This window comes from Myroides odoratus, assembly GCF_965118575.1.
GTDB classification, from domain to species: Bacteria; Bacteroidota; Bacteroidia; order Flavobacteriales; family Flavobacteriaceae; genus Flavobacterium; species Flavobacterium odoratum_B.
The window spans coordinates 57,672-115,342 of record NZ_CBCPHW010000012.1; the positions used below are offsets into that span (position 1 = coordinate 57,672).

Here is a 57,671-nt window from a genome sequence, read left to right on the forward strand (position 1 = left end):
TTAATTTCTGACGATCCATTTAGAGATTTTAATAAGTTATCAACCTATTTTAATCCATTTAAACCAGCTACTCAATTACAAGCAAAGGATGCGGTAATTGGAGAAGGAACGATTGTACAACCAGGTGCGTTCATTGGAAACAATGTTGTCATTGGAAAAAATTGTATGATTCATCCAAATGTTGTACTTTATGATGGAACTGTAATTGGAAATAATGTTACAATTCACGCAGGTGCAATTCTAGGTGCAGATGCTTTCTATTATAAAAAGAGACCAGAGGGGTTTGATCCTTTAATATCTTGTGGTAGAGTAGTTATTGAAGATAATGTTGGTATTGGTGCAGCTTGTACCATTGACCGTGGCGTTACTGGAGATACAAGAATCAAAGAAGGTGCTAAAATTGATAATCAAGTGCATATTGGACATGATACGGTTATTGGGGTACGTTGTTTAATTGCAGCTCAAACAGGAATTGCGGGTTGTGTAGTAATTGAAGACGAAGTAACACTATGGGGACAGGTAGGAACAACGAGTGGAATTACCATTGGTAAAAAAGCCGTTGTATTAGCTCAGTCAGGTGTTTCTAAGAGCTTAGAAGGAGGAAAGGTCTATTTCGGATATCCTGCAGAAGAGTCAAGAGAAAAGTTGAAACAGTTAGCCAATACCAAGAGAATACCATCTATTATAGAGGATTTGAAGCGATTGGCAAATAGCTAGGATCACAGAAGAAAGGGAATAATAATTAATCGTTAATTGTTGAGCTTATTTGCGGAAGATTGCAACTAAAAAGTTTTAAAGCTGATTAGAATTGTCTATTTTTGTATGAGTAAGTTTTAAAAATAAATAAAAACAAGATCATGAGTGTTTTAGTAAATAAAGATTCAAAAATAATCGTTCAAGGATTTACTGGAAGCGAAGGTACTTTTCATGCTTCTCAGATGATTGAATATGGTACAAACGTTGTAGGTGGTGTAACTCCAGGAAAAGGTGGAACAATTCATTTAGATCGTCCAGTATTCAATACAGTATCAGAAGCAGTAGAAAAAGCTGGTGCAGATACGTCAATCATTTTTGTACCGCCTGCATTTGCTGCAGACGCTATTATGGAAGCTGCAGACGCTGGTATCAAAGTAATTATTTGTATTACTGAAGGTATTCCAGTAGCGGATATGATTAAAGCTTATGACTACATTAACACTAGAGATTGTAGATTAGTAGGACCAAACTGTCCAGGGGTAATTACTCCAGGTGAAGCTAAAGTTGGTATTATGCCAGGTTTCGTATTCAAAAAAGGGACTGTTGGAATTGTTTCTAAATCAGGTACTTTAACGTACGAAGCTGCTGACCAAGTAGTGAAAGAAGGTTTAGGTATTACAACTGCTATCGGTATTGGTGGAGATCCAATTATTGGAACTACAACAAAAGAAGCGGTTCAATTGTTAATGGCTGATCCTGAAACTAAAGCAATCATCATGATTGGTGAAATCGGAGGACAGTTAGAAGCAGATGCTGCAAGATGGATTAAAGAAGACGGAAACAAAAAACCAGTTATCGGATTCATTGCTGGCGAAACTGCACCAAAAGGAAGAACAATGGGACACGCAGGTGCTATTGTAGGTGGAGCAGATGATACAGCTGCTGCTAAGAAAAGAATCATGAGTGAATGTGGAATTCACGTAGTTGATTCTCCTGCTGAAATCGGGAAAAAAGTAAAAGAAATTTTAGGATAATCCTAAATTCATAGCATATAAAAAAGCCACATCATTTGATGTGGCTTTTTTTGTGTTGTTATTTTTAGCAAGTGGCTGTATTGTATTTTAGGAATCAAGCGAAAGTTAGGAAGGAGTTAATAAAGCGCGATGTCTAGGATGCGCGACTTCTTGTTTCCAAGGACACATCCGATGGGGGACAAGCTAGGTGTGAAGATTTGATATCCTCATTTCATATTTCAATCATGAACTGGAAAAGTGAATCCAAAAAAGAGGATGCCTTGAACAATCTCCAGCTTTTGCACTTGATCCTATTTTAGACGAAATAAAAATAGGGTATAAAAAAAAATGCTGTCGAAATCACGACAGCATTTTTTTATTTTTTATCTCAATTGAGCTCCAAGGTTATTTTCTAATTGGTATTGGATTTTACCCATGATCTTTTCAATTTGACTTTCAGTAAGTGTCTTTGTATTGTCCTCCATCAAGATTGAAATAGCATACGATTTCTTGCCTTCTTCAATTTTATCTCCTTGATAGACATCAAATAAAGTGACATCTTTAATAAGACTTTTATCTACTTGTTTAACTAGGTTGTAGATGTCATCAAACGTAACTTTTTCGTCTAATAGTAAAGCGTAATCTCGTTTCACAGTTGGAAATTTGTTCAATTCTGTGAATTTGATTTTGCTGCTTATTATTTTTAAAAGAATATCCCATTTAAAATCAGCATAACTAACCTCTTGTTTGATGTCAAATTGCTTTGTTATAGCCTTTTTAAGCACACCAAAATCTACAATGGCATCTTTGCCTATATAGTAGGTAATTCCTTCTGAAAACGCATCATTTTCTGTGGGTTGCGTTGTAAATTTCGCAATACCTAAACGACTTAAAATACTACTAATATATCCTTTAAATTCAAAGAAATCACTTGGTTTTTGATTAGAATTCCATGAAGCTGGCGTATTGTTACCCGTTACAAATAAAGCGAAGTGTTTGTGCTCTTCGAAATTATTTAGCATTTTGTGGTAAGTTTTACCAAATTCAAATAGACGTAAATCGCTGCTTTTTCTATTGATGTTGTATGAAATTGATTCTAAACCACCAAATAATAGAGACTGTCTCATAACCGATAAGTCTGTACTCAATGGATTGATAATATCAACTTGATAACTAGGATTGATACTGTCTGTTAGTTGGCTGTATTCAGGTGTAGTCAAAGAGTTATTCATGATTTCATAAAATCCTTGAGCAACTAATTGATTGGCAATAATATTCTGAACACGATGATCTTCAGTTCTTGAACTATTTGAAATCGTCGCATTTAATTTAGATGAAAAACTAATGTTGTTATAGCCATATACACGCAGAATTTCTTCAATTACATCGATTTCTCTTGTAACATCCGCACGGTAAGCTGGAACTGTAATGCCTAATCCAAAATCAGACATACTTTGTACTTTAATGTCTAAAGAAACTAAGATAGTTTTAATCGTTTCTTTTGAAATTTCTTCTCCTAGGATACGATTAATATTGTTAAAGTTCAAGAATACAGAGTGATCTTCTACTTTTTTAGGGTATAAATCAACGATGTCTGAAGTGATTTCACCACCAGCAACACTTTGAATCAATAGAGCGGCATGTTTTAACGCATATTCCGTAATAGAAGGGTCAATCCCTCTTTCAAAACGGAAAGATGAATCTGTATTTAAATTATGTCTTTTAGCTGTTTTTCTAACACTTACCGGATTAAAATAGGCGCTTTCTAGGAAAATAGTTGTTGTGTTTTCTGAAACGGCAGATTTTAGTCCACCAAATACACCTGCAATACACATCGGCCCGTTTTCATCACAAATCATTAAATCATCTTGATGTAAAGTGCGTTCAACACCATCCAGCGTAGTGAATTTTGTTCCTTCTGCAACGGTTTTTACCAATACTTTACTTCCTTTGATTTTTGATGCATCAAAAGCGTGTAACGGTTGGCCTAAATCGTGTAATACATAGTTGGTTACGTCAACAATATTGTTTTTAGGTGTTATACCAATTGCCTTTAATCGATTTTGTAACCATTCTGGAGAAGATTTTACTTCAATACCTGAAAGAGTCACCCCACAATAACGAGGTGCTTTTTTGTAATCTTCGACGGTTACATCAATTTTAAGTGTTCTTCTTTCTACTTTGAACTTACTTACAGCAGGTGTAATTAATTCTTTGTGTGGGGTTTCTATCGTTTGATTTTGCAAAAGACCTGCACGTAAATCTCTAGCAACACCCCAATGGCTCATTGCATCCGATCGATTAGGTGTAAGTCCGATTTCAAAAACTTGATCTGTTGTGATATTAAAAATAGTGGCAGCAGGCGTTCCAGGGGTAATGGATTCATCCAAAACCAAAATGCCACTTCCATCTGTTCCAAGGCCCAATTCGACAGCAGAACAAATCATACCGAAGCTATCTTCACCTCTAATCTTGCCTTTTTTAATTTGAAATGCATTTCCTTCTGCATCGTACAATTCTGTGCCAATAGTAGCAACAGGTACTTTTTGCCCAGCAGCTACGTTTGGAGCACCACAAATGATCTGTACAGGTTCTCCCGTTCCTAAATCAACTTTTGTAACATTTAGTTTATCTGCATTGGGATGTTTCGTGCAAGACAATACATGCCCTACAACAACTCCTCTTAAACCTCCTTTTAAGCTTTCGTATGGAGTGATTCCCTCAACTTCAAGCCCTAAATCCGTAAGAATTTCTGATGTTTCTTCGGGTGTGATGTCTAACTTAATGAATTGTTTTAACCAATTGTATGAAATATGCATTCGAAAATAATTTTATTGAAGACAAATATACGGATTGCCTTAGTTTAAGTAAAATAATTTGGGTGTTAATATTTAAAATTGAAAGTTCATATTATTCTAAGAACTTTTTGCGGATAGACGCATCTGGAATCATACATTGGTCTTTCTTTCCATACCATTTATAGCGATTTTTTGCAATATAATCATAGAGCGAATCGGCTAATTTGGTTGGAAATATAAAAAAAACGGTAAGAAAGGTATACCAGCCACCAAGATACTTTGCAATTGTCAATGCCGCTTGAGATTTGATATAGTAAGCTTCTCCTGGAACATAAAGCACAATGCTATCGGTTTGGGCACGATCTACACCAATCTGCTGTAAGATTTTCAACCCTAATTCTGAGTCTAAAGAAGTAAATCGGAATTGATCTTGTTTATCAGCAGCAATAACCTTCTTTACAACAGTATCACACATGTTGCAAACGCCATCAAAGAGGACGATCTTTTTATTCTTTGGGAGTTGTTCTATCATTTTTTTCGTTCTACCATTTCAAGTTGATCTATATTTACTTTAGATGTAAAGAAACCATAATTAACTGTAGCAGTTTTCTTTTCTATACTGTCAAGAGTTCCAACAGCTCTTCCTTCTAGCATTCTCACACGATCGCCCACTTTTAGTGGGAATTGTGTTTTGTTGCTTTCTTCTTGCTTTTTTAGAATTTCTTTCTTCTCTTTTTTTTCCTTGCGGATAACTTCAACTTTTTTCTCTACTTCTTGAAGTAAAGTTTTTTGTTCTACCTCTTTTTTCTTTTTTTCTTCTATTGTAACTTTCTTGCGCTTGGAGTTTTCAATTTCAACTACTTTCAGAATCTCACTAAATAGTGTTTTCTTGCTCTTATTGTTGAAATATTTGTCTGATAAATCGTCCAATTTCTGTCCCAAATAAACTAAACGTTGATTCGAATCATATAATTCTTGGTAGCGTTCCAATTTATCCTGAACTCTAGCATTGATGCCTTCTAATTTTTTGCTTTCTTCTCTGGCTTTGGTTTCCTCTTCTTTTAAATTTTGAGAGGTGCGTTCCATTTTATGTCTTTCCTTTTGAAGGTTGGCAATGGTTTTATCAAAGCGAACTTTTTCTGTTTCAACTTTTTTCTTTGCCCGATTAATTAAACTAAAAGGGATTCCATTTTTTTGAGCTACTTCAAAAGTAAAAGAACTACCTGCTTGACCTATATTTAGCTTGTACAAGGGTTCTAGTGACTTTTCATCAAAGAGCATATTGGCATTTGTTGCATGAGGCAATTGATCTGCTAAAATCTTTAAATTCGTATAGTGTGTGGTAATGATTCCGTAGGCTTCTCTATCGTAAAATTCCTCTAAGAAAATTTCCGCCAAAGCACCTCCTAATTCAGGATCAGAACCGGTTCCAAATTCATCAATTAAAAATAGCGTATTTGAATTGCATTTCTTCAAAAAATAATTCATATTTTTCAATCGATAACTATACGTACTCAAGTGATTCTCGATAGATTGATTATCGCCAATGTCTGTTAGAATACGATCAAATAAAAAGGTATGACTTCGCTCATGTACTGGAATTAACAACCCTGATTGTAGCATGAGTTGAAGTAGGCCAATTGTTTTTAAGGTAATACTTTTACCTCCTGCATTCGGACCTGATATAACAATAATACGACTGTCTTTTTCAAGTTGAATGGTCTGTGGATGCGTTGTTTTTCGCTTCTCTTTATTATTTAGCCATAATATGGGATGATATGCATCTCTGAAATAAAGGGTCTTTTCTTCGCTAATTTCGGGTAATAAACCGTTTATTTTTAAAGCGTATTTTGCTTTTCCTGCGGTAATATCCAACAAGGTTAAATAGTTCGTGTATTCAAAGAGCAATTCTCTAAACGGACGAATACAATTGGTTAGTGCTTTTAAAATACGAACAATTTCTTCTCTTTCTTCGTATTCTAAATTATTTAATTCTCTTGAGTAATTCAAGGTTGCTTCAGGTTCAATATAAATAATACTACCCGTTTTGGATTGACCTAAAACACTTCCTTTTACCTTGCGACGATACATAGCTGTAACAGCGAGTACACGGCGATTCTCAACGATGGTCTCTCTGATATCGTCCAAATAACCCGCACTGTTATACTGGGATAACGCATAACCAAAACTTTGGTTAATCTTACCGCGAACCAAATTAATGCTCTTGCGAATAGATAATAAATCTACGGATGCATTGTCTTTGATTTCCCCATACTTGTCCAGTACGTTTTCAATCTCTTTTAAAATGCTTTTTTCTAAAGTAAGTGTGGCGGTATCTTCAGATAAATGCGGATAATAATCGTCAAATTTCTTAAAATAGGCGATGAGAGTACTCGTGGTTTCAGTAAGGTTGTATATTTTTTTGAAACTGCTGATTTCTAGAAAACTATCCTCAATTCCTAAAAATTTCAATTCGTAATTAATTGAATCAAAATAATGATTGGGAATTACATTATTGTTGGTAAATGAAGCTAAATATTCTGAGGTCTGTTTTAAGGCATGAAGGGTTTGCTCTTTGGTTTGATGAGGAACAATTTCCATAGCCAATTCTTTTCCGCTTTCTGTTACACATAGGGTAGAAACGAAAGATAAAACGGTATTAAATTCTAAATCTTGTAAAGTCTTCTTGTTAATCGATGTCATGGGTTACAATAAGATTATCTAGCAAAAATACTACTTATTTATGGAAAAAAGGAGAGAAGAAGGATAAAGATAGGTTGAAATTGATTAGATAAAAAAGGTTGACCAAATAGAATAGTTTTACCTTTGGGTTGCGAAATAACGATAAGGTATAGTAGTAAAAAAGCATCAGATGAAAAATAAGGTTTGGGTTGATGAAATTGTTGAAGCATTAGCAGATATTGTTACCTATAAAGACATCAAAAAAGGGGAAACCTTGTTGAAAATAGGAGAAGTATGTGATTATGTAGGACGAGTAGAAGTAGGGAGTTTGCGTATGTTTTATTTAGATGCAGAAGGAAAGGATACTTCTTTTTCTTTTTTTTTGAAGAAGGATATATTTACTCATTATGAAGGGTTACTTACTGGTACAGCCTCTTTGATGGAGATAGTAGCTTTAGTAGATACCCGTGTATTGTTAATTCACAAAAAAGAATTATTTGATTTGTATGAATCTTCTTTTTATTGGCAAAAAATAGGTAGATTGATGTCGGATGCGATTTTTTTAAATGCCAAAGAACGCATTGATTTTTTGCTTTTTTATACGCCCGAACAACGTTATATATACTTACAAACCCATCAATCATCTATTCTTGAGGAGGTGGCTCAAAAACACATCGCAAGCTATATTGGGATTCAGCCTCAATCACTATCTAGAATAAAAAAAAGACTAGATAGCACGAAGTTAACTTAAGTGAATGTAAAGCTTTTTGCAATCTTTTAATTTTGTGGTATATAAAATGAATGATATGGTAGAAATTGAAAGTATTCGATGGCTAAATAGTCTTGTGTTTTTGTTTTTAGGAGGCATACACGTGTATTGGGCCATGGGCGGAAAATGGGGAACAAAATATGCAATTCCTTCGACAGCTGAAGGTGTTCCCGTTTTTCAACCCAAAAAAAAGGGGACTTTGCTTGTTGCTTGTGCTTTGTTTGGTGGTGCTTTTTGGAATATAGGTTTCCTTGATTTTGGGAAGTGGGGCTATTTGTTGATCGGAATCGCGTTTGGCTTGCGAGCATTTGGCGATTTTAAGTATGTGGGAATTAGTAAAAAAATTAAAAACACAACTTTTGCTCAGAAAGATGCAACAGTTTTTATTCCTTTATGTATTTATTTGTGTTTAAGTCATCTTTTCTTGTTTTTTTTGTAATACTTGTTGTTTTTTAAAGGATATGATGAATATCAGTTCATTTCTTTGTTAAAAATCAGTAATTTGTATTCAGATTAAAAAGATGAATACTACTAATTTAAAGAAATACTAATTTATGAAATATGTATCCGCTCAAGAAGCTGCAAAAGTTGTCAAATCAGGTGATCGAATTTATGTACATTCTGCTGCTGCAACGCCTAATGTTTTAACCAAAGCTATCAGTGATAGAGCAAGTGAACTTCGCAATGTTGAATTTTGTCATATTCATACAGAAGGCGAGGCTCCGTATGCAGATCCTGCTTTGGCGGATAGTTTTCATGTCAATTCTTTTTTTATAGGCAAAAATGTACGACATACCTTAGCAGCGGGCAATGGTTCGTATACTCCTGTTTTTTTAAGTGAAGTTCCCATGCTTTTTCGAAAAGGAGTTTTAAAAGTGGATGTTGTTCTTATTCAAGTCTCTCCGCCAGATGAACATGGATTTTGTTCTTTAGGGGTGTCGGTAGAGGCTTGTGTTGCTGCCATGGAGAATGCTAAAATTGTGATTGCACAAATTAATCCACAAATGCCACGTACATTCGGAGATAGTGTTTTGCATAGTTCTAAGATTGATTTAGCTGTAGACCACAATTGCCCGATTTATGCCGCAAAAGAAATTGTGATTAGTGAAAAAGAAGCCATTATTGGTAAATATGTAGCGAATTTAATTGAGGATGAAAGTACGCTTCAAATGGGAATTGGCTCTATCCCCAATGCCGTATTAGCCCAATTGAACAACCATAAAAACCTAGGGTTACATACCGAAATGTTTTCAGATGGCGTGATTGATTTAATTAAAAATGGCGTAATTGATTGTTCAAAAAAGAAAATTGCCAAAGGACGAGCACTAGCTACCTTCTTAATTGGCTCTAAGAAATTGTACGACTTTGTAGATAACAATCCATTTATTGTATTGAAAGAATCTAGTTATGTCAATGATACGGCCATTATTCGCAAAAACCCTAAGGTAGTAGCGATTAATTCTGCTATTGAAGTGGATTTAACAGGACAGATATGTGCAGATTCTATCGGGCATAAAATGTATTCTGGTGTAGGAGGGCAAATGGATTTTGTTCGCGGTGCTTCGTTGAGTGAAGGAGGAAAAGCAATTATTGCATTGTCTTCTACAAGCAATCAAGGTCATAATAGAATAGTTCCTTATTTGCGTCAAGGAGCTGGGGTAGTAACAACACGTGCGCATGCGCAATATATTGTTACCGAATATGGTGTGGCTAATTTGTATGGTAAAACATTAAAACAAAGAGTTGCTGCTATGGCAGAAATTGCACATCCAGATTTTAGAGAAGAAATTGCAAAAGCTTACTTTGATAATTTAAAAGGATAAAAAAGTAGCGTAAACTAAGAATAAATGAAAAGTGTATAAAAACCAACCAATCAATTTGATCGGTTGGTTTTTTGCTTTCAGTTTTTTTTAAAAAATAGTGTGGAAGAAGAAGTATACCATAAAAAGTGATTTTTACTCGTGTGAAAAAAGAGATGTATATAAGATGAAATAATCCACGTATCGGTTGGAATCGGTTTTGACATCTTTGAAAAAGCGGTGGGTTAAGAGGAGGAATTAATAATCGAATGTTTGAACCTAGAATCCTAGCATTAAGTTGTTTTTTGTACAATAAATATAGGTTGATACTGTTTATAAAAGGGATAAATCGTTATATTTGACACTAAAATAAAAAGAAAATCAATGCGTAGAATTAATAGGTTGGCTTGTATAGCTGCTCTTGTAGGTAGTATGAGCCTTTATGCACAACAAACAGTTGTATATACGGGATCTTATGCAACGTTTAATCATGCAGTATCCTTGTATAACGAACAAGAGTATTTGGCTGCCCAATTGTTATTTGATAAAATTAAAAAAGAAAATAATTCAGAGAATAGAGAAATAGAAGCCGATTGTGCGTATTATATTGCCAATTGTGCCATTCGATTGGATCAAAGTGGAGCGGAAAATAAAATAGATGATTTCGTTGCTAATTATCCAACAAGTTCTAAACAGAACATTGCTTATATCGAAGCGACAGATTACTATTTTTCGAGAGGGCAATTTGCTAAGGCTGCTCATTATGCGGCTAAAGTAAAAGATCATGTTATTGAAACTGAAAAAACAGCGGATCGCTTCTTCTTTGAAAAGGGATATAGTTCTTTTTATATGAAGAATAAAAAAGAAGCAAAAAAATACTTAGAAAAAGTAAGTCAAAAAGGAGAATGGGGAGAACAAGCAACCTATTATTTAGGATACATTGCCTACGATACTGATAATTTTGACGATGCGAAGAAACTCTTTGAAAAAGTAGAAAGCAAGGAAAAGTACAAAGAAAAAATGGGGTACTTCCAGGCGGATATGAATTTTAAAACAGGCAATTTTGAACAAGCCATTACGGATGGCTTAGCGCAAATTGACAAATCAAATCCACAGGAAAAATCGGAGCTTTCAAAAATAATAGGAGAGAGTTATTTCAACCTTAAACAATACGACAAGGCATTACCTTATTTATTGGATTACAAAGGGAAAAATGGCAAATGGAATAATACGGATTTTTATCAATTGGGATACGCGTATTACAAGTCCAAAGATTATGAAAAAGCAATTGAGCAATTCAATAAAATTATCGATGGCGATAATTCAATTGCTCAAAATGCATACTACCATTTAGGAGAAAGTTATTTACATACACATAAGAAAACCCAAGCGCTGAATGCCTTTAAAAATGCTTCGGAAATGCGTTTCGATGCTAGTATTCAAGAAGATGCCTATTTAAATTATGGTAAATTGAGTTATGATATTGGAAATGCTTACCAAAGTGCACCAAAAGTGATCAGTGGTTTCATTGAAAAATATCCAAGCTCACCTTATCGTGAAGAGATGGAAGGGCTGTTAATTGATTCGTATATCACATCCAGAAACTTTACAGAAGCTCTAGCGTTATTAGAAAAGAATAAGACGGTAGCTAATAAAGAAGCGTATCAAAAAGTTACGTTTTATCGCGGGCTAGAGTTATTTGCGGAAAATAACTACGAGCAAGCACTCGCGATGTTTAATAAATCTTTAGTAGAACGTCAAGATGCTGTATTTACCGCACGTGCTTATTATTGGCAAGGAGAATCTAATTATGCTTTAAATAAATTTTCTGAAGCCATCTCTTCTTATGTTAGCTTTTTAGGAAGTGCACAGGCTAAGAATACCAACGAATATAAAAATGTCAATTACGGCTTAGGATATACCTATTTTAAACAAAAGGACTACGCCAATGCAGCTAAACAATTTCAAAGTTATATAGCAACAGCGCCTAAAGATGAAGCTAGACGTATTGATGCATATCTGCGATTGGGAGATAGTCAATTTGTAGAGGGAGGCTATTGGCCAGCGATGGAGGCTTATAATAAAGTCATTGAGGCAAACAAAGTAGATGTCGAATATGCGCGTTTTCAAAAAGCATTAGCATATGGATTTGTGGATCGTATGCAGAAAAAAGCAGATGATTTAATAGCCTTTACCAAAGATTATCCTAAATCAAGTTTAACGGATAATGCCTTATATGAACTAGGAATGACTTATGTTGTGATGCAACAACCTCAAAAAGCGATACCTACTTTTAATCAATTGTTGAAAGATTTTCCTAAAAGCTCCTATGCTTCTAAAGCTTTATTACGCCAAGGGTTGATTCATTATAATGCAAATAAACCAGAGGATGCCTTAGCTAAATTTAAAGAAGTTGTAGCTAAATATCCAACAAGCGCAGAAGCAATCGAGGCTGTTCAAAATGCACGACTTGTTTATGTAGATCAAGGAAAAGTAGACGAGTATGGTGTTTGGGTAAAAGGACTTTCGTTTGTGAGTATTAGCGACCTAGAATTAGATAAAGATAGCTATGAATCGGCAGAAAAACAGTATATGCAAAATAATACGCAAGCTGCGATTCTTGGCTTTGAAAAATATTTAACTTCCTATCCTAAAGGATTGAAAGCTTTACAAGCTCATTTTTATTTAGGTCAAATGTATTTTGCTGAAAATAATTTCAAAAAGGCAGAATCTCATTATTTGGCTGTGGTAGGAGGAAATAAGAATGAATATTCGGAAGTGGGATTGTCGCGTTTAGCAGAAATGTATTTGAAAAATAAAGATACAGATCAAGCTTTGTTAATATTGAGTAGATTAGAAAATGAAGCAGCCCAAGAGCAAAATAAAGTTTTTGCAAAATCTAATTTGATGAAGGTTTACTACCAAGAAGAAGATTATGCGAATGCTTTGAATTATGCAGAACAAGTATTGAGTTTGGCTAAGATTGACGATAAGATTAAAAGTGATGCACAGATTATTATTGCCCGAACAGCTTTTGCAAATAAACAATACGACAAAGCAAAAAAAGGGTATGCAGATGTAGCTAAAATTGCAAAAGGAGAATTGGCAGCAGAAGCCTTGTATTATGATGCTTTCTTTAAGCGTATGGATAACAAGTTTGATGCTTCTAATGAAAGTGTTCAAAAATTGGCGAAAGATTATTCTGCCTATAAGTATTACGGAGCAAAAGGATTGGTATTGATGGCTAAAAACTTTTACAGTTTGAAAGATGCTTATCAGGCAACTTATATCTTGGATAATGTAATTAAAAATTTTGAAGCGTTTGCTGATGTAGTAGCTGAAGCTCAACAAGAATTAAATACAATTAAGACTCAAGAGGCTAAAAGCAATTCATCTGTCGTACAATAAGGTTTAATCGAATTAGAAAGTAATTATGAAGCAGATAAAAATATTAACCTTTGTATCAAGCGTTTTATTCGTTGGTGTAGCGGTTGCTCAAGATAAAAATAAAAGTGATTTAGGAACAGAAGTGATTGATGTAGTAAGACGCTACGATGCAACTGTTTCTGAAGCATTCAAGGTAAGAGAAGTGCCTAATTTAGAAGAAGATGTAAAAAACAAAAAGAAGGAAGTTGTTTATACGATTACGTCATTTCCTGTTGCATCTACCTTTGTTCCAACAAAAGGAGAGGCAGCAAAAGTAGAGGCTAAACGCAATTTAGAGCGTTTTGATAACTACGCTTTGTTCGCTATAGGAAATTATACAAACCTCAATGGCGAATTGTTTTTGAGTAGTCAAATCGATCCCGATAGCTATATAGCAGGTTTTGTAAATCACTTTTCTTCTCAAGGTGGAATTAAGAATCTTTTGTTAGATGATAATTTCTCTAAGACCCATGCTGGAATTAATTTCTCAGGTCAAAAAAAGAAAATAGGATGGAATGCAGAAGTTGGAGGGTCTTATCAAACTTTGAATTGGTATGGCTTACCGCAAGAGGAATTAGAATATGCTATTCCTAGAAATACAATAGTTAGTATCAATCCAAAACAAAAATATAAGTCTATTTATTTAGATGGTTCGGTATCTTTTGAAGATTTGCCAATCAAGGGAATTGATCTTTACTACTCTAATTTTAGTGATGATTTTAATAGACAAGAAAATCATTTTGTATTTAAACCAAGAATAGAAACAACGTTTGATCAAGGTATTACGGGTAAATTAAATGTAATAGTTGATTATGTAAGTTCGGATTATAAAAAACAAAATTTTTTACAAACGGATGGTGTTTTAAATTACAATACCGATGCTATAACAACATATAAAGTTAGTGATGAGCATTTTAATATCGGAGCAGAACCAAGTGTTGTATTAAAAGGAGACGATTATTTTGTAGAGTTGGGTGTTGGCTTGTATTACAACAATGGAAAAGTCGGTGGAAATTCGGACAATAGTTTTAACTTTTACCCACAAGTAAAAGCTTCATATAGTCTAGTACCAAACCTAGCAATTGCCTATGGGGGAATTGACGGGCGTTTAACCCAAAATACATTTAAAAACTTTGTAGACCAAAATCCATTTGTATCTCCAGAAGCGATGTTGTTACCAACGGATAAAACTTATGAGTTTTATGTGGGAATGAAAGGAAAGTTAGATCATACCATTTCATATAACGTTAAAGCTTCTTATTTCAAAGAAAATGACAAAGCTTTATTTGTGTCTACGCCTTATGCTTCAAATCCTCATCGCCTAGGTTATTTATATGGCAATGCTTTGAATGTAGCTTATGCTGAAGTGGAAACACTTAGTTTGTTTGGAGAGTTGCGTTTTGATATTGATTCAACCTTGCTTTTGGGCATTCGAGGAGAATATAATAACTACGATTCAAATACTGCAGAAGCCTGGGGATTGCCGAAGATAAAAGTAGGTGCTGATGCATTAATTAATTTTACAGATCAATGGTTTTCAACGATGGATTTGCAGTACGTTGGCGAGCGAAAAGACTTATTTGTTAACCAAGATAACCTAGTGAATGGGACTACTGATCCTGTATCGATGATTAGAAAAGTAGATGGATTTGTTGATTTAAGTTTAAAAGTTGGATTTAGACCTACAAAAAATTGGACTGTTTTCTTAAAAGGAGATAATTTATTAGATGAGACCTATAATCAATGGGGGAGTATTAAATCGCAAGGTGTGCAGATTATGGGCGGAGCTATCTATAAATTCGATTTTTGAGAATAATTTCAACTTAATTACTGTTAAAAGTCACATATTTTTGGGTTAAAGCAGTTTTATTTATGGTTTTTAATTTTTTTTCATCGTTTATTGGATTATTTTTGTAAAACAAACAACAAAACAGATCCGATAAAAAGGTACTTTAAGAAATTAAAAATGACACTAAAACAAGAACTAAAGACTACATTTCTACAGCGCTTAGATGATAAGATAGAAGCTCTTCGCGGCATTGTAGAGGATTTAGCAGCTGATGCTCAGTCAGATGCGAAAAGCTCAGCAGGAGACAAGCATGAAACGGCTTTGTCTATGATGCATCTAGAACAAGAAAACATAACGAAAAAAATTCAAGAGAGCCTCGACTTAAGAGAGGTCGTGAAACGAATAGATGAAAATAGAAATTCAGAGGTTGTAGAATTTGGATGTGTGGTAAAAGTCAATACAGTTTATCTGTTTTTGGCAGCCGCATTGCCTAAGGTTACAGTGGATGAAATATCTGTACTAGGCGTATCTATGGATGCTCCCATTGCAAAAGCGTTAGTAGGACGGAAGTTATATGATTCTTTTTCTTTTAATAATTGTGAATTTACGGTTAACTTTTTGGAATAAGGAAAAAGTGAAAAACGAGATATAAACAGGTGTAAGCGAAAGTTTACACCTGTTTTTTTTATAGCTACTGTAAGGCATAAAAAAAACAGCTGCTTTATTGTGAAAAGACAGATTTATATTGTAATTTGAGAATTCGATTTTTGTATCAAAAATGTTTATTCTAAATAGGAAAAACCTTGAGATATGAAGCTGAGAAGTTGATAAATCGTTTTAAAAAACCTATATTTGTACGTTACTTATTTTAGAAAATTATTATGAGCCAAGAAGTAAATAAGGGAAATTATTCAGCCGATAGTATTCAGGCACTAGAAGGAATGGAGCATGTAAGAATGCGTCCATCGATGTATATTGGAGATGTGGGAGTGCGTGGATTACACCACCTTGTATATGAGGTAGTAGATAACTCTATTGATGAGGCATTAGCTGGGCATTGTGATACAATCAATGTAATTATTAATAAAGATAACTCTGTTACAGTAGAAGATAACGGTCGTGGTATTCCTGTTGATATACACAAAAAAGAAGGTGTATCTGCTTTACAGGTTGTTATGACTAAGATTGGTGCAGGAGGAAAATTTGACAAAGACTCTTATAAAGTTTCGGGAGGTTTACACGGGGTAGGTGTATCGTGTGTGAATGCTTTATCTGATTTATTAAGAGCTACGGTTTACCGCGATGGTAAAGTGTATGAACAAGAGTATTCGCACGGTAAAGCTTTATATCCTGTAAAAGTTATTGGTGAAACGGATAAGAGAGGAACAACCGTAATGTTTAAGCCTGATCCAACGATCTTTACTCAAACCTTAGAATATTCGTATGATATATTAGCTTCTCGTTTGCGTGAATTATCTTTTTTAAATAAAGGATTGACCATTAACTTGACTGATGCGCGTGAAGTAAATGAAAAAGGAGAAGAGAAAAACGAAGTATTCTTTTCAAAAGAAGGATTAAAAGAGTTTATCAAATTCTTAGATGGTAACCGTACACCTATTATTAATGAGGTGATTTGGATGGAATCTGAGAAAGGCGATGTCCCTGTTGAGGTAGCTTTAGTTTATAACGATACCTATTCAGAGAATATTTATTCTTATGTAAATAATATTAATACACACGAAGGAGGAACTCATTTACAAGGATTCCGTATGGGATTAACGCGTACACTGAAAAAGTATGCAGATGCCTCTGGATTGCTAGATAAATTGAAATTTGAAATTAGCGGAGATGATTTCCGTGAAGGTTTAACAGCTATTATTTCTGTTAAAGTAATGGAACCGCAATTTGAAGGACAAACCAAAACGAAATTAGGAAACCGTGAAGTTGTATCTCCTGTAAGTCAGGCGGTTGCAGAAATGTTGGAAAATTATTTGGAAGAAAATCCAAATGATGCTAAAATTATTGTTCAAAAAGTGATTTTAGCTGCTCAAGCGAGACATGCAGCGAAGAAAGCACGTGAGATGGTACAGCGCAAAACGGTAATGATCGGAGGAGGACTTCCTGGAAAATTATCCGATTGTTCTGAACAAGATCCAAAAAAATGTGAGGTATTCCTTGTGGAGGGTGACTCGGCAGGTGGAACTGCCAAACAAGGAAGAGATAGAAACTTTCAAGCCATCTTGCCTTTACGAGGAAAGATTTTGAATGTTGAAAAAGCAATGGGACACAAAGTTTTCGAAAGTGAAGAGATTAAAAATATCTTTACTGCTTTAGGAGTTACTATGGGAACTGAAGAAGATAGCAAAGCGTTAAACCTAGAAAAACTGCGTTACCATAAAGTAGTAATCATGTGTGATGCCGATGTGGACGGTAGCCACATCGCAACACTTATTTTAACTTTCTTCTTCCGTTATATGCGCGGATTAATCGAAAATGGACACGTTTATATTGCAACTCCACCTTTGTTTATGGTGAAAAAAGGACAACGTAAAGTGTATGCTTGGAGCGATGAAGAGCGCCTCAATTTGATGGAAGAAATGGGAAGTGGATCAAGTGTACAACGATACAAAGGTCTTGGAGAGATGAATGCAGAACAATTGTGGGAAACGACAATGAATCCAGAGCATCGTATTTTGAGACAAGTGAGAATTGACGATTTAAAAGAAGCAGATTTAGTATTCTCTATGTTAATGGGAGATGAGGTTCCGCCTCGTCGAGAATTTATTGAGAAAAACGCAACTTATGCGAAAATCGATGCTTAATTGAAAATATCTAAATAAAAGGTCAAGCATATTTGCTTTGGCCTTTTTTTTGTTTAACAAAAAAAATTAAAGCCATTAATTATGAAAGTATCAGTAATTGGAGCTGGTAACGTAGGTGCTACATGCGCTGAAGTTATCGCATTTAGGCAAATAGCTAGTGAAGTAGTCCTTGTGGACATTGCTGAAGGATTAGCTGAAGGAAAAGCGATGGATATTATGCAATGTGCTGCAAACTCAGGGTTTGACACAGTTGTAAAAGGTGTAACCAAGCAATATGCGCGTTCAGTAAATAGCGATGTTGTGGTGATTACCTCTGGAATTCCTCGAAAACCGGGCATGACTCGCGAAGAACTAATTGGAACAAATACAGCAATTGTAAAGAGTGTTATTGAGAATGCTTTGACGGTTTCTCCGAATGCTATCTTTGTAATTGTTACGAATCCTATGGATACTATGGCTTTGGCTGCCTTGAAAATTTCAGGTTTAGCTAAAAATAGAATTATTGGAATGGGTGGTGCTCTGGATTCTGCTCGTTTTAAATATTTTTTAAGCCAAAAATTAGACAAACCCGTAGCAGATATCGAAGGGATGGTAATTGGAGGTCACGGGGATACAACAATGATTCCATTAATTCGTTTAGCAACATATAAAGGAATACCTGTAACTCAATTGTTGTCTGAAGAGGATCAACAAGAGGTTGTGAAACAAACCATGGTTGGCGGTGCCACTTTGACTAAGTTATTGGGAACTTCTGCTTGGTATGCTCCAGGCGCGGCAGTTGCGCATTTGGTTGATAGTATTCTTCATGATAGAAAAAAACTAATTCCTTGTGCAACTTTGTTAGAAGGAGAGTATAACGAACAAGATATCTTCATCGGAGTTCCTTGTATTATAGGGAAAAACGGAGTAGAAGAAATTGTAACGATCGCTTTAAATAAAGAAGAAAAGGAACAATTTAGCAAAAGTGCGGAAGCTATTAAAGAGGTAAATAAAGAACTTCATAACATACTTTTATAAAAAAATTATAACACGTTGAGTAAATAAAAAAGAAAATCGTTTCTTTTTAGCGATAAACTTGCTAAAAGAATTGGTTAATCTACCATCATATTTTATATTTGCTCGTTTTAAAAAAATAATTAATTAATTTTTAGTAATAATGCAAAACAAGGGACTTGTTAAATTTTTTGCAATAATTTTTGCTCTGGTAAGTATCTACCAGTTGTCTTTCACCTTTGTTACGAGCCATTATGAGGACAAAGCGAAAGCTTTTGCTAACGGAGATTCTGATAAAGAATTACACTATTTAGACTCAATTGGTAATCAGACAGTTTTTTTAGGACAGACATTTAATGAAGTAAGAGCTAAACAAATCAACAAAGGATTAGATTTAGAGGGGGGTATTAACGTTACGTTACAAATCTCTATTAAAGATATCCTTAAAGGTTTAGCAAATAATTCTAAGAATGCTGTTTTTAATAAAGCATTAGCAGAGGCTGAGGGAATGAGACAAGGTAATCAAAGTTACCTTGATGCGTTTTATACTGCTTTTGAGAAAGAATCAAAAGGGAGTGTAAAATTAGCTTCTGGAGATATTTTTGCAAACAGAAATTTAAGTGAGATTACAGTAGGAATGTCAGATAACCAAGTAAAGGGTATCTTAGACAAAAAAGTAAAAGAATCTATTGAAAGTGCGTACCGCGTATTCAGAGAGCGTATTGATAAATTTGGTGTATCACAACCGAATATTCAAATGCTTGGAGATACAGGACGTATTTTAGTTGAGTTGCCAGGTGCAAAGGATGTAGATCGTATCAAGAATCTTTTACAAAGTACTGCTCAATTAGAGTTTTGGGAAACGTATAAAGTTGAAGAAATCGGTAATTATTTAGCATCTGCTAATGAGTACTTGAAATCAACTGAAAAAGCGGCTAAACCAGATGTAAAAGAGATTGAACAAGCTCAAGATTCAATAAAAACAGATGTTGAAGCATTATTAGGAGGTATTAAAGCAGATACTACAGCAGAAAACCAATTACAGGATTTAGGTCCGTTATTCAGTTTATTTGTTGGTGGTGGACAGCAAGGTAGCCCTGTTTTGGGATACGTACAAACCAAGGATACAGTTAAAGTAAATGGATTACTAAAGCGTCCAGACGTAAGAAATCTATTAGCTGCAGATCAAAAATATGCTCGTTTTGTTTGGGGTAAACCAAGTAAAAAAGCACCGGATGTTGTTGAGTTGTATGCGCTTAAAACAAACCGCGAAGGAATTCCTCCTTTAAGTGGAAGCGTTATAACAGGAGCACAAGACGAGTATGATAACTTCGGTCGTCCAGTTGTTGGAATGACAATGAGCCCAAAAGGAGCTAAAATATGGGAAGAATTAACAGGTAAAGCATTCACTGAGCGTTCAAATATAGCGATCGTTTTAGATAATGTAGTTTATTCTGCACCAGGTGTAACAAATGGAGCAATTTCTGGAGGTAGATCATCTATTTCTGGTGATTTTTCTGTTGCCGATGCAAAAGATTTAGCGAATATTTTACGTGCGGGTAAATTACCTGCAGGTGCAGATATCGTTCAATCGGAAATCGTAGGACCATCCTTAGGACAACAAGCAATTGATGCAGGTATGCTATCTGCAATTGCTGGTTTAATTGTGGTTTGGTTATGGATGGCTTTCTACTATGGTAGAGCAGGTTGGTATGCAAACGTTGCTTTGTTAGCTAACTTATTGTTCATGTTTGGAATTTTAGCAAGTTTAGGTGCTGTATTGACTTTGCCTGGTATTGCAGGTATCGTTTTAACAATGGGTACTGCCGTAGATGCTAATATTATTATTTCAGAACGTGCCAAAGAATGTTTGCGAAAGGGTATGAGTCTTGCTGATACAATTAAAGAATCGTATAGTTGGCACGGTGCCATGAGACCAATCGTTGATGCAAACGTTACACATATATTAACGGGAGTTATCTTGTTTGCTTTTGGATCAGGCCCGATTAAAGGATTTGCAACTACATTATTAATTGGTATTGCTACTTCGTTATTTACTTCTATTTTCATCGCTCGAATCTTCATGGATAGAGATGTGAAATTGGGTAGAACCTTAGCTTTCTCAACAAAAATTACGAAAAACTGGTTTTCAAATTTCAACTTTGATTTCTTGAAAATGAAGAAAGCAACTTATGGTCTTTCTGCTGTAATTGTTGTAGTTTCTTTTGCTTCATTCTTTATCAATGGATTTGATGAAGGAACAGATTTCGTAGGAGGAAGAACTTTCCAAGTGAAATTTGACAAAGAAGTTTCTGCAAATGATGTAAGTGAAAAGTTAGGCGAAGTATTTGGTGTTAGTGTTGAAGCAAAAGTTTTTGGTAACAAAGAACAGCTGAAGATTACTACTAAATATAAAGTGGAAGAAGAAGGTGCTATGGTAGATCAAGAAGTAAACGAAATGTTATACAAAGGATTAAAACCATATTACGCGAAAGATATTAGCTACGACGAATTCGTTAATGCAGCAGATGGAAAAGTATTTGGTGTTATTCAAGCTTCTAAAATCGGACCAAGTGTAGCAAAAGACGTTAAACAGAATGCATACTGGGCTGTTTTAGGTTCAATGGCTGCTATCTTCGTTTACTTAATTATTTCGTTCCGCAAATGGCAATATTCATTAGGTGCTATTGTATCTGTAGCGCATGACGTAATCTTTGTATTAGGAGTTTATTCTTTAACGTACAAGTTTATGCCTTGGCATATGGAAATTGACCAACATTTTATTGCTGCTATTTTAACAGTAATTGGTTACTCTATGAATGATACCGTAATTGTATTTGACCGTGTGCGTGAATTTATCGCAGGTAAAACAAAAGGAGATTTCAATAAGATTGTAAACGATTCAGTAAATACAACCTTATCAAGAACAATTAATACATCATTGACTTTAATTTTTGTATTATTAATTATGTTCGTATTTGGTGGAGATTCAATCCGTGGATTTATCTTCGCTATGTTGATAGGTATTATTGTAGGTACTTATTCATCCTTATTCTTAGCTACGCCAGTATTAGTTGATACGATGCCTAGAAAAGATAAAGAAGAAATTGAAAGATTGCACAAAGAAGCGCAGGAAGCGTTAGAAGTTCAAGCTTAAAAAATAATAGGTTTAACCTAGGTAAAGAGGGAGTAGTCAAACTACTCCCTCTTTTTTTTAGGCTTAATTTCATGATTTTAACTGGTATTCCAGTACTTGGTTTTAAATAATGCAGTTGTAGTTAACACTGTATTTAATTATTTTATAATAGGTTTCTGAATCTAAAAGCAGAAAAATAAGTTACTTTGTAAAAAAAATTAAATGAGAAAAATTGGAATAGTCCTTTTTGTTTTAATAGGATTCTTTATAAAAGGAAATGCTCAGGTTTCTAATTTTTATAAGAATGGAGTAGTTGTATCTGCTCATCCTGAAGCGAGTCAGGTTGGCGTAGAGATATTAAAAAAAGGAGGTAATGCAATTGATGCTGCTGTAGCGGTAGAATTAGCATTGGCTGTTGTTTATCCAAATGCAGGAAATATAGGCGGAGGCGGTTTTATGGTTTACCGCCGTACAGATGGAGCTATAGATGCTTTGGACTATAGAGAGAAAGCACCTGCTCAAGCAAGAGAAAATATGTATTGGACAGGAGATGGTTCTCCTATAACTGAATTGAGTATGAAAGGGGGCTTGGCTAGTGGCGTACCAGGAACAGTTGCGGGTATGGTTAGTGCACATGAAAAGTATGGATCTTTGGCTTGGGAAGAGTTAGTTCAACCCGCTATTGATTTGGCTGAAAAGGGCTTTTTATTAACAGAACGACAAGCCAATGAAATTACAAAGTACCACGACGTATTTGCAAAATACAGTACGCAAGGAACGGCTATGACCAGCAAAGCTGTGTGGAAAGCAGGAGATTTATTTGTTCAATCTGAGCTAGCTCGTACGTTAAAGCGAATTCAAAAAGAAGGCAGAAAAGGATTTTATGAAGGAGATACAGCTATGCTTATTGTTGAAGAAATGAAACGTGGCAATGGGATGATGACTTTAGAGGATTTAAAGCACTATGAGGCGATTTGGCGAAAGCCAATTGTTGGTGAATATAAAGGCTTGAAAATTATTTCTATGCCGCCGCCAAGTAGCGGTGGAATAGCTTTACTTGCATTATTTCAGTCCATAGAGTCATTTCCTTTGAACGAATGGGGATTTCAAGCAGAAAAGACCATACAGGTCATGGTAGAAGCCGAAAGACGGGTCTATGCAGATCGTGCAGTACATTTAGGAGATCCAGATTTTTGGAAGGTTCCACAAGCACAGTTAATAAACAAAGCATATAATGTCGAGCGTATGACCTCGATGAATTTTGATAAGGCAACTTTAAGTAGCGCGATTCAGGCTGGAGAATTTAAAGGATATGAAAGTGAAGAAACGACACATTATGCTATTGTAGATCAATGGGGCAATGCGGTATCTGCAACAACTACACTGAACGATTCCTATGGTTCTAAAGTTATTGTAGGCGGTGCGGGCTTTTTGCTGAATAATCAAATGGATGATTTTTCTGTCAAACCAGGAACACCTAATATGTATGGGTTAGTAGGAGGGAAAGCAAATGCGATTGAAGGTAATAAACGCATGTTAAGTTCCATGACTCCAACAATCATTGAAAAAAGCGGAAAGTTGTATATGGTAGTGGGAACACCAGGAGGGTCTACGATTATCACATCTGTATTTCAAACTATTTTAAATGTTGTTGCCTTTGACATGACTATGCAAGAGGCTGTAGATGCACCTCGTTTTCATCATCAATGGCTACCTGATTGCATAGATTATGAACCCAAAGCTATTGATTTAACGATTCGAAAACGATTGCAAAAAAAGGGTTATGTACTCAAAGAACGCAAATCCTATGGTAGAGTGGAGGGAATTTTAATCAATGCAGATGGAAGTTATCAAGCTGGTGCTGATTCAAGAGGAGATGATGTAGCAAAAGGGTACTAAAAGATTGCTTTTCTAAGTGTAATAGGTTTAATGAATTATTTACTTTTAAATGAAATTTAAAACCTATTTGCTAAGCGTTTTTTAGACAAAAGTAGTAGCCCCTTTATTTGGGTTATTTTATATTTTTTAAAAACAGTTTTATCGTGTGTAAACAACTATTTATAGGGGTTTGCCAAAAAAAAAGCTCGAAGTATTTTTTAATTTTGTATTTTTGATATGCAAAAAGATAAATCGACTAAAAAGTGTTGAAATACGCATAAAGTCAATCAACCATTGAACGAATAATAAAGTGCTAGAACATTCTTTACAACGAGCCATTAAAGTCTATGCTAATGCAGATGATGCATCTAGCTATGTAGCAGATAAAATTGCACAAATAATTAAGACAAAGCAAGAGAAAGGCGATCTTGCTATATTAGGTTTAGCAACAGGATCTACTCCCAAAGGGGTATATAAAGAACTTGTGCGTTTACATCAAAATGAAGGACTGAGTTTTAAAAACGTAGTTACTTTTAACTTAGATGAATATTATCCCATGCACCCGGTGGAAGAGCAAAGTTATGTGGTTTTTATGAAACAGAATTTATTTAACCATATTGACATTCCCACTAACCAAATTCATATTCCCGATGGTACTTTGTCCGTAGAGGCTATAAAAGTATACTGTGAGTTGTATGAGAAAAAGATTGTTGATTTAGGAGGACTAGATGTGCAACTTCTTGGTATTGGTCGCAGTGGACATATCGGATTTAATGAACCCGGTTCTCTACAGGATTCAATTACTCGATTAGTAAGCTTAGATGATATTACGCGTGAAGACGCTTCCGATGATTTTGGCGGGAGAGATAAAGTGCCAACACAAGCCATTACCATGGGAATTCAAACCATTGTTCAAGCCAAAAAAATATTTTTAGTTGCCTTGAGTGAGCGTAAAGCTGAAATTATTCAAAAGGCAATCCAAGGAGAGATTTCTGCAGCAGTTCCTGCTACTTTCTTACAGCAATTAGAACATGTAGAATATGTTTTAGATGAAAAAGCAGCTTCTTTGCTTTAAGCGTGAAACGAAATAAAATAAACATAAAGTAAAAAAGGTAAAATTTGATTTTAAATTAAATTTTACCTTTTTTACTTTTTTATAGAATCCAATTTGTAGATCCCGCATTTTTTATGCTTGTCTATACGTATCCATAATCGTTCGAAAGAGTTCTGCATTCGAAGGAGGAGTTAATATAACTGCACTAATTTTCTTATTTACGATGTTTTGTAACGAATCAAAAGTTTTTCCTCCCGTTGATATAATAGGAAAATCCGGATAGTTGCGTTGTAGGTGTGCTACAATTTCCAAGGTATTTGCACCTCCCGTTATATTGAAACAAGAAACACCTGCTTGAATACGCGCATCAAAATCAAGATTTAAAGTCGAAATACTCGAGATAATAGGTATGGTTAAATGGGGTTTTAGTTTGGTAATATCTTCATTTTTAAAGGGCTGATTTACAATAACGGCTGCTGCACCTAATTGTTGAGCTTCTATCGCTATTTCTATCGCAAAATCCCCTTGAGTTAGGCCACCACCAATTCCACAAATAACCGGTTTATCTGAAAAAGCAATCAATGTTTTGATAATGTTTAAAGAAGGGGTAAAGGGATAAACCGCTAATAAAGCATCCGCATCATTATTCTCAATTAGCGCTAAATCGGTGGAATAGAGAATGGATTTTATTCTCTTGCCCTGCAATTCAAGTCCTTTACAATATTTGGTAATATGAGCAGGAGTTGGAATTTTTGCCTTTTTTTTGGCTGGAGATTTCCAAAATAAAAACAGATCCCAAAACCTTTTTTTAGGAGATCTATAATTCCAAATTGAGTTTAAGTTAGCTGTAGTTGACATCCTTTTCCTATTTTAAAACCTACTACAAAGATTTAAAATTAAATATTTTTTTAGGTAAAAATGACGTTAAATGAGATAAAGTTGTAATGAATTGCTGTTTTTCTGTACTAAAATAGATTTAAAAAAGAATGTTTATTTGGTTTAAAAAGAAAGAACTAATTCAAATTAGTTTATTTTCTGTTGCAATCTTAACTAATTCGATCATGTTTTTTGCTTTAAATTTTTGCAATAGATTTCTTCTGTGTGTTTCAACCGTTACCAAAGAAATAAACAAGTTTTGAGCAATTACCGCAGAGGTATCCCCTTGCGCAATAGCTTGCAGAATTTGGTGTTCTCTTTTGGTTAATTTAGGAATTTCAAAACTAAGGGGAGTTGATCTTAATATAATCTCTTGTACTTCCTTACTTAGTATTAAATCCCCTTGAATTGCTTTTTCGATGCCTTCTAAAATCTCTTCTGGATCGGCATTTTTTAAAATATAACCATTGGCTCCATTTTCTAAGAAGCGAAAGATGATACTTCGTTCAGTTTGATTACTCAGTCCAAGAACAATCAGGGTTGGAAACTGCTGTTTGATGCTTTTACAAAAGTCTAGGCCATTGCCATCACTTAAAATAATATCGAGAAGAACAATATCGACTGGGTTGGATTGGATGAAATCCAGTAAGGCTGTTCCCTTAGTAAAGGTGAATAACTGAAAGTTGGCATGACTCAATAGAGATTTTATTCCTTCTAAAATCATAGGATGATCGTCAACGATAGCGAGGATAAGTTTCTCTTTCTTATACATGGCATTCTATATTTAGTGTAGTTCCTTCTCCGGGTGCAGAATTAATTTCCAAGTGCCCACCAATCCATTTAACGCGATTGGCGATGTTTTTTAATCCTAACCCATATGTGATTTTTTCAAGATCAAAACCAATTCCATTATCTTCAATCGTTAGGTGCAGGATAGCATCATTTTGACTTATCTGAACAATAATACTACTTGCTTGTGCATATTTAAACACATTGCTAATTGCTTCTTGTGCAATGCGGTATAGTGCTAATTGCGTTTGGAAATCAATCGTGTCTTGCACGTCAAACGCTTCAAATTGAATAGGCAATTGCTTGTGACTCATTGATTCACATAATTCTTTTAAGGCGGTTTCGAGTCCGAGGTTTTTAAGTGTTTCAGGCATTAGATTTCTGGCAATTCGCCTCATTTCAGAGATTGAATAATCAAGTTTGCCCAAAAGATCAAGTTTGGGTTCCCCATGGGGAAGATCTTTGGATAGTGTCATTCTAATATTAGCTAGTATGCCACCCATGCTATCGTGTAAATCTTGAGCGATTCGCTGTCTTTCCTGTTCTTCTCCTTGTAAAATGGATTGTGTTGCTTCGTATTTTCGTTCATTTTCGATGCTGAGCAGTTGCTCTTCATGGGTAAGCTTTATCTGTTTGTTCAGTTTTTTTTGTTTTTTGAAAGTAAGGTAAGTTAAAAATGCAATAATCACACACAAAATAAGGGCAATAAGAAGTACAATAAGCCTCAGATTTTTGTTTTTAACTTTTAATTCATTTTGTTTTTTCTCTTGTTCTAATTGATCAATTTCCTGCTGTTTTTCCGCTGTTTGAAGCTGAATTTCTAATTGATTCATCTTTTCAAAAAGCTTTTGCTGATGCAAGCTATCCGTAAGTACATTTGCTTTTTTTAACCAGGTATAAGCACTTTTGTAATCGTTTAGTACTTCGTTTACTGAGGCAAGCTGCGTATAGGTTATCTTGCGATTGACAGGTTCTTTAACAATGATATTCTCTTTGAGGATATGTTCAAGAAGGTCTTTCGCTTTTGTATATTCTTTTTGCATGAGATATACATTGTGTAAGCGAAAATAGAGCATGTTCAAAATTCTATTTTGTTTTTTGCTTTTTGCAGATTCGATTCCTTTATAAAGCGTTTGTAAAGCATTTTTAAAGTCCTGCTTCGTTGTATAATACATCGCTACTTGATAGTAGTAGTTCGGATAATACTGTGAGTTGGGATAACCCTTTAGAAGGGAAGTTGCCTGATCTAAGTAAATTTTAGCTGTTTCACTATCCGGTTTATAGCAATAATTACTCACTAAGTTTAAATAGGTAATCAGATGCACTGTAGTTTGAGGCTGTATTTGATCTAAAATAGTTAATGCTTTGTCATGGTATTCCTGAGCGGTATTGAGTTGCCCCACAGACATGAAAACAAGACCAAGTTGGGTATAATAATAAGCTAAAGCCTCTAGATTGTTGTATTTTTTACTTAAAGGAATACAATGTTCGGTTAAGGTTTCTACCATGATGTCATATCCCTTTTCCTCAATTTGGAGGTAGGCATAGTTGTACCAAGCTTTTAGGAGAATATCACTCGTTTGAACCGTTGGTTTAAGTTGTTTTATCGCCAATTTATATTGTGTTTTAGCTTTGTCCTTTTGTCCTTGATTGGCATAATATACGCCTTGGTAATAAGCGATTAATCCGGCATGAAGTTGCTTTGCTTTCGGAGATTTAAGAACCGTTTGTAAGGCTTTATAGCTTTGAATACTATCGATAGGAGCCCAATATTCAACCAACAAGAGATGATTTCTTAAACCAATACTATCCTGGTTATGTGAGGCTATTTGCGTGTTAATTTGCGACAGATATTGAGATTCATTTAAGGGAATCAAATGTTGAGCCTGGCTTAAGTTCCAGCTGAGTATAAAAATAAGACTGTAAAATAGGGTTTTGAACATCCAACGAATTTTATCAAACAAATATCTAAATAAAAATATTTTATTGGCAATATGAAGTAAAAATAAGGGTAAACCCGTAGAAAAAAATCATGGTTTGCGATGATTGTTGAGAAAGTAGCAAATAAAGAAATTTGTAACTCACATTAAAATCAAAAAAGGTTATGAAAAATATCAAATTAAAAATTAGTTTACTGGCCACTTTGGCACTAGTATCAATGGGTACTTTAGTGACTAGCTGTAGTTCAAGCGATGATAATGGGGGGCCAGATTTACCAGAAAAAGGAGTTATTGACGATGCTATAGGGACTTATAAAGGAACGATGAGAGTACATGATGATATTGCAGGGACTGATAAATATGAATTTTACGATGTGGTTATGCTGGTAACGAAAGTTGACAATCAGCATGTAAAAGTAACTGCAAAATCAAATGAAGTATATTCGGTAGTCGCAGAGAAAGTAATCAAAGTAGAAGGAAACTACAATAAAGATATTACGTCAGTTACTGGAGATTTATCGGGGTTCTTTTGGTATCATTCAGACACAAAAACCGTAGATATTCATGCAAATAAGCAAGCTGCAACAGAAATTATTTATACGTTTGAAGGAAGTAAACAAGGGGGTAAATAAGTCAATTGCCCTTAGGTTGTAGCTGTTCTAACAGTATATATTGAATTAGTAAGGTAAAACGCTGTCCTACATAATGTGGGGCAGCGTTTTTTTATTCTTTGAAATTTGGAATGGTCCACTTGGTCCTATACCAATTTACTGGATAAGGATACGTTTCGCAATAAGCATCCACTTTATTTATCGTATAGCCTTGTTCCGCATTCGCTTTGACCGCACGAATGATGGACGGTGCTAGCTTTGTTTTGCCTTGAACTCGTGCCCAATCAATATTCTCTCGTCATCTATATTGTGTATAGTGATATTTATAAACACCCTGCGTTAGATATTTTTGTAAGTATTACCTCTTGTTGGGATTGACTGAAACAAGTAATCGTACAAAATTAAATAGTGAGAATAAGGGGTGTTTTCATGTAAAAAGGATAGGGTTGCGGTTATCAACGAATTCATCTAAAGTCTTAAAACAAGGAAAATAAAACTAAAAAATAGTATAAAGTTTTTTTTTATGTTAAAAATGAATACAGATGAAATCAAATTTTTAATGGCATTGATTTACAGTATTTTGATTGGAATTTATAAGTGTAAAATGGTAAAACATCGAAGACTGAAATTTATTCTTATTAAGAATAAATTAAAATAACATGACAAAATGTACACTTGTTACTAAAATGTATTATATATTTGTCTTGTTTATAACTAGTCTAAATAAATTTAAAGATGAAAAAATACATTAAACCTATTTTCGTTTTGAGCCTTTTGGCCAGTATGGCTGCTTGTAGCAGTGATGATAATTCGAAAGGAAAAGATCCCGATCCCGATGAAGAAAAAGCTGAGCGTTTTGTTATTGCTGCTTCTTCTATTGAATTTATCGGAGTTGCTGATTATTTACTTACAGTTGCAGACGTAGAGAATGGAAGTGTAAGTTTAAAGGATCATGGAATTGAGCAAGATGGTGCTTATCGCTATTATTTGACCACTAACAACAAATTTTACAGTTTGCTCTATGGGCAAGGATCTCCAGGTGCAGTTACTGCCTATAAATTGAGCAAAGAAGGGAAATTGAAAAAGGTGAATAATTTTATTTCAGAAACGGTTCAAGTATATGGAGCAATCAACAATGATTTTGTCATGTGGAAAGTGCCACGTTCTGGAGAACCTGTAGCTCCTTGGTGGATTTACAATACAATATCGGATAGTTTTACTGCTGATGGGGTAATCAATACGGTTGATTTAGCGAATAATGGAGAAAGAGCCCATTTCACTGGTTTGACCCAAATCGGTAATAAGCTTGTTGCCCCTTATTTTTCAATGCGCGGTCTTAAAGAAGATAATTGGGGAACTTCTTTTGCAAATACAGCTTGGGCAGCGGTTTATGATTATCCATCAATGAAATTAGAAAAAGTAATCACGAGTACTAAGAGCTCGTATATTGGGGCTTATTTTAAAAGTGGGTTGGTACAAGATGAAAAGGGAGATGGTTACGCGTATTCAAGTGCTAATGTGAAAGGAAAGAGTGATGAATTGTTGTCTACAAATCCATCAGGTATCTTGAAAATTGATGGCAAAACATTAGAATTTGATGATTCTTACTTCTGGAATATTGAACAAGCAACGGGAGGATATTTTGTAAATAGCTTCATTTATGCTGGAAAGGGCAATTTTATTGCTCGTTTGGAAAATAATAAAGTGAGTGGCGATGGAGTGATTAAGTATGCTGCATTAAATGTGTATACCAAATCGTATAAGTGGATTACGGGTGTACCTGAAGGAATTAAAGATTTAGGATTTTCTGACAAAGGAAATTATTCTCCTTTAGATGGAAAAACAGTTTATGTAGGTGTAACGACGGCTGAAGGAAGTTTTATTTACAAAATTGATGCTGAGGCAGCTACGGCAAAACGCGGTATAAAAGTTGAAGGCGGAACGATTACAGCGATTACCAAAATAAGCGCTGAATAAGAATAGTTGTATAGGTAAGGCAAAAAGACAATCTAAAAATCAGGTTGTCTTTTTGCTATTCAATAGCAAAATAAAATGATGAAAAATATAATATTTGGATTTGTTTTGGTGCTGTTAAGCTTGACATCAAGCTATGCCCAAAATAGAGGAAGTTTAAGAGGAACCGTTCACGACGTCAAGGGAGACGCATTGATTGGAGCTGTTGTTGTGATCAAAGAAACTAATCAGTTTGCTGAAGTAGATACCTATGGACGATTTTCCTTAGAAAAGATTAAATCTCAAGCGGCATATACTGTAATTATTAATTACCTAGGGTACGAAACCTATAGTAAAGAGATAACCTTAGAAAAGGATGTTAATCTAGTGATTGTACTAAAAGAAGCAAGTCTCGATTTAGATGAGATAAAAATTCACACCAAGTCTAAAGCAGAATTGGTAAAAGAGAAAGCGTACAATGTGGCTGTTGTTGATGCAACTAAGCTACATGCGCGATCCATGGATCTTGGGCATGCTATGGCAAAGACAAGTGGTATAAAGGTAAGAGAAGAAGGTGGAGTGGGTTCGAATATGAATATCTTTTTGAACGGGTATTCAGGTAATCAAATTAAGTTTTTCCTTGATGGTATTCCCATGGATAACTTTGGATCGTCTTTTCAATTGAATAATATTCCCATTAATTTAGCGAATCGCATTGAAATTTACAAAGGGGTTGTCCCAGTTGGTTTGGGATCAGATGCCTTAGGTGGTGCGATTAACATTATCACCAATACCTATGACAAAACCTCCTTGGATATGTCGTACTCCTATGCGTCTTTTAATACGCACCGCACCAATGTAAACTTTGTATATGTCGACAAAAAATCAGGCTTTTTTACCCAGTTAAATGCTTACCAAAACTATTCGGACAATGATTATAAGGTAAAGGTAGATATCAACGATGTCAATACACAAAAAAATTTAGGAGAGCAACGCGTAAGGCGTTTTCACGATAAATACCACAACGAGAATTTCGTAGGTCAAATAGGATTCGTTAATACGTCTTTTGCTGATCGACTCTCTTTGGGAATTACCTTAGGACAATCGTACAAAGAAGTGCAAACAGGGATGCGTATGATAGCTGTGTTTGGATCCATACACCAAAGAGGGGATATTGTTATGCCTACTTTGGCGTATGAGAAAAAGAATTTATTTACACAAGGATTAGATGTACGCTTGAATGCCAGTTATAATCTGGGAAGTGATCAAGTAATTGACACCTTACATAGACGCTATAATTGGCTAGGAGATTATATTGATAAGGAAGAAAAATATGGAGTAAAAGGAGGGGAACGCAATAGAACGCTGTATAAATTCAAAAATAACAATGGAATGGTAGCCACAGTGGCGAATTATAAATTAGCGGATCAACATAATTTCTCGTTGAGTAATACCCTCAACTTTTTTAAACGCAAAGGAGAGGATGCATTAGATTTGAATAACCCAATAAAAAATACACCTTCAGAAACGACCAAAAATATCTCAGGATTGAGTTATCAATTTACCCCGAGTACGGTTTGGAGTTTAACTGCATTTGGAAAGTTTTACAACCAACACATTAGCTACACAGATTCCTATAAATTAAGTGAAAAATGGAACGATTACGGCTATAAAAGGTATAGTGCAGATCACAACTTTTTTGGTTATGGATTTACAGGTTCTGTATTTGTACTAGAGGATTTACAACTAAAAGCCTCTTTTGAAAAGAGTATTCGCTTGCCAGGGGCAAATGAATTATTTGGGGATAAGGTAAATCTTATAGGTAATAACAACTTAAATCCTGAGGTTAGTTACAATTACAACATCGGGCTTAATTACAATATGAAAATCGATAGAACAAGTTTGGTAAACTTCGATATCAATGGTTTTTTGCGCAATACAAAAAATCTAATATACTCGAAGTTAGATGGTTCTGATCGAACTTTTCAAACGTTTGCCAATCTAGGTTCTGCTCGTAATACGGGAATAGAAGGTGAAATTCGCTATTTCTACAAAAACAATTTGACTATTGGAGTTAGTGGAACCTACCAAAACCTAATCAATACCAATAATTATGTAGATGGAGTGAAAAGTGAAGTTCTTTACAAGGATAGAATGCCTAATATCCCTTATTTGTACGGAAATGTCGATGTGAATTATACCTTCAATAAGGTGTTTAAAAACGACAATCTTACCTTGGGATATTCTTTATTCTATACGAAAGAGTTTTATTTATATTGGCCTTCTTTAGGTAATAAAGAGGATAAATTCATCATTCCCGATCAAATCGCTCACGATTTTGTAGCGACGTATAGTTTTGGAAAAGATAGAAATTATCAGTTTACAGTAGAGTGTCACAATATGTTTGACAAAATGCTCTATGATAACTTTAGCTTGCAAAAGCCAGGAAGAAGCTTCAGTGGAAAGTTTAGGTATTTCTTTTAATCCAACCCAATACTATATTTTTAAATCAAGGCAGTCTTTAATTTGTTACTGACTGCCTTGATTTAAAAATATAGGATTATTGCCTAATTACTATTATTTAAAAATCTACACGTATGCATACCCTTTTATTCACTTTGATGACCTTGGCTTTTTTTATGTTATACAATACCTCTTTAAAGGTAAAATACGAAAGTCAATCTCCTTTTACCTTTTGGATCCGAAACAATAGGAAAAAGACCCTTGCAATGGCTTACCCATTGCTTATAGTGAGTTTAATCGCTTTCCTATTTCTTGATGGCTTTGCAATTGGCGCTTTTACTTTCTTCATTGGTTTGATGTTTATCGCCAGTTTAATTATTGCGATGTACCCTCTTTTTTTACTGCATCAAAAACAAATCTATCTCTTCTTGGGGTTGTGTCTGTTTTTTGAACTTATCATTTTTTAAAAATAGTCTTTCATGCCTGCCAACAAAAAACATTTAGAAACCTCAATTGTACAACGAATACTCAAAATAACTGCTGGTTTTATTGGAGGTTTTATCCTCTCTACTTGCATTCATTTGTTTTTTATGTACTTTTTTTCACCAGAAACCGTATTTACAACCCTAGGGGTAACGCAATACCTACTCTGGGCTATTTTATTTGTACTTGCTTTTTTATTCGATCAAGGACTCAAAGTTTGGGCCATTTACCTCGGTTTAAGCTTCCTGTTTTATGTGCCTTATCTCTTTCAATTGATGAACCAATAATCTTTACTTATATTCTTAATGAACGTTAAAAACTACAACCGCTATTTTCACTTACATACGATAAGTGGAATTGTAATCACTGTAATTTTATATATCTTTTTCTTTGCGGGTTCTTTTGCTTTTTTTAAAAATGAAATCAATAGTTGGCAAACCAATACGCCTAAAAAGAAGTATGAAGCAACGAGCCTCCAATACAACCTTATTTTAGATTCCTTGGATCAAAACTATGGCTTATATGGCAGGGATTTATCTTTTCGATTTTCTGAAAAAACAAGAAAGGTGGGGGTGTCAATTTCTACTTCAAAAGATAGCTTAAATGCAAAGGCTCAAGAGAGAAATTTCGGTTCTTTGGACCCTGAAACTCAACAAATACAAGATTACAATCAAGGGTATGGCTTAGGAGAGTTTTTATACCGCTTGCATTTCTTTGCTCAAGTAAATAGCCTAGGCTCCATCTGGGGATGGCCTATAGGTTATGCAATAGCTGGATTTGTGTCTTTTTTCTTTTTGTTTGCTTTAATCACGGGATTATTACTGCATTGGAATAAAATTATTTCCAATTTTTATGTCTTCCGCCCTTGGGAAAAATTTAAAACCGTTTGGACCGATTTACATACCGCTCTAGGCGTGATTTCCTTTCCTTTTCAATTGGTTTTCGCACTGACAGGTTCCTATTTTTTACTCAATTATTATATTGTTTCTAATGGAGTAGCTTTATTGGGGTATAACAATGATACAGAACTATTAAATAAAGCGATATATCCTCCTGAAGAATCGGATAAAGAAGTAGAATTTAGCAATCTTCCCTTGGGATATAAAGTAGATGTCAAGGCGTATATCAATCAAACGGTAGCACGTTGGCCTGATTTTATCATCACCAATATTCAAGTAAGTGATTATGGCGATCAAAGTATGCGGGTTACAATTTCAGGAAAAGCGCCTAGTTCTATTAATTTTAATAGCCGAGGTTCCGTTGTTTATACGGTCGATTCAAAAGAGGTTGAAGAAATTTCCAATCCCTATGCTAATCCAGGCTACAATTACATTTTTTCCAATTTGATGTATGAATTGCACTTTGGCTCTTTTGGCGGATATGCCACCCGAATCGTTTATTTTTTGGTGGGTATCGCAGGTTGTGTGGTTATTATTTCAGGGGTATTAATTTGGTTAGTAGCCCGAGATAAAAAAGCTGTACCTGAACGCAAGCGCAAATTTAATTTTTGGTTAGCTAATGTTTATATGGCAATTTGTTTATCCATGTATCCCATCACGGCTTTGAGTTTTATTGCAGTTAAACTGAATCCCTATGGAGGAAGAAGCTTTATTTATTCGTTCTACTTCTGGAGTTGGCTCGCTGTATCGCTTGTGCTCATTTGGCGTAGAAGTATATACAAAACAAATAGAGATTGTTTGTTAGCGGGGAGTATCATCGGTCTCATGGTACCCGTAACGAATTATTTTGTAACAGGTAATTGGTTCTGGGTTGCTTGGAAAAATCAGTACTACGATATTCTAATCATCGATTTGTTTTGGCTTATTGTACCTTGTATAACCTTATGGGGGTATAAACTAGTTAAAGCAAAACAGGAAAAACAGGAAAAAAGTGAAGAGTGATGAGAAATGAGTGAACTGTGAATGTCCCTAAATAGGGTTGACCGTTTTTAAACATTAACTTCATTATTAAATATAGTAATAAAGGGTTTGCCAAAAATGATAGAAGTAAAAAAATCTGCTTGGTTTTAATCCAAGCAGATTTTTTTATATATTTAATGTTTAGCTGTTTAGGCGTGGAAAATACCTGTGTTCAAATGAGTTTTTCAACGCGTTTAAAACTAAACATGATGACTTTCTAAAAGACCTCCAAAATTGAGGGATTTAAAAATAGTAAACGACGAATTAGACGTTCACCTGGATGGCGATACATAGGAGTTAAGAAAAAAGCGAATACTCAAAATGAGTATTGCAAAAGATAAAAACCAGCTATGGAAAAGAAAAACAAAGCACACAGTACCAAAAACAGCGTAAGCTCTTTCTCCTTTTTCCTTCTCTCTCGCTCTTTCGCTGACCCTTTCTTTTCCCTTTTTCTTTTTCTCTCTATTTATTCCACCTACCATTGCATTCATTGACCTGATTATTTATCATAGGATAAATATTGTAGTTCAGGCAAACGGTACCTTTGACCTGTTATTTATAACCTAAAAAATTTAAATACAATGACGAATAAAAAAGAAGCATTAGCGCAGATTTTTCCAACTAAAACCAGAATTCGCCTTGTTGCGGTTTGGTTGATTGTGGTTTTATTTATGTTGTTTGGACAAAACATGTTAGGAGACTCAATGACTTCGACCATTGCCTTGGGAACTTTTTTGGTTTTGCTTTGTACAATTGTCGTCGCAGCATTTGGTGTAGTAAAAGAAGCGGATGAATTAGCCCATAAATTAGGCGAACCTTATGGAACGCTAATTTTGACCTTGTCCATTGTTTCTATTGAAGTAATTTTAATTGCTGCTGTCATGTTGGGACCTGGTGAAAATCCAACCATCGGAAAAGATTCGATTTTTTCAGTTATGATGATTATTATGAATCTGGTTATTGGTTTGTGTATTTTATTCGGAGGATTAAAGTTTGGTGAACAAGAATACAATACCCAAGGTACTTTATCTTATTTAGGGATGATTATTATGCTTGGTGGTATTGGATTGTTGTTGCCTAATTTTATACAAGGTGCAGGAGGAGGTGAATTTTCTTCTACCCAAGCGATTGTACTGACGGGGTTTGTTATCCTTTTATATGGGGCATTCTTACTCATGCAAATGAAGAGCTATAAACACTTGTATATTCAACCCAAAGCGGGAAGTATGGAAATTCTTTTTGGGCAGCGTCATGCGGTAAGTAAAAAAGAAGATGAAAAAGAAGATGAAAAAGAGAAGGCAACAGAACCTCTAAATAAAAAAGAAATTTGGATACGTTCCCTCATTTTATTAGGGATGATTTTACCAATTGTATTGCTTTCTCATACCATGGCTGTTGTAGTGGATTACGGAATTAAAGCAGCAGATTTACCTCCTTTATTAGGTGGTGTTTTAATTGCTATTATTGTATTTACGCCCGAGTCGATGACTGCGGTTAAAGCGGCTTTAAACAATGAATTTCAACGAGCGATAAACCTGTGTCATGGTGCCTTTGTATCTACAGTAGGTCTGACTATCCCAGCCGTATTACTGGTTGGATTGATCACCGGAAAAACGGTGTTATTTGGAATGACACCTACTGAAACGATTTTGTTTATCATCACCCTGCTTTTAAGTTTAATAACCTTTTTAGGCAAGCGAACCACGCCGATTATGGGAATGATGCATCTCGTGCTATTTGCCGTATTTATACTTTTAATTTTTAATCCTTAATATAAAAACGTAAAATGGAACACAAAAAAGGACCCGTTTCACAATTTCTAGCAAGCAATTTTTTGCATTTCAATGCAGCTTCAACCATCGATGCAGCCAAAGGCTATGAGACACACCTAGCAGCAGGAGGGAAGATGCTTATTTCGTTAGCTGGAGCAATGAGTACAGCCGAACTTGGTATTTCTTTAGCAGAAATGATTCGCCAAGGAAAAGTAGATATTATTAGTTGTACAGGGGCCAATTTAGAAGAAGATATCATGAATTTAGTGGCACATTCACAGTATAAAAGAATACCGAATTACCGGGATTTGACCCCACAAGATGAGTTAGATTTATTGCAAAATAAATACAATCGGGTAACGGATACGTGTATTCCCGAAGAGGAGGCTTTTCGCAAGATTCAACACCATATTGAAAAAATTTGGAAAGATGCACAGGCGCAAGGAGAACGTTATTTTCCACACGAATACATGTATAAACTAGTATTGAGTGGAGTATTGGAAGATGACTATGAAATTGATCCTAAAAATTCATGGATATTAGCTGCGGCAGAACGCAATTTACCTATTGTTGTTCCTGGATGGGAAGATTCAACTATGGGCAATATTTTTGCTTCTTATGTCATCAAAGGTGAACTCCAAGCCTCAACCGTAAAGAGCGGAATTGAATACATGGTTTGGCTAGCTGACTTTTATGAAAAAAATGCAGTTGAACAAGGCATAGGCTTTTTTCAAATCGGAGGAGGAATTGCTGGAGATTTCGCTATGTGCGTAGCCCCTATGTTGGTACAAGATTTAGAAAAAGAATCCGTTTTAAAATGGAGATACTATTATCAGATTACTGATTCTACCACATCTTACGGCTCGTATTCAGGCTGTATTCCCAATGAGAAAATAACTTGGGGTAAACTCGATGTCGATACACCTAGTTACGTCATTGAATCAGATGCAACTATCGTTGCACCACTAATATTTGCATGGATCTTAGATAAATAAATAGAACAGGAGCCAGTAGTTTTGATTGTGTTGTCAAACTGCTGGTTTTCTTTTTTAAAGACGTTCTATTTTTGAAATAAAATGATGCTTTATCAGGTAAAAAAGCCTACATTAGTTCAGTACGCTAAAAGTAAGGTAAAGCATGGCTTTAAAGATTTATCCTGAATATCCCCTTGATGAACTTGAACAATTAATCATCAATGGAAACAAAGTACCCTATGGGGAGTTTTTAATTTATGGAGACTTGGTTGAATCACTCAGTAAAAGCCAGCATGATTGGTATGTTTGGTATAGTTTGAGATTGCCTTTTCACGATAATACTAGGATTCAACGAGCGAAAGCAGATGCGGAACTCGATTTTATTATCGTCTCTCAATTTGGAATTATTGTTTTAGAAGTTAAAGGAGGCAATGTTTTTGTAGATCAAGGCCGTTTTTGCTTTAAAGATGGGGATCGTACCAAATGGTTGCCACAAAATCCATTTGAACAGGTAAAAGGGTATAAATATACTTTGATGAATAAGGTATTTCCCAATTTTAAACATGTACAATTTTGTGAAGCGGTTGCATTTCCCACTACTAAAATAGCCATTGAAAATACCATCTACGACAAGAATCTAATCTATAGTGATTACACTAGAAGAAATGACTACCAAAATATAGAGCATTTTCTTTTACATATTTATACGTATACCCAAAATAAGTTACAAAGCGTTCATCCCATTACTTTTAAGCCCTTAAAAACAAGTGATTTAAATTATATTGTCAATACGTTTAGCCCAAAAATACAAGATACCAACGTGTTTGCTTCGCGAAATTCTTTCTTATGGCTCAAAGAGCGAAATTTAGATTATTTGTATTCGCTTGCCGAAAATCCGCGGTTAATGATTGAAGGGTCTCCAGGTACAGGCAAGACAACCATGGCGATGGCTTATGCAGAAATGCAAGTAGAGCGACAGGGGATTTACCTTTGTTGGAATGCCTTGCTTTGCGTATATAATCAACAACGTTTTGAGGAGAAAGATGTGCGGATCGATTGCCTTACTTTTAAGCAGTTTATCGCGAAATACCATCCGAATGTTCAGGAAAAAGAGGTTTATTATTTAAAGCCCTTGGCTTGTGCTAAATTAGTAGAAGAAACGCTCGCACATTTGGCTGAAAAGAATCAACTGCCTGATTATGATTACATGATTATTGATGAAGCACAAGATTTATTTGATCGAAACTTAGCCTTGTTGATTGATAAGATTTGTGGGGATGAGAAAGGATTGACACAAGGCAATGTTATGTTATTGTATGATTTAGATCAGAGTTTCTCCCTTTTTGGAAGAGATGTAACTGAGTATGCCTACTTTTTGAAAGATTACTTCACGCATTTTAAACTGCATAAAATAAGGCGAAGCGCTCAAAAATCTCAAATTCGTCAAATCGCAGAACACATTCAAGAATCACCAGAAGAATGGGAAGAAATTACGATACATCAGGTGGAATATGATGAAATTGAATTGCGCTCTTTTGATGAGGTTGAAGCTTTGAGATTAGCGATAAAAGCCATTATTAACAGTATCAATGACCCTAGTTCTTCTTTAGAAGCACAAGATGTGATTGTATTGGTTCAGAGTAAAGTATGGCAACGCAGAAATAACGTAGCTGATTTGATTGTGGAATTAGAAATGGAAGAATTAACACCTGAAAATCTAACTTTAGAACCTACACAGTTGCAATATACGACCGCCTTAAAATACAAAGGATTAGAGCGTAAAAATGTGATTCTAATTGTCGATAAACCCGATCAATTTACCCCTTTTGAATGGTATGTGGGATGTACAAGAGCTATTGATAATTTAAGTATTTGGCAATTACATACCTACCAAGAGCATGAAGAATAATTTTATACGTAAATACGTGAAAACAATTATTTTTGTACGGATTTAAAAGCAATTTTATAGATGAGTGTAGCCGAACTATTAAAGAAGAGAAGAGAGCAATTAGAACTGGCCAATAAAGAAGAAGGCGTTGCCTTTTTAGCTGCTTTTGTTCAAAGAGAAGGGGTAATCCTATTGCCTTCGGGCATTGCTTATGAAATCATAACCCTTGGAAAGGGAGAAAAAGCAACCCTTTTGGATCAAATAGTTTGTCATTATTCGGGTACGAATAGCAAAGGTGAAACGTTTGATAGTTCGATTCAACGAGGAGTTCCTGCCGTTTTTACATTGAGCAAATTGATAAAGGCTTATCAAGAAGTAGTACCCTTATGTCCAATGGGCACAAAGTTTCGCATGGTTACCCCACCTGAATATGCCTATAAAGAAGAACATATCAGTAAAGAAATCGGTCCTTATAGTACCTTGATGTTTGACGTAGAACTCATCGCCTTGGCAAAATAAAAGAGCGGAATGCTATTTACTCCGTTTGTTTCTTTGCCTTTTGACGTAGCACATACAAGTAAAGACTTTCTGTTTTTTCTCTTGCCCAAGGTGTTTTTCTCAAAAATTTTAAGGAGGAGTTTATATTGGGATCATGGGTAAAACAACGAATGTTTATTTGCTTACTCAAACCTTCAAATCCTTGATAGTAATCTACTAATTCCTCTAAAATATCAGCTAGTTTTTTTCCGTGTAAAGGATCTTTTGAAGTTTCCATCTCGATGTTTTTTTTTCAAAGATACAGTTTATTATCCTTTTTAAATACAAGAAATACAAGGCTCCAAGTAAAGATCGTTCGTTAGGGAATCCCCAGATTTTGAGGATAGAACCCCTTTTTTAACAAGTAACTTTTAGATTTAGTTTCGTTTTGATAAAACGAGTAGGCGTAATAGAAACTCAAAAATTTCAAACAAGACCATAGATGAGCTTTTTAAGCAACTAATATTGAGCTTTTAAAGACAGTAGAACTCAAGTTTAACTGCTATTTTTACTTGCTAATAAAATGAGATTAATACAGTGAAAAACAAAAAGAAATACGCCAAAATAACGGGATACTTTTTCGTTGGTTTACTTGCAATGACAACTTTATATATGATGCATCCAAAATTTGGTAAACGCCCGTCAGGAGATCGTTTACAGCGAATAGAAGAGTCAAGAAATTACAGAAAAGGAAAATTTCAAAATCAGAATCATACGCCTCAATTGACTCAAAGCTTAACTACCGCTTTGTATGACTATGTATTTGGTAAATCCAAACAAATTAAGCCTAAACAGGCAATTCCTTCCCAAGCAGTGGATTGGCACCTCGTGCAAAAAAGTCAAGCACAATTGGTTTGGTTTGGCCATTCTTCCTATGTATTAAAATTGGAAAATAAGGTTATTTTAGTTGATCCCGTCTTTAGTGGTAGTGCTTCTCCAATACCAGGTGGAACCCAGTCTTTTGAAGGAACGGATATTGTTACCGTTGAAGAGCTACCCGCTATTGATTTCTTGTTTATTACCCATGATCATTACGATCATATGGATTATAAAACGCTAAAAGCATTACAACCCAAAGTAAAACAGGTGTTATGTGGATTAGGCGTAGGAGAGCATTTAGAATATTGGGGGTATAAGCCAGAACAAATTATAGAAGGCGATTGGTGGGATACGGTTGAACTAGATGATGGATTTAAGGTAACACTAACACCCGCTCGTCATTTTTCAGGGCGAAGTATTTTCTCCGCTAATACACTGTGGACCTCGTTTGTATTAGAGAGCCCCGCCAAAAAGATATACCTAGGCGGAGATAGTGGATATGATACGCATTTCAAAGAAATAGGAGCGAAGTACGGTCCTTTTGATTTAGCTATACTCGAAAATGGACAATATGACAAAAGCTGGAAATTCATTCACATGATGCCAGAGGAAGTCATCCAAGCTACTAAAGACTTACAAGCACGCGTTTTATTTCCTGTACATTCTGCTAAGTTTGTGTTGGCAAATCATGCCTGGGATGAGCCTTTGGAGCAAATTTCGAAATGGAGTGTACAAGAAAATATTCCTATTATAACGCCTAAGATTGGAGAAAGTGTTAACTTAGATCAGATGCAAACTCAACCTACCTATTGGTGGAAAAAATAGAGATACATGAAACAGTTCGTTGATTTTTTTGGCATTCAGCTCGCTTGCTATTCGAAGAGCACAAAATCTGGAGAGCAATTAATAAAAGAACAGGGGGTTTCTTTTATTATTTCAGGTGAATTAGAAGCTTTCGATGGAAAGACCAAGTACTTTTATCGAAAGGGTGATATCCTTATATGCCGAAAAAATACGCTGATTCGCTTCGTTAAGTACCCTCATAAGGACGAAGCTTTTCAGGCTATTTCCATTGTCTTGGATCAAGCAATTTTGCAAGACTTCACTTTAAATCACGGCTATAAATCCGAAAAAAAAAGCACCGCTAATTTGATACGTTTAGAACCCGATGATTTGATTAGTGATTATTTTACCGCCTTAAGAAATTGGTTCTCTTTTAAAACGATGGATCAGAATCTTATCGAACTCAAAAAAAAGGAAATCATTTACTTGCTGTTGCACCACAATGAGAACTTAAAACATATCCTATTTAATTTTACGCAACCTGGAAAAGTAGATTTAGAAAGTTATATGAATACCCATTTTCGCTTTAATATTCCTTTGGTAGAATTTGCTTTTTTAACGGGGCGAAGTTTAGCTACTTTTAAACGCGATTTTGAAAAAATATTTCATTCTTCACCTAATAAATGGTTAGTAAATAGACGGCTGGAAGAGGCGTATTATTTGTTAGAAAATAAAGGAATGAAAGTTAAAGAGGTATATGTTGAGGTTGGGTTTGAAACACTCTCTCACTTTTCTCATGCTTTCAAGCAAAAATTTGGACGCAATCCTTCTGCTATAGGGTAGACTTGTTTTTATCTTTGGTAGTAGGCAAAAAACCAATAGAAGATACGAAAAAAAAACAAGTATAAAGCTGTTAAGTATCATCCTTTATCTTCATTTAAAGTGGGAACTTTATACTAGTTAAAAAAAAGACTATGAAACAAAGAGTACCTATTTCCCAAATCATGACGAAAGTATTAATTGCTGTTCCTACAACAAAAAAGATAAGTGAGGTTAATCAACTATTTGTGGATTATAAGATTCGACATATCCCTGTTGTAGAAGGAGAACAATTAGCAGGAATTATATCGAGTAATGATATCTTAAGTATAGGATATAGTACAGCCGATATGAATGAAGAAGCAATTAATGCAATCTATGATGCTTATAAGTTAGAAGATATTATGACGGTCAATCCTGTTGTGGTTCAAGATGACGTAACAATTAAAGAAGTAGCTGAATTACTAGTTGAACAACAATTTCACTCCTTGCCGGTGGTAGATAAAAACAAGGTATTAGTTGGAATTGTAACAACAACTGACCTAATTAATTATTTAATTGCTCAGTATTAATACAATACCTGAGATTTGCTTTTTAGCCTTCTATTCTTAGAATAGAAGGCTTTTTTGTTTTGACAAAATCGTACCTTTGTAATCAAACAAGATAAATAAAAATGAATTCTTTTGTTGCCTTAGATTTTGAAACCGCCAATGAACACAGAAGTAGTGTTTGTAGTATTGGATTGGTCTTTGTAGAGAATCGCAAAATTGTCGATAAGTATTACGAACTCATTAAACCAACGCCTAATTTTTATAGCTATTGGAATACTAAAGTTCACGGTTTAACGCAAAGAGATACCGCAAATTCTGTTGAATTCCCTGAAATATGGGCGTATTTGCGCACGCGTATTAAAGATTTGCCATTGGTAGCCCATAATAGTGCGTTTGATCAAAGTTGTTTAAAAGCAGTATTAGCAAATTATAACTTGCCTATTCACCAGAATTCTTTCTACTGTACTTTCCGGAAAGCCAAAAGTGAATTTCCAAATTTACCGAACCACAAACTCAATACAGTAGCTGAATATTTAGGATTTAAACTAAATAATCACCATCATGCCTTGGCAGATGCTGAAGCATGTGCTCATATTGCTCTACGCGTTTTTTAAAATTAACCGTTGAGCATGAGAAACTTAATAGGGGAGAAAAGAATGAATTGTTTAATTATTGGCGATATTCACGGGTGTTATTATACCTTTAGTAGGCTATTGAAAAGTTGGAACAAGGAGCAAGAGATATTGATTCTTGTTGGAGATTTGATTGATCGGGGTAATTACAGCGCTAAAGTTGTAAAAAAATGTATGGAATTGATGCATACCTATGAAAATATCGTCATTCTGAAAGGAAATCACGAAGCAGAATTGATCCAATATATTCAAGATGGAACCAATGACAATTGGACCAGTCAAGGCGGGGATTTAACCCTGCTAGATTTTGAAGACGCAGGAATTCATTACTCAGATATGCTCGCTTGGTTAATGGAATTACCTCTATACTATGAAACACCTCACTTTATGGTTACTCATGCAGGCATCACAACAACAGAAAACCCGTTTTTGGAAGCAGCTGAAGATAGTGTAGTATGGAATCGAAAAGCATTGCGCAATATAGGTAAATTACAGATTCACGGACATACTCCTTTACTTTCTAATCAAGCCCATTATAACCCACTGTCCAATTCATGGAATATAGACACAGGTGCTTACTATGGTTTTGGCTTAACGGCAATTAGAATTGAAAATTCAGCAACAATACACACCTTTATTCATATTCCAACAGATCAGAGAGATTGCGTGAAAATTAATAAGCAATAAACAAGATAATCTGCGTGCCTTTGTTTGGGTTAGATACAATCTTTAAGTCTGTATTAATAAGTTGAGCCCTTTCTTTCATATTATTGATACCAATACCTCGGGTTGTCGATTTTTGAATTCCAACCCCATTGTCTTTCACACGGACAACAAGGCAATTTTCACCCTTCGTAATTTTAAGATTGCATTGACTCGCTTTCGCATGCTTGTTTACATTCTGAAATGCTTCTTGAATAATTTGATAAATATTAACTTTCTGTAGGGTACTTAATTGCTCTAAGTAAAGGTTTTTTTCAAAAGTAATGGAAAAGCTAGTCTTGTTTCGGTTAGATTGTTTATTGACTAATTCAGTGAGTAAATTTTCAAATGATTTATTTCTAAAAGCACTTTGTAATGCAAATGAATGCGAAATATCTCTCACTTTATTTTCTAGTTGACTTAATTCATCAACGAGCATATCTTTTAGTTTTTCATTGGAAATTTCTAATAACTGTGCGTTGAAACGAAGCGTAAAAATGCTATTTATTATGCCATCGTGTAAATCTTTGGCAATTCGATTGCGCTCTTTTACAATGGTTATGTTTTCGATCGTATTATTTTCAATCAATAGATTTAGAATCTGTTCATTTTTAGATTTGTTAGTATTGGTATGTACTAGATCTTTATTTTTATTGCGCAAGCGAATCCAAATAATAAAAAATAGCAAACTGCCAATCACGATAAAAGCCCCCATGTAAAACAAATATAACCTTTGTTTTAAGGCCTTATTTTCTTGCTCTAAAAGAAAAGAGTTATACTCTATTTTAGCAAAAGCTCCTCTTGTTTCTGCCTTTGTATTTTCTAATAAATTGGAAAGTTCAATTAATTCCGTAATGTATTCCGAAGATTGTTGTTCTTTATGATATAGGAGAATTTGCTCGATAATATCTCTTTTTTGTTTTAGAAGATTGTTTTTATCTGCTAAATCATACGCCTTTTTCAACCATGCTAAAGATTTTTCCGATTGATTTAAATCTAAGTATACCCCAGAAATAACAAGACAAGATTCGACGAGATAATACGGGTGGTTTAATCGAGTATAAATAGTATAACATTCAATTAATGAGTCAATAATATCTTTGTTTTTTCCTTGGTGGTAAAGAGCGAGATAATACGTGGTACTCAAATGGGCATATAATTGATTGGTGTCAACGTTTTTATTGTAGTAACTCAACCCTTCTAAGGCATACTTCTCTGCTTGTTCATATTGATTTAAATCCAGGTAGAAAAGAGCAATATTTCCTAATAAATTAGCTATTGCAGGCTTGTATTTTTCAATCGGAAGAACTTTGTATTGCCCTTCATCTTTTTTTAACTCTTTGTAAGTCTCAAATAAGGTTTGTAGAGCATCTTCGTATTGAGAATAATCTGTGGAGTAAAAGGTTTTTAATTGGTTCGCCTCAATGTAAATGGGGCTATCGGGCGTATTTTTAAGTAGTTTTAAGGCCTGGTACAATTTGTTTTCAGATTCCTTACTGAATCCCGCTTCATATAATAAGCGCGATTGGTAAAAAATATTTTCGGCGAGGGCTAAGCTATCTCCATTTTTTCCATAGAGAACTTCTGATTTTAAGTAATAGGCATAAGCGCTATCTAATTTTTGTTCATCGTGATAAAAGACAGCAATATCTTCGTAAAGATTGGCTAAACGATTGTCATTACGTTGTTTTTTTGCTGCAGTTTCTGCTAGGCGAACTAAAGCAAAAAAAGATTTTTCATTGTTACTCCAACGCAATTGTTTGATGAGACTATCTAGATGGGCTTGTTGTGGAAGTACAGTAGGTGATTGTAATAGAGCGGATACGGCAGCTTCGTGTTTTTTAGAAATACTATCCTTTTGTGCAGGGGTGCGTTTCAACGCATAAAGATTATCTAAATCGGTTTGATGTGTATTTTGCTTTTGATGGCAACTCGTTACGAGAAATAGTGCTAGAAAAAGAAGACAAAAATAGTTAGGAGGAGGAAACCTTTTGATAAACATGAAATGGGAGTGTTATGTTGTTGTTGTTGTTGTTGTTAAGAAGTATTTGCTAGTTTTTAGGCAGTTGTATCGTTACTAAAGTATATTGGCCCAGTTCTGATTCGATAGTCAATTCTCCTTTGTGAATTTTGATAATTTTGAAAGCCAAGGACAAACCTAGTCCTGTTCCTTGAATAGGAAGCGCATTGGCAGAACGATAAAAAGGCAAGGTTAATTTTTCAAGATCATCCTTTTTGATTCCAATCCCATTATCTTTAATTTGAATGATAATTGCGGTACTTGTCGTATCTAGGATTAAATCTATCTTTTGGTTAAACGAAAACTTATCAGCATTTAAAATAACGTTAGATATAGCAAGTCCTAAGAGTTGCTGGTTGCCTTTAATATGCAATTTATGCAGTTCTTCTGTCGTTTTTAGAATGAGATTTAGTTTTAAATCCTTGTTGTGAAGGATAATATTATCAATTGTATTCCACCAAAAAGTTTCAAAATCAATAGGTGATAAATCATAATTAATCTGATCTAATTTTGTGAGTGTTAATAGATTATTGATAATTTGATCGGTATAAATAGTATCTTGAATAATACGCTGTAAAGCTTGTTGATACGCTTCGGGATCTCTTTCTTGGTTTAGTGTAATTTCTGCCGTACCTAGTATGGCGGCAATGGGTGTTTTTAGTTCATGAGAGGCATGGGCTACAAATGCTTTTTGATTTTCAAAAGACTCGTGTAGTCGTTCGAATAAAGTATTGATTGCTTCACTTAAGATGCGGATTTCATCCTTGGACATTTCCGTTGTTGAAATAGGCTCAGCCAAGGTATCTACATGTCTAGATTGAACGTGATGGATGATTTTTTTTATAGGTTTCAAAAAGGTTTCTGCAAATAAGCGCGAGAGAATAAAGGTAATTAGCAAAGCAATAAGTAAGCTGATTAACATAATTGACCGCAATTGTTGTAAAGCATCTAGTCCCGTTTGATCAATAGCCTTAGCCATCACAATATAATCCCCAGAGTTATCTTTATACAAAACCCCAAATACATATTCATCCCCTTGTTTAAACCAAACTTTGTTATCATCAACCACGGCTTGTAAGATATTTTTATCCCATTTCAATTCATTTTCTTGAATGAAAATAGGATTAAAATCAAGCGTATAGATTCGGATTTGTTCTTTGGGCAGTGTTCGTGGAAATTTTCGCAAAACTTCTTGAAATTCAGCATACGTAAAATTGTCTTCAGCTAAATAGTTATGACCAACAATATAGGCACGATCTTCTAATTGTTTAAAGAAGTTTTTTTGCCAATGATTAGCAACAACAAAATAAATTGCAATCAATACAATAGAAAGTAAGCTAGTAAATAAACCTAAAAACTGAAGAGATAATCGAGTGCGAATTTTCATTAAATAGTCTTTTGAGCGTACATTATCCTTAGGTTAATATTAATAGATATATTTTGTTATTTGCTACAGTTTATGCTTTAATATTTTATTGGCTTTTCTGTATCTCCTAAAGATATTCCTTTTTTAAGTATAAAAACAAGGAATTATGTTGCACTTTTTCTTGCCCTTTATGTTAAAATTTCAATCTTGACAAAGGTACTATTATTTTGGGAAATGTGATTTTAAAATCGGGCATTTAAAAATAAAAAAACCAGAAAGGAAATAGTCTTTCTGGTTTTTGTACTTGCTGTTAGGCCGTTTATTTTTTTATGCGAACCTCTAGAGCTTCATATTCATCTTGATCTGCAGTAAAGATTTTGAACTTTACTTCATATTCTTCAGGTACGTAAATTACAATTGGCATTCTTCCATTGTATCTTGTAGTTTCTGGACTAGCTGATACGAATAAATGTCTTTTTGGTGCATCAGGACACCCCATTAAAGTAGATACGACATCTCCTTTTGTTTGGAATACATAGTAATCATAGCCCCAACCTTGTAAATCCTTTTTTTCTAATGTCCCTTGTAATCCGTAGTTATTACATCCATCAACTTCCATGAATTTACCTACGCGAAATTCAATTTTTTTGTTGTTGTCTTGTGCGGAATGTGGTACTTCAATTACCATCTGTTTGTACCCTTTTTCAGGTTTTGGAAAAATAGAAACATCTACTTTTTGTGCCATACTCACCGTTGTCAAACTTAAAAAAACAATTAAAAATCCGATTACTTTTTTCATACTATTTTTTTTATTAAGAATTAATAGAACAAAAATAAGGATTAATTAGCTTTTATTCAGGATTTTTGCAAAACATTAGGCTTCGAAGATTTAGATCAAGAGCCGGGTTTATATTTTTGAAGGAGTAAATAAAACAGTAAAACAATGGTTGTTTGATTGATACGAATATTGAATGTGCCACTGATGCAATTGACTTATTTCGCGAACAATAGATAGTCCTAAACCTGTGCCATTTTTTTCTTCTGTTGCTCGATTAAAGCGCAGAAAAATACGAGTTGAATCTAAGGGAAAATCGCCTGTATTACACAGCGTAAAACTTGTAGCATTGAGGGTAAGGTTTATGTTTCCTCCTACATTGCAATATTTAATAGCATTGGATAATAAATTACTAAAAAGAGATTCAAGTAGGGTATAACTGCCTTTAACCTGTATGGTAGAATCAATTTTACGAATAAACTGAATCTTTTTTTCAGTAGCTAAGTCTTCAAAGAAATTGAGTTGAGCAGTTAAAATTTCAGAGAGATTGATGCATTCAAAATGCTGAAATTGATTGCTTTCCAATTTTGCCAGAAGCAAAAGATTCTTATTCAATCGATTAAAACGAGAAGAAACATTGTATAGCGATTGAACGAGCTGCATTTGATTTTGGGTTAAATCCGTATCCTGTAGAAGTAAATCCAATTGAGATTTAAAAATAGCTAAAGGGGTTTGCAATTCATGAGAGGCATTGTCAATAAACACTCTTTGTTGTTTGTAAACGGTGAGGTTATTCTCGATTAAATGTGCTAGGTTTCTATTTAATCGATTGAATTCTAGTGTATTGTTTGGTTTGAATTCTGGAATGTTCTCTTTTTCAAGATTGTAGTTTTCAATTTGATTAAGGGTTGTATAAAAGGGAGACCATAGTTTTTTAGCTAAAAATTTTTGAATCAATACAATTGACAAAAAGAAAATGAGAATGAATAACCCATATTCATAGAGTAGCGTATTTAGAAGATCTCCAGGTTCAACCATGGCAATTCTAGAACGTAAAAGAAAGGATTGTCCTTCAATAACAATCGGGGTATACAACGTTCGATAACCCACGGCATAGCCTTCTGCAGGGTTAAAAAAAGAAATTAATTGCGGTTTATCAACGGTAATCGTCGCATCAAAAGGCAAAATCATTAGATCGTAATTATAAAAATTCCACGTATCAATTTCTTGAATAGTGAGTTCATTGAGGCGATTGTTTGTAAAGTCGTGGGTGCGATACTCAATCAGTTCATCTAAATCTTCAGCATAACAGAATTCCATGACCCAATAGAATAGGGGGGAGCAGCCTAATAACAAAAGGCTGGTGTATAAAATAAAATAGCGTTGATAGGTGTTTAATAAACTTTTCATTCTTCAATCCATTGATAGCCAGTTCCGTAAATAGTTTTTATTGTAGAAGTGCAACCATGATCGTTGAGTTTGGCTTTTACATTTTTGATGTGAGCATAGACAAAATTTTGATTGTCTAACATATCTGCCATGTCTCCCGAAAGATGTTCTGCAATTGCATTTTTAGAAACCACTCGTTTTTTATTGCCAATTAGAAATAAAAGTAAAGCAAATTCCGACTTAGTCAACAAAAGAGGCTCATTATTTATTGATACTTGTTTACTGAGTAAATTGATCGTTATATTTCCTGAAGTTAATTCATTGGTAGCTGTTGCTAAACGCCTTCTTAACTGTGCGTAAATTCGGATGCTCAATTCTGGCAAGGCAAAAGGTTTCGCTAAATAATCATCCGCTCCAAGTTCAAGCCCGCGTATTTTATCTTCTAAAGCATTTCGAGCAGAAATAATCAGGATTGAACTATCTAGGTTTAGTTTTTTAATTTTTTCGAGTAATAAAAGACCATCGCCACCAGGTAATCCCAAATCCAATAGAATACAATCATACGAATATAATTTTAATTTCTCAATCGCCTGATGAAAGGTAAAGGCTTGCTCACATAGATAATTAGCCTCCAAAAATTGAACCATATTGTTTGATAGTTCGCGCTCATCTTCAATAATTAATACTTTCATAAGGAATGGATTTTAGACAAAGATAAAATACAATTTTATAGAAATTTTGAATTTTAGTTTGGAATACTTTTTGGTTGTTAAAAAAATAAAAACTTTTATAAAATTCAAAATTTCTACAAAATGAATGGTTCTTTTTGCTATTAAATTCTAGTATTAGAATCAAATGTAGGTAGAATAGATTAAAAAACAAGCCCATTATGAATATAGTAAAACGTTTAGTTAATACCCCAATCACTTCTTGCTTGAACTTGCTATTGCGAACTTTTAAACGCGTAATTAGTCTTGCCCTTGTTTTGGGGTTTTTATTGCGAATTGTCTTGGCATTTCACGTTCATGAGGATTTGAATATGCTGTATCTTTTTAAATTGTGTTTATTGGGATTAGTCAATGATTTCTGTTTTGCGTTTCTTCTTTGTTTTTTTATAGGGTTAGAATTAATCTCCATTTCGCATACAAAGTATAAAAAACCATGGGGGTACATCATTTTTGGGATTTATGTAGCTCTACTTTTTTATGTGTTGTTTTTTAATACCATATTTCACGAATATGGCAATGTTGTTCCTACCATCGCTCAGTCTTTTTTCTTGTTTAAAACACTGAGTTTCGGTCTACGCTTATTTATTCCTAAAATTCGATCCGCCTGGAGCTATGTCGTTTATACGAGCCTTATTTTTATATATGCTATTGTTTTAGTTCAATTTGTTGCTATAGGAGAATATTTGTTTTGGGATGAATTTGGTGTTCGTTACAATTTTATAGCCGTTGACTATTTGATTTATACCAATGAAGTGGTTGGAAATATAGCCGAATCCTATCCCATAAAAACAATTCTTGTAGGGGTTTTGATTGCCGCAAGTTTACTGACCTATTATGTTGTAAAAGGAACGAAAAAAGCGTTTGAACAACCGATGGAAGGTAAGCAGAAAATTGGTGTGGTTTTAGGATATTTTATAGTGGTTGTAGGTTGTTTGTGGATCTTGGAATATACAACAAAGTTCCAAACCACAGAGAATGTATATTACAATGAATTACAGGCGAATGGTGGTTATAAGTTTTATCAAGCGTTTAAAAGTAGTCATTTGGATTACAATCATTTTTACGAAAAAATGGAAGAACAACAAGCTCAGGCTCTAGTTAATTCAATCTATGGTAGTAAGGGAATAGGAAATGAACAGCATATTGTGGATACTTTGCCAGCCGTAAAGAAAAATATTGTTTTGATTACCGTTGAAAGTTTAAGTGCTTCTTTTATGTCTCGCTATGGAAATACAGAACAAATTACTCCGAATTTAGATCAATTAGCCAAGGAAAGTTTGGTTTTTGACAATTTGTTCGCAGTAGGGAACCGCACAGTACGTGGATTGGAAGCGGTTACGCTATCTAGACCGCCAAGTGCAGGAGAAAGTTTGGTTAAACAAGAGAATAATACAGATTTATTTTCTGTAGGGAAGCTGTTGAAAAATAAGGGATATCAGGTGCAATATTTATACGGAGGGGATAGTTATTTTGATAATATGAAAACGTTCTTCAGTGGAAATAACTATGAGGTATTGGATAAAAATTCCCTCGTAGCAAAAGACATTACTTTTAGCAATATATGGGGCGTATGTGATGAAGATATGTTTACAAAAGCGCTGCAAATTTTTGATGCCAATACTCAAAAGGGCACTCCTTTTTTTAGTCATATTATGACGGTGAGTAACCACAGACCTTATACCTATCCCGAAGGTAAAATCGATATTTCAGGTCAGGCTCAATCTAGAGATGGAGGCGTAAAATATACGGATTATGCAATAGGTAAATTTATAGAACAAGCCAAAATGAAACCATGGTTTAAAGATACGGTGTTTGTTATTATAGCCGATCATTGCGCCTCAAGTGCTGGAAAAGCCAGTTTACCTTTAGAGCGCTATCATATTCCTGCGATGATTTATGCTCCGGGATTTATTGAACCTAAACAGGAAAAACGCCTAGTTTCACAAATTGATGTGATGCCAACTTTACTAGGTTTACTCCATTTTTCTTACGATTCTAAATTTTTTGGACAAAATATTTACAATAAAGAGTATAAAGAACGAGCCTTTATCGCTACGTATCAAAATTTAGGTTATTTAGAAAAAGATATTTTAACCGTCTTATCCCCTAATAGAAAAGTGGAGCAATTTAAAGTTGAGAAAAAAGGGGATGGTACTTATCTAATGGATAAAAGCTTGCAATTAGATACAGTTTTGGTTCAAAAAGCAGTAGCAAATTATCAAATATCGAGTATTCAAAAAAAGTAAAAAAATGTAAATAGGCTATCGATGATTCATCGATAGCCTATTATATGGCTAAAAGAAGGGCATCTCAAATCATTCATCCAGTGTCAAAGCCGTTGTAATGTTGTTATAATGTCTTTGTTTTATTGAGAGAAAACAAGACGTGTACTACAGATAAGGCATTACCATTCGCTTATCAATAGGAGCTCCTTGAGTTGCATTACGTTTTTCGTATTTCTCAGTATTCATTTCTATATCTACCCAGACTAACTAATATAATTCCAGATACTCGTATCTTGATTTAAGCGATGCAGTTTTTCTTTAATTTTGCTATGATTGGGTTGTTCTAAAGTAGGATCTTCTTTGAGGAGCTGTATGGCTTGATGCCTAGCATAATGTAAGATTTCCTGATCTTGAACCAAATCGGCAATTTTTAGGGGTAGTGTTCCACTTTGTTGTGTTCCCATAATATTTCCAGGTCCACGAAGTCTCAGGTCGACCTCTGAAATCTCAAACCCATCATTGGTGCGACACATCGTTTCCATGCGTATTTTGCTATCGTTGCTTAATTTATCTCCAGTCATTAAGATACAGAAACTTTGTTCTGCACCCCGTCCTACGCGGCCTCTTAATTGGTGAAGTTGCGATAAGCCAAAGCGTTCTGCACTTTCAATAATCATCACCGATGCATTGGGAACATTAACGCCAACTTCAATAACCGTAGTGGCCACCATAATATTTGTTTCTCCTTTGGCAAAGCGATCCATTTCTCTATCCTTTTCAGCAGGTGTCATCTGCCCATGTACAATACTTACACTGTATTGCGGTAGCGGAAAATCTCTCGAAATACCTTCATATCCTTCCATTAAGTTTTTGTAATCCAGCGTTTCACTTTCATCAATCAACGGATATACAATATAAACCTGTCTGCCTTTGGCGATTTCTTGTTTAATAAAATGCCAAACTGCCAGGCGTTTACCTTCAAAATAATGCATAGTTTGAATCGGTTTACGTCCAGGAGGCAATTCATCAATAACAGAAATATCCAAATCACCATACAAACTCATGGCTAAAGTACGGGGAATTGGCGTGGCTGTCATCACCAGAACATGAGGGGGAATTGTATTTTTTTTCCAAAGCTTGGAACGTTGTTCCACTCCAAATCGATGTTGCTCATCAATAATGGCTAGTCCTAGATTTTTAAAGATCACTTTATCCTCAAATAAAGCATGCGTACCAATTAGTATATGTAGACTACCTTCTTCTAAATCGTGGTGTATGCTTCTTCTCTCCGCTGTTTTTGTAGAACCTGTTAATAATTTTACCCGAATACCCAAAGGTTCTGCCAGTTCAGAAATACCAATAAAGTGTTGGGTTGCTAGAATCTCAGTGGGTGCAACAATACAAGCCTGAAAACCATTGTCCAAGGCAAATAGGGTACTAATAAAAGCAACAATTGTTTTCCCAGACCCAACATCTCCTTGTAAAAGGCGATTCATTTGCGCAGGCGTACCTACATCATTTCGGATTTCTTTGATTACTCGTTTTTGGGCATTTGTGAGCGGGAAGGGAAGGTGATGGTTGTAAAAAGTATTGAAATAGTCTCCCACTTGTGTAAAAGGGAAGCCCTGTATTTTTCCTTTGCGTGCGATATTTTTAATTAAAAGCTGCATTTGAATGTAAAACAACTCTTCAAATTTTAATCGAAATTGCGCTTTATTTAATAAATCAGGCGTTTTTGGAAAATGAATATTGACCATGGCTTGATTCATCGGCATTAAGGCCAATTTACTTCGAAAATCATCCGGTAAGGAGTCGCGAAACAGCGGATGCGTTTCCTGAATAAGCTGATGCATTAATTTATTCATGGCTTTATTCGAAATCCGTGCGCCTAATTTTTCAGTAGAAGGATATACCGCCTGCATCGTTGAAGCCAGATTGTTTTGGTGTTCTTCTACCGTTTCCATTTCAGGATGCGGCATCGAATAGGTATAGTTAAAGTGATTTAACTTGCCAAAAATAACATAAGGCGTATTGAGCTTTATATTTTCATGAATCCATTTGAATCCTTGAAACCAAACAATCTCCAGTTGTCCTGTTCCATCCGTAAAAGTGGCAACTAATCGCTTGCCTCTTTTTTGCTCTATGGTTTTAAGGTGAATGACCTTACCCACGATTTGAACTTCCGCTAAAGTGGTTGTAAGCTCATTAATCTTATAATAACGCGTGCGATCAATATATCGATTGGGATAAAGATGCAACAGGTCACTGTATTTAAAAATACCTAATTCTTTTTTGAGCAAATCACCCCGTTGAGGACCAACACCTTTTAAGTATTCAATGGGGGTGTCAAGTAAGTTAGTATTCATTCTTAAGTGGAATCTGGTTGAAAGCACTAAGATACGGGTTTTTGACAGAAAAACTAAAATGCGATTGAGAGAAACCATAGCAATTTAGTGCATTCATTTTTTACTTGTATTGTGATTTTATTTATTTATATTTAACAAAAAATAACAAAAGTAATGAGGAATGCTTTGGTGCTTTTACTAGCACTAACCCTAACATCTTGTGCGACAGTTTTTAATAAAAAAAATCAAGCGATTTACTTGTATAGCACAACGAATAAGGAATCTGTAAAAGTGCAAGATTCTGTATATAAATTGCCTTTGCGGTTAGAGGTGCTGCGTTCCAAAAAAGATATAGAGGTAACTCTTCTCACCGATTCGGTTGCTTTAGACTATACCGTTAAATCAACTGTTGATGGGAAGATTGTGTATAATTTAGGAGGACTTATGTTTGCTCCTATTGGGTTTGTCATTGATTTAACGAACCCAAAGCGCTTTGTTTATCCCAAACAAATTTATTTAGATCCAAATGAAGACGATAGAGTGATTGACGGTAGTAAGAAAAGGAAACAAAAAGTCGAGAAAATGAAGTATAGAGTAGATAAGTACTTTGCTTATAAACCAGATACCAAAAAAGGTGATATTTATTTTAATGGAACTCTTGCGCTTTTTAATTATTTATCTTTCGATTTGCCCAAAGACGGTGGTAAACCAACAGGCTTTGGCATGGGGTATGGAGGAATTGGTTTTAGCTATTACTACACCGATAAAAATTATTTAAGTTTAGACTTAACGGCAAATAATAACATTGCATTTCTTCCTTTTTTTAATGATCGAATCTTGGGCTCTTATACCGTAAAGTTAGAAAATCACCACCAGTTTAATCGTTTTACTGTTGGATATGGTATATTCAGAGGGAGCAATGAGTTTTTGGTAGAAGAGGGAGACTATAATAGTGTGTTTGATCTAGAAAGCAAACAAAAAGTGGTTGGTTTAGTGCTATCTACTAACTTAGAACTTATTAAAAATTTACACATTGGATTCTCATATAAACCAGCGCTTTACGAGGTGGGCGCTTCCAAAGGTTGGATTAACAATCACGTAGTAAGTTTAGAAGTTATGTATAAGCTTCGATTGAGACGAAAGTAAGTTTTAATTCTAGCTTGCGTTTGCTAGACAAGTAACGGTTAAATTTGCTTGGTAAATCAAGGTAATTTGTTGTATTTTAGAAGGACTTAACGTAGGTTAAGTGGATAGGTAAAAAAAGGAATGTATTTTTACCTCAGAGAAAATAAACATATAAAACCAAGCAAATTATGTCAAATGTAGATTTAGTTATTGAAGAAAGAGCCGCTAGTATAGGTAATTTTCTAGTGGGAAGGTTATTGCCTTTTCGTCAAAAGAGAACCGTAGGACCTTTTGCCTTTATTGATCATATGGGACCTGCTGCAGTAAAGGAA

General features: G+C 34.7%; 44 protein-coding genes (2 of these 44 cut by a window edge). 31 read left to right on the plus strand and 13 right to left on the minus strand.

What is annotated here, in order from left to right; all coding sequences use genetic code 11:
• Both ACMHJ2_RS11275 and sucD read left to right on the plus strand, forming a co-directional pair.
• A protein-coding gene (locus ACMHJ2_RS11275) for a UDP-3-O-(3-hydroxymyristoyl)glucosamine N-acyltransferase (RefSeq protein ID WP_413512958.1) crosses the window boundary here: on the plus strand, window positions 1-717 show its 3' portion. 228 nt of this gene lie to the left of the window's left edge; the window shows 717 of its 945 coding nt (coding positions 229-945); its start codon lies beyond the left edge, outside the window; the stop codon is at window positions 715-717.
• 140 nt (window positions 718-857) lie between these two features.
• Entirely contained in the window at window positions 858-1,730 is an 873-nt protein-coding gene (gene sucD / locus ACMHJ2_RS11280; RefSeq protein WP_413512959.1) for a succinate--CoA ligase subunit alpha, read from the plus strand.
• Between the two features lie 362 nt (window positions 1,731-2,092).
• Here sucD and pheT read toward each other — a convergent pair whose 3' ends face one another.
• The 3 genes from pheT to ACMHJ2_RS11295 all read right to left on the minus strand — a co-directional run bounded on the left by pheT (window position 2,093) and on the right by ACMHJ2_RS11295 (window position 7,210).
• Window positions 2,093-4,528 (minus strand): phenylalanine--tRNA ligase subunit beta, encoded by a 2,436-nt coding sequence (pheT, locus tag ACMHJ2_RS11285; RefSeq protein ID WP_413512960.1) that lies wholly within the window; start codon window positions 4,526-4,528, stop codon window positions 2,093-2,095.
• 91 nt (window positions 4,529-4,619) lie between these two features.
• A complete protein-coding gene (locus ACMHJ2_RS11290; protein ID WP_413512961.1) occupies window positions 4,620-5,039 on the minus strand; it encodes a thiol-disulfide oxidoreductase DCC family protein in 420 nt (139 codons plus the stop codon).
• Window positions 5,036-7,210, minus strand: a complete 2,175-nt coding sequence (locus ACMHJ2_RS11295) for an endonuclease MutS2 (protein ID WP_413512962.1) — start codon at window positions 7,208-7,210, stop codon at window positions 5,036-5,038. The genes ACMHJ2_RS11290 and ACMHJ2_RS11295 overlap by 4 nt, the downstream gene beginning before the upstream one ends.
• 169 nt (window positions 7,211-7,379) lie before the next feature.
• On the opposite strand from ACMHJ2_RS11295, the gene ACMHJ2_RS11300 reads away from it, so the two are divergent.
• The 11 genes from ACMHJ2_RS11300 (at window position 7,380) to nagB (ending at window position 24,876) form a co-directional block, all read left to right on the plus strand.
• On the plus strand, window positions 7,380-7,940 hold the full coding sequence (locus ACMHJ2_RS11300) for a Crp/Fnr family transcriptional regulator (RefSeq protein WP_413512963.1): 561 nt from the start codon (window positions 7,380-7,382) through the stop codon (window positions 7,938-7,940).
• 55 nt (window positions 7,941-7,995) lie between these two features.
• Window positions 7,996-8,397: a DUF3995 domain-containing protein gene (locus ACMHJ2_RS11305; RefSeq protein WP_413512964.1), complete on the plus strand. Its 402-nt coding sequence runs from the start codon at window positions 7,996-7,998 to the stop codon at window positions 8,395-8,397.
• Between the two features lie 115 nt (window positions 8,398-8,512).
• The gene (locus ACMHJ2_RS11310) at window positions 8,513-9,781 is read left to right on the plus strand and encodes an acetyl-CoA hydrolase/transferase family protein (protein ID WP_413512965.1); all 1,269 of its coding nucleotides are present in this window, start codon (window positions 8,513-8,515) and stop codon (window positions 9,779-9,781) included.
• A gap of 360 nt (window positions 9,782-10,141) precedes the next feature.
• Entirely contained in the window at window positions 10,142-13,165 is a 3,024-nt protein-coding gene (locus ACMHJ2_RS11315; RefSeq protein ID WP_413512966.1) for a tetratricopeptide repeat protein, read from the plus strand.
• Window positions 13,166-13,190: 25 nt separating this feature from the next.
• On the plus strand, window positions 13,191-14,993 hold the full coding sequence (locus ACMHJ2_RS11320) for a TonB-dependent receptor (RefSeq protein WP_413512967.1): 1,803 nt from the start codon (window positions 13,191-13,193) through the stop codon (window positions 14,991-14,993).
• 156 nt (window positions 14,994-15,149) lie between these two features.
• Window positions 15,150-15,599, plus strand: a complete 450-nt coding sequence (locus tag ACMHJ2_RS11325; RefSeq protein ID WP_413512968.1) for a hypothetical protein — start codon at window positions 15,150-15,152, stop codon at window positions 15,597-15,599.
• 254 nt (window positions 15,600-15,853) lie between these two features.
• The gene (gyrB, locus tag ACMHJ2_RS11330; RefSeq protein ID WP_413512969.1) at window positions 15,854-17,794 is read left to right on the plus strand and encodes a DNA topoisomerase (ATP-hydrolyzing) subunit B; all 1,941 of its coding nucleotides are present in this window, start codon (window positions 15,854-15,856) and stop codon (window positions 17,792-17,794) included.
• An 81-nt stretch (window positions 17,795-17,875) separates the two neighbouring features.
• The gene (locus tag ACMHJ2_RS11335; protein ID WP_413512970.1) at window positions 17,876-18,811 is read left to right on the plus strand and encodes a malate dehydrogenase; all 936 of its coding nucleotides are present in this window, start codon (window positions 17,876-17,878) and stop codon (window positions 18,809-18,811) included.
• 139 nt (window positions 18,812-18,950) lie between these two features.
• Entirely contained in the window at window positions 18,951-21,944 is a 2,994-nt protein-coding gene (gene secDF / locus ACMHJ2_RS11340) for a protein translocase subunit SecDF (protein WP_413512971.1), read from the plus strand.
• A 201-nt stretch (window positions 21,945-22,145) separates the two neighbouring features.
• Window positions 22,146-23,822, plus strand: a complete 1,677-nt coding sequence (gene ggt, locus ACMHJ2_RS11345; RefSeq protein ID WP_413512972.1) for a gamma-glutamyltransferase — start codon at window positions 22,146-22,148, stop codon at window positions 23,820-23,822.
• A 289-nt stretch (window positions 23,823-24,111) separates the two neighbouring features.
• Window positions 24,112-24,876, plus strand: coding sequence for a glucosamine-6-phosphate deaminase (gene nagB, locus ACMHJ2_RS11350; protein WP_413512973.1), 765 nt, complete (start codon window positions 24,112-24,114; stop codon window positions 24,874-24,876).
• Between the two features lie 111 nt (window positions 24,877-24,987).
• Here nagB and ACMHJ2_RS11355 read toward each other — a convergent pair whose 3' ends face one another.
• The 3 genes from ACMHJ2_RS11355 to ACMHJ2_RS11365 all read right to left on the minus strand — a co-directional run bounded on the left by ACMHJ2_RS11355 (window position 24,988) and on the right by ACMHJ2_RS11365 (window position 28,463).
• The gene (locus ACMHJ2_RS11355; protein WP_413512974.1) at window positions 24,988-25,713 is read right to left on the minus strand and encodes a hypothetical protein; all 726 of its coding nucleotides are present in this window, start codon (window positions 25,711-25,713) and stop codon (window positions 24,988-24,990) included.
• Between the two features lie 160 nt (window positions 25,714-25,873).
• On the minus strand, window positions 25,874-26,503 hold the full coding sequence (locus tag ACMHJ2_RS11360; RefSeq protein ID WP_413512975.1) for a response regulator: 630 nt from the start codon (window positions 26,501-26,503) through the stop codon (window positions 25,874-25,876).
• A complete protein-coding gene (locus ACMHJ2_RS11365) occupies window positions 26,496-28,463 on the minus strand; it encodes an ATP-binding protein (protein WP_413512976.1) in 1,968 nt (655 codons plus the stop codon). Before ACMHJ2_RS11365 ends, ACMHJ2_RS11360 begins: the two co-directional genes overlap by 8 nt.
• 161 nt (window positions 28,464-28,624) lie before the next feature.
• Here ACMHJ2_RS11365 and ACMHJ2_RS11370 point away from each other — a divergent pair, with 161 nt between their 5' ends.
• From ACMHJ2_RS11370 to ACMHJ2_RS11415, 10 genes are all read left to right on the plus strand, one after another.
• Complete coding sequence (locus ACMHJ2_RS11370) at window positions 28,625-29,092, plus strand: hypothetical protein (protein WP_413512977.1); 468 nt, start codon at window positions 28,625-28,627, stop codon at window positions 29,090-29,092.
• A 714-nt stretch (window positions 29,093-29,806) separates the two neighbouring features.
• Complete coding sequence (locus tag ACMHJ2_RS11375) at window positions 29,807-31,048, plus strand: DUF4374 domain-containing protein (RefSeq protein ID WP_413512978.1); 1,242 nt, start codon at window positions 29,807-29,809, stop codon at window positions 31,046-31,048.
• A gap of 75 nt (window positions 31,049-31,123) precedes the next feature.
• Window positions 31,124-33,508: a TonB-dependent receptor domain-containing protein gene (locus ACMHJ2_RS11380; RefSeq protein WP_413512979.1), complete on the plus strand. Its 2,385-nt coding sequence runs from the start codon at window positions 31,124-31,126 to the stop codon at window positions 33,506-33,508.
• Between the two features lie 113 nt (window positions 33,509-33,621).
• Window positions 33,622-33,954, plus strand: a complete 333-nt coding sequence (locus ACMHJ2_RS11385; RefSeq protein ID WP_413512980.1) for a hypothetical protein — start codon at window positions 33,622-33,624, stop codon at window positions 33,952-33,954.
• A gap of 12 nt (window positions 33,955-33,966) precedes the next feature.
• Window positions 33,967-34,257: a hypothetical protein gene (locus ACMHJ2_RS11390; RefSeq protein ID WP_413512981.1), complete on the plus strand. Its 291-nt coding sequence runs from the start codon at window positions 33,967-33,969 to the stop codon at window positions 34,255-34,257.
• An 18-nt stretch (window positions 34,258-34,275) separates the two neighbouring features.
• Window positions 34,276-35,871, plus strand: a complete 1,596-nt coding sequence (locus tag ACMHJ2_RS11395; protein ID WP_413512982.1) for a PepSY-associated TM helix domain-containing protein — start codon at window positions 34,276-34,278, stop codon at window positions 35,869-35,871.
• A gap of 599 nt (window positions 35,872-36,470) precedes the next feature.
• Window positions 36,471-37,661: a calcium:proton antiporter gene (locus ACMHJ2_RS11400; RefSeq protein WP_413512983.1), complete on the plus strand. Its 1,191-nt coding sequence runs from the start codon at window positions 36,471-36,473 to the stop codon at window positions 37,659-37,661.
• A gap of 14 nt (window positions 37,662-37,675) precedes the next feature.
• Window positions 37,676-38,656, plus strand: a complete 981-nt coding sequence (locus ACMHJ2_RS11405; protein ID WP_413512984.1) for a deoxyhypusine synthase family protein — start codon at window positions 37,676-37,678, stop codon at window positions 38,654-38,656.
• Between the two features lie 142 nt (window positions 38,657-38,798).
• Window positions 38,799-40,544: an NERD domain-containing protein gene (locus tag ACMHJ2_RS11410; protein ID WP_413512985.1), complete on the plus strand. Its 1,746-nt coding sequence runs from the start codon at window positions 38,799-38,801 to the stop codon at window positions 40,542-40,544.
• A gap of 60 nt (window positions 40,545-40,604) precedes the next feature.
• On the plus strand, window positions 40,605-41,042 hold the full coding sequence (locus tag ACMHJ2_RS11415) for an FKBP-type peptidyl-prolyl cis-trans isomerase (RefSeq protein ID WP_413512986.1): 438 nt from the start codon (window positions 40,605-40,607) through the stop codon (window positions 41,040-41,042).
• 16 nt (window positions 41,043-41,058) lie between these two features.
• On the opposite strand, the gene ACMHJ2_RS11420 is transcribed toward ACMHJ2_RS11415, so the two are convergent.
• Window positions 41,059-41,298, minus strand: coding sequence for a VF530 family DNA-binding protein (locus ACMHJ2_RS11420; RefSeq protein WP_413512987.1), 240 nt, complete (start codon window positions 41,296-41,298; stop codon window positions 41,059-41,061).
• Window positions 41,299-41,597: 299 nt separating this feature from the next.
• Here ACMHJ2_RS11420 and ACMHJ2_RS11425 point away from each other — a divergent pair, with 299 nt between their 5' ends.
• From ACMHJ2_RS11425 to ACMHJ2_RS11445, 5 genes are all read left to right on the plus strand, one after another.
• Window positions 41,598-42,704, plus strand: a complete 1,107-nt coding sequence (locus ACMHJ2_RS11425) for an MBL fold metallo-hydrolase (protein WP_413512988.1) — start codon at window positions 41,598-41,600, stop codon at window positions 42,702-42,704.
• A 6-nt stretch (window positions 42,705-42,710) separates the two neighbouring features.
• Window positions 42,711-43,505 carry a helix-turn-helix domain-containing protein gene (locus tag ACMHJ2_RS11430; protein ID WP_413512989.1) on the plus strand — a complete coding sequence of 265 codons (795 nt, stop codon included), beginning with the start codon at window positions 42,711-42,713 and terminating at the stop codon, window positions 43,503-43,505.
• A gap of 131 nt (window positions 43,506-43,636) precedes the next feature.
• Complete coding sequence (locus ACMHJ2_RS11435) at window positions 43,637-44,053, plus strand: CBS domain-containing protein (RefSeq protein WP_413512990.1); 417 nt, start codon at window positions 43,637-43,639, stop codon at window positions 44,051-44,053.
• A 101-nt stretch (window positions 44,054-44,154) separates the two neighbouring features.
• Complete coding sequence (locus ACMHJ2_RS11440; protein WP_413512991.1) at window positions 44,155-44,646, plus strand: 3'-5' exonuclease; 492 nt, start codon at window positions 44,155-44,157, stop codon at window positions 44,644-44,646.
• A 15-nt stretch (window positions 44,647-44,661) separates the two neighbouring features.
• The gene (locus tag ACMHJ2_RS11445; RefSeq protein ID WP_413512992.1) at window positions 44,662-45,351 is read left to right on the plus strand and encodes a metallophosphoesterase family protein; all 690 of its coding nucleotides are present in this window, start codon (window positions 44,662-44,664) and stop codon (window positions 45,349-45,351) included.
• Here ACMHJ2_RS11445 and ACMHJ2_RS11450 read toward each other — a convergent pair.
• From ACMHJ2_RS11450 to ACMHJ2_RS11470, 5 genes are all read right to left on the minus strand, one after another.
• On the minus strand, window positions 45,338-47,368 hold the full coding sequence (locus ACMHJ2_RS11450; RefSeq protein WP_413512993.1) for an ATP-binding protein: 2,031 nt from the start codon (window positions 47,366-47,368) through the stop codon (window positions 45,338-45,340). The two genes, ACMHJ2_RS11445 and ACMHJ2_RS11450, sit on opposite strands and share 14 nt — an antisense overlap.
• Before the next feature lie 49 nt (window positions 47,369-47,417).
• Window positions 47,418-48,773 (minus strand): sensor histidine kinase, encoded by a 1,356-nt coding sequence (locus ACMHJ2_RS11455; protein ID WP_413512994.1) that lies wholly within the window; start codon window positions 48,771-48,773, stop codon window positions 47,418-47,420.
• Window positions 48,774-49,071: 298 nt separating this feature from the next.
• Window positions 49,072-49,551, minus strand: a complete 480-nt coding sequence (locus tag ACMHJ2_RS11460; protein ID WP_413512995.1) for an ecotin — start codon at window positions 49,549-49,551, stop codon at window positions 49,072-49,074.
• 108 nt (window positions 49,552-49,659) lie between these two features.
• Complete coding sequence (locus tag ACMHJ2_RS11465; protein WP_413512996.1) at window positions 49,660-50,937, minus strand: sensor histidine kinase; 1,278 nt, start codon at window positions 50,935-50,937, stop codon at window positions 49,660-49,662.
• On the minus strand, window positions 50,934-51,608 hold the full coding sequence (locus ACMHJ2_RS11470) for a response regulator transcription factor (RefSeq protein WP_413512997.1): 675 nt from the start codon (window positions 51,606-51,608) through the stop codon (window positions 50,934-50,936). The genes ACMHJ2_RS11465 and ACMHJ2_RS11470 overlap by 4 nt, the downstream gene beginning before the upstream one ends.
• A gap of 197 nt (window positions 51,609-51,805) precedes the next feature.
• Here ACMHJ2_RS11470 and ACMHJ2_RS11475 point away from each other — a divergent pair, with 197 nt between their 5' ends.
• A complete protein-coding gene (locus tag ACMHJ2_RS11475) occupies window positions 51,806-53,890 on the plus strand; it encodes an LTA synthase family protein (RefSeq protein WP_413512998.1) in 2,085 nt (694 codons plus the stop codon).
• A 242-nt stretch (window positions 53,891-54,132) separates the two neighbouring features.
• Here ACMHJ2_RS11475 and recG read toward each other — a convergent pair whose 3' ends face one another.
• Window positions 54,133-56,235: an ATP-dependent DNA helicase RecG gene (recG, locus tag ACMHJ2_RS11480; protein ID WP_413512999.1), complete on the minus strand. Its 2,103-nt coding sequence runs from the start codon at window positions 56,233-56,235 to the stop codon at window positions 54,133-54,135.
• 153 nt (window positions 56,236-56,388) lie between these two features.
• Here recG and ACMHJ2_RS11485 point away from each other — a divergent pair, with 153 nt between their 5' ends.
• Together ACMHJ2_RS11485 and ACMHJ2_RS11490 are read left to right on the plus strand one after the other, a co-directional pair.
• Window positions 56,389-57,360, plus strand: coding sequence for a hypothetical protein (locus ACMHJ2_RS11485; protein ID WP_413513000.1), 972 nt, complete (start codon window positions 56,389-56,391; stop codon window positions 57,358-57,360).
• Between the two features lie 167 nt (window positions 57,361-57,527).
• Window positions 57,528-57,671 carry the 5' end (the start) of a pirin family protein gene (locus ACMHJ2_RS11490; protein ID WP_413513001.1) on the plus strand. It continues 774 nt past the right edge of the window, so 144 of the gene's 918 nt are visible here — the first part of the coding sequence; the start codon lies at window positions 57,528-57,530; the stop codon falls past the right edge of the window.

Bases quoted from the DNA above. Each gene is read 5' to 3' on its own strand.
- sucD (WP_413512959.1), top strand. From the start codon at position 858: ATGAGTGTTTTAGTAAATAAAGATTCAAAAATAATCGTTCAAGGATTT.
- pheT (WP_413512960.1), bottom strand. From the start codon at position 4,528: ATGCATATTTCATACAATTGGTTAAAACAATTCATTAAGTTAGACATC.
- ACMHJ2_RS11290 (WP_413512961.1), bottom strand. From the start codon at position 5,039: ATGATAGAACAACTCCCAAAGAATAAAAAGATCGTCCTCTTTGATGGC.
- ACMHJ2_RS11295 (WP_413512962.1), bottom strand. From the start codon at position 7,210: ATGACATCGATTAACAAGAAGACTTTACAAGATTTAGAATTTAATACC.
- ACMHJ2_RS11300 (WP_413512963.1), top strand. From the start codon at position 7,380: ATGAAAAATAAGGTTTGGGTTGATGAAATTGTTGAAGCATTAGCAGAT.
- ACMHJ2_RS11305 (WP_413512964.1), top strand. From the start codon at position 7,996: ATGGTAGAAATTGAAAGTATTCGATGGCTAAATAGTCTTGTGTTTTTG.
- ACMHJ2_RS11310 (WP_413512965.1), top strand. From the start codon at position 8,513: ATGAAATATGTATCCGCTCAAGAAGCTGCAAAAGTTGTCAAATCAGGT.
- ACMHJ2_RS11315 (WP_413512966.1), top strand. From the start codon at position 10,142: ATGCGTAGAATTAATAGGTTGGCTTGTATAGCTGCTCTTGTAGGTAGT.
- ACMHJ2_RS11320 (WP_413512967.1), top strand. From the start codon at position 13,191: ATGAAGCAGATAAAAATATTAACCTTTGTATCAAGCGTTTTATTCGTT.
- ACMHJ2_RS11325 (WP_413512968.1), top strand. From the start codon at position 15,150: ATGACACTAAAACAAGAACTAAAGACTACATTTCTACAGCGCTTAGAT.
- gyrB (WP_413512969.1), top strand. From the start codon at position 15,854: ATGAGCCAAGAAGTAAATAAGGGAAATTATTCAGCCGATAGTATTCAG.
- ACMHJ2_RS11335 (WP_413512970.1), top strand. From the start codon at position 17,876: ATGAAAGTATCAGTAATTGGAGCTGGTAACGTAGGTGCTACATGCGCT.
- secDF (WP_413512971.1), top strand. From the start codon at position 18,951: ATGCAAAACAAGGGACTTGTTAAATTTTTTGCAATAATTTTTGCTCTG.
- ggt (WP_413512972.1), top strand. From the start codon at position 22,146: ATGAGAAAAATTGGAATAGTCCTTTTTGTTTTAATAGGATTCTTTATA.
- ACMHJ2_RS11355 (WP_413512974.1), bottom strand. From the start codon at position 25,713: ATGTCAACTACAGCTAACTTAAACTCAATTTGGAATTATAGATCTCCT.
- ACMHJ2_RS11360 (WP_413512975.1), bottom strand. From the start codon at position 26,503: ATGTATAAGAAAGAGAAACTTATCCTCGCTATCGTTGACGATCATCCT.
- ACMHJ2_RS11365 (WP_413512976.1), bottom strand. From the start codon at position 28,463: ATGTTCAAAACCCTATTTTACAGTCTTATTTTTATACTCAGCTGGAAC.
- ACMHJ2_RS11370 (WP_413512977.1), top strand. From the start codon at position 28,625: ATGAAAAATATCAAATTAAAAATTAGTTTACTGGCCACTTTGGCACTA.
- ACMHJ2_RS11375 (WP_413512978.1), top strand. From the start codon at position 29,807: ATGAAAAAATACATTAAACCTATTTTCGTTTTGAGCCTTTTGGCCAGT.
- ACMHJ2_RS11380 (WP_413512979.1), top strand. From the start codon at position 31,124: ATGATGAAAAATATAATATTTGGATTTGTTTTGGTGCTGTTAAGCTTG.
- ACMHJ2_RS11385 (WP_413512980.1), top strand. From the start codon at position 33,622: ATGCATACCCTTTTATTCACTTTGATGACCTTGGCTTTTTTTATGTTA.
- ACMHJ2_RS11390 (WP_413512981.1), top strand. From the start codon at position 33,967: ATGCCTGCCAACAAAAAACATTTAGAAACCTCAATTGTACAACGAATA.
- ACMHJ2_RS11395 (WP_413512982.1), top strand. From the start codon at position 34,276: ATGAACGTTAAAAACTACAACCGCTATTTTCACTTACATACGATAAGT.
- ACMHJ2_RS11400 (WP_413512983.1), top strand. From the start codon at position 36,471: ATGACGAATAAAAAAGAAGCATTAGCGCAGATTTTTCCAACTAAAACC.
- ACMHJ2_RS11405 (WP_413512984.1), top strand. From the start codon at position 37,676: ATGGAACACAAAAAAGGACCCGTTTCACAATTTCTAGCAAGCAATTTT.
- ACMHJ2_RS11410 (WP_413512985.1), top strand. From the start codon at position 38,799: ATGGCTTTAAAGATTTATCCTGAATATCCCCTTGATGAACTTGAACAA.
- ACMHJ2_RS11415 (WP_413512986.1), top strand. From the start codon at position 40,605: ATGAGTGTAGCCGAACTATTAAAGAAGAGAAGAGAGCAATTAGAACTG.
- ACMHJ2_RS11420 (WP_413512987.1), bottom strand. From the start codon at position 41,298: ATGGAAACTTCAAAAGATCCTTTACACGGAAAAAAACTAGCTGATATT.
- ACMHJ2_RS11430 (WP_413512989.1), top strand. From the start codon at position 42,711: ATGAAACAGTTCGTTGATTTTTTTGGCATTCAGCTCGCTTGCTATTCG.
- ACMHJ2_RS11435 (WP_413512990.1), top strand. From the start codon at position 43,637: ATGAAACAAAGAGTACCTATTTCCCAAATCATGACGAAAGTATTAATT.
- ACMHJ2_RS11440 (WP_413512991.1), top strand. From the start codon at position 44,155: ATGAATTCTTTTGTTGCCTTAGATTTTGAAACCGCCAATGAACACAGA.
- ACMHJ2_RS11445 (WP_413512992.1), top strand. From the start codon at position 44,662: ATGAGAAACTTAATAGGGGAGAAAAGAATGAATTGTTTAATTATTGGC.
- ACMHJ2_RS11450 (WP_413512993.1), bottom strand. From the start codon at position 47,368: ATGTTTATCAAAAGGTTTCCTCCTCCTAACTATTTTTGTCTTCTTTTT.
- ACMHJ2_RS11455 (WP_413512994.1), bottom strand. From the start codon at position 48,773: ATGAAAATTCGCACTCGATTATCTCTTCAGTTTTTAGGTTTATTTACT.
- ACMHJ2_RS11460 (WP_413512995.1), bottom strand. From the start codon at position 49,551: ATGAAAAAAGTAATCGGATTTTTAATTGTTTTTTTAAGTTTGACAACG.
- ACMHJ2_RS11465 (WP_413512996.1), bottom strand. From the start codon at position 50,937: ATGAAAAGTTTATTAAACACCTATCAACGCTATTTTATTTTATACACC.
- ACMHJ2_RS11470 (WP_413512997.1), bottom strand. From the start codon at position 51,608: ATGAAAGTATTAATTATTGAAGATGAGCGCGAACTATCAAACAATATG.
- ACMHJ2_RS11475 (WP_413512998.1), top strand. From the start codon at position 51,806: ATGAATATAGTAAAACGTTTAGTTAATACCCCAATCACTTCTTGCTTG.
- recG (WP_413512999.1), bottom strand. From the start codon at position 56,235: ATGAATACTAACTTACTTGACACCCCCATTGAATACTTAAAAGGTGTT.
- ACMHJ2_RS11485 (WP_413513000.1), top strand. From the start codon at position 56,389: ATGAGGAATGCTTTGGTGCTTTTACTAGCACTAACCCTAACATCTTGT.